Origin of the sequence: Microvirga sp. GCM10011540 (genome assembly GCF_042650665.1) — a bacterium.
Lineage (GTDB): Bacteria > Pseudomonadota > Alphaproteobacteria > Rhizobiales > Beijerinckiaceae > Microvirga > Microvirga lenta.
The window spans coordinates 1-52,467 of sequence record NZ_JBHSBQ010000031.1 but is presented as its reverse complement, the minus strand read 5'-3'; the positions used below and the strand labels follow the sequence as shown (position 1 = coordinate 52,467).

Genomic DNA, 52,467 nt, shown 5'->3' with positions numbered 1-52,467 from the left:
CCTCGACGAGATCCTTCACGACGACCCGGAGACGATGGTCGGCGAGAAGTTTGCCGAGTTCTTGGAGCCCTGGTTTGAGCCGCCGGTCGCGCTGCACGTGGCCTACGGGATTCTTGTGATCGCCCACCACGGCTGGCCCAAGGACAAGCAGCAGCGTTGGAAGACCGCCCTCGGCCGCGAGACGATCTCCGCGTCGTACAGGGCCATGGAGCGCCGCAGGGCGCAGCCCGAGCTGATCTCTGACGACGACGCCGCGGTGCTGGACGATCTGATTTGAGATGAGTGGTGTATGGCGATCACCGATCCGCGGTGCCGGCCCTGCTGGAGTGACGGACCCTTGCGCTTGCGGGGCGAGTGTTACAATTGCCCCATGAGTACCATACCCCCCACGACCGAATGGCGGCGCAAGGGCCCCGTCTGGCGGACCCTGACGGTCGGCGACCTGCAGGCCGAGGTCAAGCCGCGGCTCGGCATTTGGCGGTGGAAGCTGCGCCAGGGCTCCATCGTCCTGGCTGAGGGGATCCGCACGACCGAGAGGGGCGCCCTTGTCGAAGCGGCCAGGGTGCTGAGGCGCCTGCAATCGCTGAGCGCTAGCGCTACGACTCCCGCTGGTTCAGAAGATACAAGAAGCGTTTGTTGATCTCAGCGCCTAGCGCCTCACGCCCCTCGTTGTTGTTGAGGTAGCGCACGTATCGATGATGCCTGAGGTCGAACGGCACGTCCTCGGGGTTCTGTGTGATTGGGATGACATGCTTTCCAAGCGTATGAGCGATGCCCGCCTCGTAGAACACGTTCGGATTGCGTCCCGTGAAGTCGCACACGACGATGTATGAGCGCCAGATCAGCGAGAAGATGTCCTGGATCACCGTGGAGTGCTCCCAGATGTCATCCGCCCGAAGCGAGATCAGGCCGTTGCTCTCCGCCACCTTCTTGATCGTCTGGTAGACGGGAGTGAACGGCGCGTCGAACGGCATCATCGCGGATACCAGACTGCCTTCCGGAGGTTCCGCGGGGATGGTGAACACGTTGGGCCTGAAATAGACCTTCTGCCCGGTCCCCTCCAAGATTGGCACAAGGATTCTCGGCCGCGTCCGCCGGGTGGATAAGGTCGCATCGCGACCAACGACAGAGACTTCAGGGTCGGCAGCAGGCTGGGGACAATTAACCATGAGGCCTCAACCTGCGCCGTATATCGTTGACCGGTCCCGCGGTTTCCTGGACGATTCTCCTATGGCGCAGAGCAAGTACGAATTCATCGTTTCCGACGACATCAGTGAGGGGCGCGCGGAGCTGGCCGACATGGCCGGCCCCGACGCCCCCCTCGACCTGGAGACGGCCGTGTGGGCCCCGGAACTCCGGAGCGCGTACGGCCTGCCGGGCTGGACCGTGGGGCAGCTCCGCGAGGCAATCGCGCGCGGCGACCTCCGGCCGGAATGGCACGGGCGGAAGATCGTGATCACGCGGCGCCACCTGCAGGAATGGAGATCGGGGTGCCGAGACGATCAAAGGGAGCCAGGCTCTGGCTCAAGCCGGCCGAGTACAAGAACGGGGTCCTCGTCAAGAACGCGGTCTGGTGCATCAAAGACGACGGAAAGCGGAGCGTCACTGGACACCCTGAAGCAAGCCGCGCTGAAGCTGAAAAAGCGCTAGCCGACTACATCGCCGCTAAGTACCAGCCCAACCGCGAGGCGGACCGCCCGGCCGCGCAGGTCCTCGTGACCGACGTGCTGTCGGTCTACGCGGAGGAGGTCGCGGTCGGCCACACGCGCCCGCACAAGACGGCGGAGCGCCTGGTGCAGCTCGGCGAGTGGTGGAAGGGCAAGACCCTGGCCGACATCACCGGCAAGACCTGCAGGGCCTACGCCAAGTGGCGCAAGTCGCACGTCTGGAAGGCGGCCAGGCCCGATGTCACCGGCACGGCCCCGCGCAAGGTCGGCGACGGCGGCGCGCGGCGCGAGCTCGAAGATCTCCGGGCGGCGGTCAACTACTACATCAAGGAGGGCTACTGCCGCGAGCACATCGAGGTGACCCTGCCGCCGCGCGGGCAGCCGCGTGACCGCTACCTGGAGCGCGACGAGGCCGCGCAGTTGTTGTGGCACATGTGGAAGTACCGCGAGCCGCAAACCATCCACCGCGGCGCCAGGAAGGGCACGGTCATCCCGGGCAAGAAGAAGAAGCGGCAGCACCTGGCACGCTTCATGCTGGTCGGCCTCTACACCGGCACGCGCGCTGGGGCGATCTGCTCGGCCGGCTTCGAGCCGAAGGAGGGCCAGGGCTGGGTCGACCTGGAGCGCGGCGTGTTCCATCGCAAGCGGATCGGCGCCAAGGAAACCAAGAAGCGGCAGCCGCCCGTGAAGCTGCCGGCGCCGCTGCTCGCGCACATCCGGCGCTGGTCGAAGAACAAGCGCCGCGACGGCAGCGCAGTCGAGTACGTGGTCGAGTACCAAGGCAAGCCGGTCGCCGACGTAGGCAAGGCCTTCGCCGCGGCGGTGAAGGACGCTGGCCTCGGGCCCGACGTCACGCCGCACGTGCTGCGCCACACCTGCGCGACCTGGCTCATGCAGATGGGCGTCGACCTGTGGGAGGCCGCCGGCTTCCTCGGCATGACGGTGCAGACCCTGGAGCGCGTCTACGGCCACCACCGGCCGGACTACCAGTCGGCCGCCGCGGCGGCGCTGACGGGCGCCAACAGGCGGGACCGCGCCAAGCTGCAGGCGGGACCGAAAAGGGACCGAATGGGACCCGACGACGTAGTACGGCAGCTCGACGCCGCGGAGTAGAAACCTTATGCAGCATAAGGTTTTCAAATTGCGCGGAGCGCGCTCATAACGGTCTGGTTGCAGGTTCGAGTCCTGCCGGGCCCACCAATCTTTTCAATGGCTTGCACGGGAAGGCCGTTGCTTCTCCGTTCTACGGCAATCAATACGGCAATCATTGCCGCGCCCTCTTGCGAGTAATCCGGTCTGCGGCAACGGTCATAAAATCGGGGTGATGGTGGCCATAGACCCTGTCCACCATCTGCTCAGACATGCCGAGGAAGCCGGCTGTTTCCCACTTATCCACGCCCTGCTGCATGAGCCAGGTGGCTGCCGTATGGCGCAGTGTGTGAGGGCTGATCGTCTTCTGGATCCCGGCGAGTTGCACGGCCCGTTTCCAACCGACCTTGATCGATTTCACCGGCAGGCCGTCCCATTCGACGACGTACTGAGCAATGACGCCTTTGTCCTTCCAGCGCCGCAGATGGGCCAGGAGCCGCTTCGGCAGTCTGACCGGGGGCTGGCGCTTGTTCGTCTCGGCCGCCCCCTCTGCCAACCGATAGAATAGCCCGCTCTCAAGGTCGATGAAGCTCCGGTTCGCGCCGGCGTAGACGGAAGCTGAGAAAATCGCGCCTGAACGGGAGCCGGTATAGATCCCCATCAGAATGAAGCGAGCGATGTGGCGCAGATCGTGCCACTCGGACTCGACAACCTTTCCCTTTTCCTTGCCACGGGGGAGGCGGACGGTGCGCCCATGGCGCCAGCATGCCCAGAGGAGCTTCGCCACTTCATCCCGCGTCAGCCAAGCCCCCCGAGGAGCGCCTTTCTGGGGCAGGTCCACCTCGACATAACCCGTATGCAGGTTCCGCTTGGCGTGATGATTGATGGCAGCTCGGAGATCTTCGAGGTCGCGCCGCGAGCCGCCTCGCTTCGACCTGGCCTTGGCATAGTCCCTGCAGGTGGTAGGGGAGACCTCCGAGAGCATCTTCGTCCCCCACCAATCAAGGAGGCGATCAATCCGGGCAGATGCCTTCTTTGGGCTCGCCTGCTTCGGCACCACCTCATCCAGGTACACCGACAGAACGTCGGCTACCGGGACTTGAGCGGGATGACGGGGGCCCTGAGGGACGGGGTTGTGCTTTGAGGCGATGTATTCTGCGAGCTTTCCTTCAGCCTCTGCACGCGCATCCTGGCGGCAGCCAGTGCTGTATTGGCGTCGCCTGTCGATGATGACCCAGACCGCCTCTCGGTCCCCGCTGGCTGGTCTGAGCCATAATCTGGCTGGCTTGGATGGACGAGGCATCGATCTACCATTTTCCGAATTTCATTGAGGGTCGTCATGTCCTTCCCCGCGATCCTCCACACCCGGAGACGGCCCTTTGACGCCTCGCGTCTCAGGCTGGACAGGCCGATCGAACCGTCTGGGAAGGCGAGGCTCGCGGCCACGTCGAGCCTCAGTGGAGTGTCGTCTCCCACGTCTTCCCGTTTGATGGCTGCTTTTCCCATCTCACTGTCCTCCAAGACGCTCGAACTTGGCAATATCTAAATAGCCGTAGTTAAGCTGACGGTTCATTCGCCTCACTCTTATCTTTGCAATAATTTCAGATGGTTAGTCACTGGAGGAGCTTTCTAGACGAATGGCTGGAGGCGTCTTTCGCCCATCCCTCGGCCGCCTCCATGGCTGTCGCCTCATCATCGAAGATCCGGCAGAGCACCGTCTGCCCGTCGACAAAGCCGAGAGCCTTCCAGTGGAGTCCGGATGGGACGGCGAGGGCGACGGTCTGCCCGCCGATCCGCAGCCGCCAGTGCTCTCGGCGCTTGCTCCAGCCGCGCGTGAAGATGTCGGTCATTTCCGCACCTCACATCAGCAGGGGTTGCACGGATCCGTCTGGGAAGACGAGATCGAGAGGGGTATCGGCAGTCGGCTCATCGCCGTCCCAGCCATCCGGCCACGTGCCCAGGTCAATCAGCTCGCGGATGCGAGCCTCTTCCTCAGCACTGAGGATGTCGAGCCTTGGGCGGCCGAGGCGCTCGGCTGCCTCATTGCAAGCCGCCTGGATCTCCAGCACCCGCGCAAGCCCCATGAGGCGGGCCTCAAACGTGAGTGGCCCCATCCGTTGCGGGTTCTTTGCCATGGAGCCGTCCCTCAGGATCTCGGCCCCGGCCTTGCGCAAGCGATGCTTCGGCTCCCGAAGCTCGCGATAGAGCGGCTTCAGGCCGAGCAAAGGCGAGAGATACGACCAGGCCGGGTTGAGCAGGATCGTCTCGAGTGCCTTTTCCTTGCTCGCGAGGGGACAGCCTATGCAGCCGGTGCGAGCGTTGATCTCTTCGGCTTCATCACCACCATAGGCATCTGCGACGACCTTGGTGGCCCAGCCGCCGTAGTCAGCCATCGGTGCATAGATCTTCAGCCAGTCCCAGACATTGCACACGCGCCAATGAAGGATTGGCGCGAGGGTCGCAATACGTCCGCGAATGCCCTTAGCCTCAGGCAGAGTCTTCTGGTACCAGCCCTGACCGCACTCGGCTCCGTCCTTGCCACAGCTCATTTCGATGCGGCGGTCGCGTATTGCACTCTCACCCTGGCGCACGCCAGTAATCATGAGGACCTGTTCGCTGTCAGGAACGGAGGTCAGCGCGCGCTCAACCGCGGCTGCCATCGGATCGACCTTGATCTGCCGAGTGCACCAGCGCAGCGTGTTGTTGTTTGGTGGCGGAACGCCTCGACCCAGGATGTAAACGAGGAAGCGCTTATCGGGCGGCGCTCGGACGATCTCCGTTCGGATCCAGTTGCCGCGGCGCTTCAGACCCTCCATCACTTCACCAGCTGCAGCAGCCAACGGCGGGAGCTCCTGGCGCGTGTCTGCGTAGAAGACAGACAACGTCTTTGGGCGAGGCAGGCGGCCGACCTCGATCAGATGGACGATGAGGGTGAGCACACAAGTGCTATCCTTTCCCCCCGACCATGCCACAGCCCAATGATCGTGTTGGGGCCCATAGGCCTGCAGCGATTGGAGTGTGAGGTCGACAGCATCGTCATAGACGAGCCGAGAGCTACCGGCGAAGAGATCCTGTTGGGGACGAAAGCTCATATCCGCACCTCACGGCCGGCGCCGACGCGCGACAGGGGAGCGCCAGCCATGAGGGGGAACTGTGAAAGGGTGGTCATTTGGACCTCCGGACGAGGGTGCCATCCATGCGGCGCTTCCACGGCGAGTCCTTGCTGCCGACCATGGGCGGGCCTTTGCGCTGCCTGATGCCGATATTGCGCTGGTGTTGTCTGGTAGCCTTGGCGATCCGGGCCACATCGCCCTTGGTCTTGAGGCGATGGTCGCGAATGCAGAGCGGCTCCAGATTGTCGAGGGTGTCCTCTCCTCCGATAGCCAAGGGGATTCGATGGTCCCATTCCAGGCCGGTGGCGGCGTCGATCGTGCAGCCGCACATCCGGCACTTCCCACCGAACTCGGCCAAGCGCTTCGTCAGGTCGCGCTTTGAGAACTGCTTGCGGTTCATGCTGCGCTCCGCTCGTAGCGCAGCCAGACATCATAGGCCCCGCGTAGCTCGTTCCACGCCTCGAAGGCATAGGTTCCGGGCTTGACCGCTGTTTTGCTGCGGACTCGGAGAATGCCCTTCACCCAGGCATCGCAAGTCTCGGCATCGTCGTGCAGATAGCCTTCGCGAGCCCGCATGAACTCCCGGAAGGACGGCGACTGGCAGGACATCGCGATCTGCGCGGCCGGGTTCATCTCGTGAAACCGGCGCTTACGGCCTTCCTCGTCGCTCTCTTCCTTCGGCGCTTGCTTGGCCTCCGGGTTGAGACGGGCGACGGCGACCCATCGCTCGTCGGCAGGGTTAGGGATGCCGCCAAGGGCCTGCAGAGCGGCGTCTGCCTGCTCAAGCGGAACCTCGATCACGAGCTGGCAGATCTTGCGGCTGCGGATCAACTTGAAGTCGGAGAATGTACCGCGAAGGGCTGCAGGGGCGCTCATCACGCTGCCTCCAGCTCACCACGTCGCTTCGTCTCGGCGTCGTCAATGCGCTGCTTGTCGGGATCGTTCAGGGTGGCAAAGTCAGCCTTGAACTGATCGGAGGCCAGAAAGCGGTTGAGATGGGCGAGCGACGGGCGGGATGCGATAAAGCCAATCATCTCGTCAGCGAGCGACGGCGTGTTATCCTGCTCCTGCGCCTGCCGGCTGCCACGCGGGGCCGCGTCCTTGAACTCGTCTGCCTCCTCTTCGGAATACACATCACCTGAGAGCTCGATCAGTTTCAGGATCACGCGATCCTTCGCCCGCTTCTCAGCCATCGCGTAGACATAGGCAGCCTGTTTCCCGCTGACGCGGTAGTTTACGCCGATCAGTGCCTCGCCGATGGACCACTCGACCCGATCGCCCATTCGGCCGGTCACTTGGATGATTGCCTCGTCGCGCTCGGCACGAATGATTTTCGGTTCGTCAAAGGTGATCTTTGCCTGAGCAGCAATCCGCTCGAGGGCCTTGTGGTAGATCACGGCTGTCCCCTGGACACGCCAGACGTTCCCGGCCATGGGCTCGCCGAACTTCGCGAGCGTGTCGGCAATCTTCTTATCGGTCGTGTTCATCACTTCGTCCTCACCGACAGAGACTCGCTTCCGTTCGACAGGTACGCGCCCGGCACTTCGGCTCCGGCCGCAAGGGCGTCCTTGATCTTCGTTCGATCAGGAGAGACCTTCGTCTTGGTGAACTCGGCCGGGATCTGCTCCTCGTCGGAGATGATGACGGCAGGAGGCACGGCCCGGATCGAAAGAGTGGCTTCCGGCAGGGGCATCTTGCGGAGACTGGCCGCGTTCATGATCCGCAGGGAGAGCGAACGATAAGCTTCCTCCCGGCGCTCGCAGGCAGCGAGGCGGGCGTCGAGGTCGTTCTTCCGCTTCACAATGGCCGTGGCCATCGCCTGGGCGTCGAGAATGCGGCCGGCCAGCGACGACAGTACTTCCTCTACCTTGGTGCTTCCGGCGATCATATCGGCCCGGAGGGTTTCGTCCTCGGCGAGCTCCGGGTAGGCGGCGATAAGGGTTTCGATTTCACGCTCAATCTGAGCCACGTTCAGCGGGTTCATTGCGTCCTACTCGGCGGCTTGGAGAACGGGGGTGGTTTGGTCAGCGCGAGTCTGCTCAATCCGGGCGTGGAGCTGGCGCAGATCGCGGGCGGAGTCTTCGAGGAACTTGGCAGCCTGCAGGAGGTCGTAATCCGCCGTGCTGGCGCCGCTTGCCGTGTCGTCTACGTAGATGGCGGCGCAGTGGGCTGCCGTGGCGAATGCCTGGGCCTGATCCCGGATTTCCTTGGCCCTTTGGCCGAACGTCTTGAGGATGGTCATTGCTGCTTCTCCTTGGGGCCTGATGACCGGCTTCATCGCGTGATCCAGTAGGCGAAGAGCAGATAGCCGGTGAGGATGATGGCGAGGACGCCCATGAACAGGGCCTCCGTCTTCCATTCGCACGAGGGCTTCTTGGGGATGCGAAAGCTCATGATTGCTTTCTCCTCACATGAGTATCGATCCAGTGGCGGCGCGCCTTGTCTTCGGTGCGGAAGTGTCGATCACAGTCGCAGCAGCGGAAGGGTTTCCGGGCCTTGAGAGCGCGCTGCCGACGATTGCGAGGCGTCCAGGCATAAAAGCGGTCTGGGTAGATCGGAGCCGCTTTCATCACGACACCTCACCGAGGTCGATGCGGTCGGCATCAGTCCCGCCGCACGGGCAGGGGAGGACATCGGGAATACCGTTGGCGCGGTAGAAGAAGATCCACCCTCTGTCAGAGCAGCGAACGCATTCCTGCATCATTCCGAAGAGAGCCGATTGCGCTGCATCCGCCTGGGCCTGAGTGACCTCGTGGCAGATGAGCGAGGAACGGCGAGGAAATTGGAGCACGGTGCCCATTTCAGCGCTCCTCCCCACGGTAGGTTGAGGCATCACCCCATACCGTCTCGTCGCTAGGACCGTGGGCATGGCTGCCGATAGAGGCGAGGAGGATTGCGCCGCCGACACCCAGTCCAGCGCCAACCAAGCCAGAGGCGATCATCAATGCCGCACAGATCATTGGCGTCCTCCACGCTTTGCAGCGTCAGCGAGAGCCTTCTCGATGTGGCGCTTGGTGAAGTCGGAAACGTCGGAGGACTTGGCTTGGCGAAGATCGCGGGTAGCCATGTCGGCTTCGAAGCGGGACATGAAACGGCGGCGGGATTTCGAGGTGCGGACCATCAGAGCAGCCCCTTGTCTCGGGCGAAGTCAGCCCAGGCTTCAAGGACACGGCTCGCGAGGTCGCGGTCGGTTGGCGGCTCATGACCATCCGCGGAATGGCCTTCCACGCTTTCAATCTGAGCAATGCACCAAGCGCGTTGGTCCATGTTCATCGGCGGGAGTGATGGTTCCTCCACGTAAGCGTAGGCTCGTAGAACCTGCTCATGGTCAGGGCAGGCGCACATGGCATCGCCAGGGAAGCAGATACAGCCGACCCTTTCGGCAAGGTGGTCGAGCGGCGTTTCCATCGTCACGCCCCCAGAGCCACGCACCCGAGGTACGCAACCCCGATCAGGAACACAGCGGCAAAGCCGTCGCGGGCAGCTTCAATGAGAAAAGCGGAGAGGGGCTGGGACATGGCGGCTCATCTATCGAGGTGATGAGCTCACTATTACGCGTGCTGCGTAATGTGTCAACGCGTATTGCGTAAGAATTTACGCGCCTGAGACCGATGGTAGCACTAAACCCTTATGCCACAAAATGTTCCTGTTTTGTTCACGTAATCCACAGGCTAGGCGCGAAAAACCCCGGTCTGATGCCGGGGCTGTTAACTCAGACGAAGGCAAATCGCCAGCCGGAGAGTGGGAATCAGGTCTCGCCGGAGAAGACGATCCGGTGCACCGAGATCACATCATTCCGGTCGAATTCCATCTCTTCGTCTGGATTGTACTGACGCAATACCAGCCGGCTCGGTGTCCAGGCCACGAACTGCTTGACGTATCCGTGGGGCGGTTGACCCTCATCGCCTCGGATCTGCACCACTACAAAATGGCCTTTTCTCACAGGTTTGCCCGGGTGGACGTATACCGTCTCGCCTGCGAAGTAGCGGGGCTCCATGCTGTCGCCCGAAACAAATACAGCGTAAGCGTTGGCGACATTTGCCAACACCGGAGGTCTGAAAACTTGATCCACAATCTGCCCGTTAAACTCAAATCGGCCGTCAGTGCCACCAATCGCTAGACCATACACGGGCACTCGGTCTTGTGAAATCAGGCTGACGTTAACTGGCGAGCTGGCGTTGGGCTCAGTGTTAGGCTTCCGTTCCTTTCGGGCGGCATCCTCGGGTGGTCCCTCATCTACGTCGCCGAGTAGCCAACTCCACGGCACGTTGAATGCCTGCGCGTAACGCTTGGCCGTATCGGGGGAGAAGCTGCGGTCTCCGTTCTCGTGGCCATAGTAGGTGGACTGTGACCAGCCGAACGCAGTGACTGCATCCTTGGCGGTCTTATAGCCCGCACGTTCGCGGGCCCATTTAAGGCGGGCGGCAGGTGATTCCATGTCGGGAAGTTGCCACATACCGTTACGCATTTGCTCTTGACCTAATTACGCGTAGCGCGTAATCTCCGGTCATGATGATGACAGTCGAACAAATCATAGCGCTACTCGGTGGGCCTACGGAAGTCGGCAAGATCTGCGGATGGGATCGGAATCCAGGCGCACGCGGCCACGACATGAAGCGTCGTCGGTCGATCCCGGTCCGGTACTGGCCAAGGATTATCCAAGCCGCGAAGCTCAAGGGCCTCAAGAACATCAATCATAAGACCCTTACCGAAGCCCATGTTGCTGCGCATTCCGCTGAACAGGCAGCAGCCTAGAGAGTAATCGGTATGTTTTGCCCCGCGCATCATTCTCGCCTTTCTGTTCTATTGAAGCACGTTACGCGTAAAGCGTAGCTTGCTATCTGGAGGTATACTGCGTGATTGTATCTCTATTCTTTTCCTCCCCCACCGGTTTCTTATCGTCGGCCGTTGGCACTTGCGCGGGCGACCATGTGCAACCGTCATCGGTCGCCCGCGTCTTTCTCCGCTCGCTCTGCCTTCCTTCCCTTCGGCAGCGCCTCTTTCAGCTTCCGCAGGATGTGAGCGCGCACCTCTCTGTCCGTGACGCCTCCCGTCGCCTTGCGCTCGTCTTTCCCGCTCATCGCCCCGTCTCCACGCTGGGGACAATGGGCCTGAACGGCTCGGCTTTCATCTCATATCGCTAGGCGAACATTCCATGAATGCTAGGAATCCATACACCGCCCTCAAAGCCGCATTCGACGCAGACGTTGACCGCCTTGGTGGGGTCGTCGTCGCCGCCAGCAAGACCCGGGTAGGGCAGGCCCTAATCTCCCGCTACTCTTCGATCTCCGACCAGAACATCACCACCCACGTGCCAGCTGACGTTCTGCTCGACATCACCATGGAGCTCGTGCGGCGCGGCGGTGAGCCTGAGACGCTTCGGCTCCTCGCCGACTTGGCCGGGTTCAAGCTGGTCCCTCGTGAGCCTTCCGAGGCCGGTGGCGAGAACCTCATCAAGCACCTCGTCGATACCACCCAAGCGCAGGCGCGGCTCTCCTCCACGATTGCTGACGCTCTTGCTGACGGCCAGATCGATCCCGCCGAGCAACGGGCCATCGACGCCGCTGCGGCAGCCGAGGAGAAAGAGCTCGCCGAGCTTCGGCAGGATCTCAAGCCCGCCCAGGCCGTCATTCCGATCCGCGGGAGTGCAGCATGAGTCGCCGTCTCCCTGCCGAGAAGATGGCTGCCGCCAAGGCTCTCCGAGCCAAGGGGCACAGCATCCGTGAGGTCTGCGCTCTGTCGGGCATCGCAGGCATTGGCACCGTGCATCGCGACACCAAGGGCATCCGGCTTCCCTTCGGTCCCCTGAAGCGCGGCCCGAAGCGCAAGATACCCTTCAACGTCTGCAAGGCCCTCCAGGAGCAGGGCCTAAACTATCGCCAGATCGCTGCGCGTCTCGGCTGCGCTCACTCGGCGGTCTACCGCACCCTGAAGACCGGAAAGGCTGCGGCATAATGAAATCCGCCGTCCTTGCCCTCGGTCGCCTGAAGACCGGCCAGATGAACAAGACCGAGAAGGCCTATGGCGACTTCCTCGAGCTTCGGAAGCGGGCAGGCGAGATAGCTTGGTACAAGTTCGAAGGCATCAAGCTTCGGCTGGCGGACAACACCTTTTACACCCCCGATTACACCGTGATGCTCTCGGATGGATCTCTGGAATGCCATGAGGTCAAAGGCTTCTGGCAGGACGATGCCCGCGTGAAGATCAAGATCGCGGCCGACCTGTACCCCTTCCGCTTTATCGCCCTGAAGGCAAACGCCAAGAAGGACGGTGGCGGCTGGACAGAGGAGACGTTCTGATGAGCCGCTTCCCCTATTCAACCGATCCCGTGCAGGCCTTCGACCAGATGGAAGCCGAGGCCCTGTTCCTGGAAGCGCTCGCCAGCGAGCGCGAGGGGAGTGCCGACGTGATCGAGAAGATGGAGGGCGGCTCCCGTGAGGCTGCCAGCTCCCACCGCATCACAGCCAAGCGCCTGCGCCGCATTGCCTCCTGCCTCGGCTACATGGCCGGCCGTGTGGATCGCCTTCACCTCCTGAATGAACCTGTCCGCCGTGAAAGCACCTACGGCGGCTCCTCTCAGCGGAGCGTCGCATGACCCGGAATGTGATTGACCTTGAGGCCGAGAAGGAGAGGCGCGTCGACGCCGCCTGGGCGGTCTACTGCGAGGCCCGCCAGCAAGCCGAGCGCACTTTGGCGGTTGAGGACGGCATCGCGGCCGGCAAGGCCTGGCGCCGTTGGCTTGACCTGTTCATGAGCCCTGAGCAGCGCCGATCCCTCGACAGCGCCTCGGTTGTCACTCCGGTGAGGCGCATCGGATGAACGCCCACGTCGGAACCGCCCCTGATCTCATCGAGCAGCCTCACGCACAGTCCGCGGAGGAGGGCCTGCTTGGTGCAATCCTCCACAATGCCGACGTGCTCGATAAGGTGCGTGGCATTGTCGATGCCATCGATTTCCATGTCGATGTGAATGCTGCCATTTACGCGAAGATGTGCGAGCGCCGCGATGCCGGCGAGACCATCGACGGGCGCCTGGTTCGCATTGCCATCGGCGATGCTGATCTGGGAGGCATAACGGTCGGCGAGTACCTCGCAGCGCTCTATGCCCACGCGACAAGCATCACAAGTGCTCCCGATTATGCCCGCGCTATTCGTCACGCCGCAATGATGCGGAAGGTTCTGGCGACGGCGCAGGACGCCGTAAAAGCCATGTCTGCCGCCGCCGTGGACAATCCGGCCAAGTACGCCTCGGCCATGATCCAGGAACTGGACGAGGTCGCCAGTTCTGGCATGCCTGACAGCATTAAGCGCGTGAGCCTCGGCGCAGCCTCCCTGCAGGCGATCGAGGCCGCCATGGCCGCCCGGGAGGGGCGCATCGAGCGTGGCGCCCCCTATGGCATTCCGAGCCTCGACAGAATGACCCTTGGCATGCGCCCCGGCCAAATGATCGTCATGGCCGGCCGCCCTGGCATGGGCAAGACCACCTTCGGTGTCGCCATCGCCCTGAATGCCGCGAAGGCGGGCCATGGCGTCTACTTCGTCTCTCTTGAGATGGTGGCGCAGGAGCTGGCTGAGCGGGCATTGGCCGCCGCGGCGTTCTCTCCCCGCGACCGGCAGCCGCTTTCCTACCGTGACATCGCCAAGGGCAAGGATCTGAAGGATGAAGACTTCTGGGCCCTGAATGAGGCTCAGAAGCGCCTTAACCGCTATCCGCTGGAGATCGAGCAGCAACCCGGCCTGACAATCTCCCAGATTGCTGCCCGGGCCCGCCAGACCCGTTCCGTGATGGAGCGCAAGGGACAGCACCTCTCAGTCATCGTGATCGACCACCTGGGCCTCATCCAGGCCACGAAACGGTACTCAGGCAACCGGGTGCAGGAAATCACCGAGATCACAGGGGCCATCAAGGTTCTCGCCAAGGAGCTCGGTGTCGCCGTGGTCGTGCTCTCGCAGCTCTCCCGCGAGTCAGAGAAGCGAGAGGACAAGCGGCCTGTCCTATCGGATCTCAGGGACTCCGGATCTATCGAGCAGGATGCCGACATGGTGATCGGCCTCTACCGCGAGGCCTACTATCTCGAGCACAAGACCAAGCTCACCGAAGAAGAATGCGCTCGGCTGGAAGCCAGCGAGAACGTGCTTGAGGTCGAAATCCTGAAGCAGCGCCAGGGGCCAACGGGCCGCGCTCGCCTCTTCTGCGCCATCAATTGCAACGCCATCAGCGAACTGACCGAGTATTGATCATGAGCCAGTATCCTTCCCTGCCTCTCTTTACCGACGCCTATATCGCCGACACGGCCCATCTGACGAACGAAGAGCATGGAGCCTATCTCCGGCTGCTCATGTTCGCTTGGCGTTCGCCTGATTGCTCCCTTCCGGATGATGACGTGAAGCTGGCGCGCATGCTGGGCCTGACCCCAAAGAAATGGGCGGCTCTTAAGGTGACTGTAATGGCATTCTGGAGCCTCAAAGACGGCCGCTGGCTGCAGTCTCGTCTTTCCCGCGAACGTCAATTCGTTGAAGAAAAAATTGAGAAGAGGCGCGACGCCGGTAAGCTCGGTGGTCGTCCTAAGTCATTGAATTATCAAGAAGCGGTAAAAGCAAAAGGTTCTCAGGAAGAAAGCAAACCGAAAGCACCTACACCTACACCTATACTTCCTTCGGAAGAGCGCGCGGGCATGCGCCTGCCCGAGAACATGCAAGCCCGCATGCTTGCCGAGCTGCCTCCTGGTGTGGATTGGCCCATCAGGATCTCGATGGATCTCAGGCCGATCTTCGCCTGCCTGGAAGCCGGAGCCGATTTCGAGAAGCACATCCTTCCCACGATCCACGAGGAAGCCCGCCTCGCCCATGCCGGAGGCCGGAAGCTGTTCAAGTGGGAGAACGTGACCCCCCAGATCATGGCCGCCGTCGAGCGCGAGAAGCGGCCGACCGACAGGAAGGACCAGAACGGCTTCACCGACGAGGCCTGGGGCCAGATCATCGAACGCTGGAAGCGGACGGGCCTCTGGTCCTACGGCAAGTGGAGCCTGCCGCCTGATTTTCCCGGATGCTCGATTCCTGCCCACGTTCTGGCAGCCCATGGTTTCGGGAAGGCCGCAGCATGAGCACCAAAGTCACCATCAAGCTCATCGAGGCCATCCGTCAGGACCGCTCCAAGGGCTTCATGCCTGCCGAGATCGCCGCCCGCTATGGCGTTCCTGTCGACCGGGTCCGCCACCTCACAAGGGACATCAAGCCGACCAAGCGGGTGTTCCTGGAAGACCGCAGCGAGGAAATCCTGCTCCTCGTAGGGCAGGGGCTCAGCCAACGGGAGATCGCCCGCAGGCTCGGCGTCACGTCCAGCGCCATCAACAAGGCTCTTGCCCGCATGGAATGGAAGGTCGCAGCATGACCAACGAACTCCACCGCCTGCAGCTGTCTGCCAATCCCGGCCCGGTCCACTACGCCAGGGCAAGGATCATCGACCACACCCCTCCGGAGACCTTCGAGGGCCTGACCTGGTTCGTGGTCGTCTGCAATCCCAAGTGCGAGAGGAGGGCGCAGCTCGGCCTCAGGCGTGCCGGGTACCAGACCTATCTCCCGGTAGAGCGCAAATACATTGAGCGGTCCCGGAAGCTGGTCGAGACCGAGAACCCGCTCCTGCCTCGATACCTCTTTGTCGGGCTCAAAGGCTACGGCGAGAAAGAGGGGCAGGACTTCTACAAGCTGCGGGGTGTCGACGGAGTCGAGAGCCTCGTCCGGAACGACGGCTCGCCTTTGGTCGTCCAGGCCGCGAAGGCCAAGGACGGAGAGACCTCCTTCCCGCGGCCCCTGTCTCGTCTGCGTGAGAGGGAGGTCGCCGGCGACTTCGATCACATCAAGAAGGCTGAGGAGGAGAAGGCCCGAAAGAAGGCTCTCCGTGCCAAGTGCCGACCCGGCGCTCGTGTGAGCCTGCTTACCGGCCCTATGACAGGGCTACAGGCGATCGTGCAGCGAGTTCAGTCCGGAGGCCGCATTGAGGTGCTCCTGGAGTTCCTAGGAGGTGTGACGAAGGCGAAGCTGAAACTGGATGAGGTGGATCTTCTGGAGGCGGCAGAATGAGGCCAGATGCGGTGCTATATTCCGCGTTCACCAATCTTCAGCCAGGGAGGTGACAAGCGATGCGGGATAGTTATTCTCAAGCTGTGAAAAAGAGCCGCGCTTACCTATCACTGACCCTGGACCTCAAAGAACCGGTCGAGATTGAAGAGTTCGCAAAGGTATTTGCGGGCCTCTCTGGCATGTTCGATGATTTCCTCAAGGCTGAGCATCCGGAGATGCGAGGAACTGCGAACCTCTATGTCCGCGAGGTTCGCAGAGGGTCGATCATTGCTGACCTCGTTCCGACCATACCGGACATGGTCGGCTATATGGACAATGTTCTAGTTGTTCTCGGCTTTGGCGCACTGTTCAGTAAACGTGTCCGAGGTTTTGTAACCGGCCAATGGATGGACAAAGCAACCAAATCCCAGTTGGACCATGTAACCAATGCGATCACCGCCGTAGCGACCGATCCTACTGGCAGTGCGAAGCTCGAAACTATCGTGCTCAGAGAGGACGGTGAAAAACGAGAGCTGATCGCGAGTTTTACCTCTCAAGAGGCCCGGTCAGCGGTTCAAACGATTGAGGACCAGAGACGTTCTCTTGATACCAAGGAAGGTGTGGATGAGCCGCGCGTGCTATTGCTGTTCGAGCGCCCGGCGAAGTCCGTCTCTGGTACGGGCAAGAGAACCGGCGAGGCAGCAGTGATCGAAAAGATCAGCACTAAGCCTCTTCCTGTCATCTATGCCTCAGACATGGCCCAGCGGAGTATCAAGCAAGCTTTTCAAGACGAGAACGTCTTCAAGTTAGGCTTCGTCGTGGACGTTAATGTTGAGCGCCGGAATGGACGCCCGGTGGCATACCGAGTGATAAATCTTCATCAGGTGATCGAACTGCCAGACGGTGAATAGAGCTGCGAGTTTCGCGAATAACCCTGTCCAGACTCTTGCAACTGAGGTGCTACTGCGCTAGTTATATATTCACAGAGCAAGGCCGTGTGTGACAAATTTGCCACCGCGTGTCTTGCGTTAGCATTGGTACAACCCGCTGTGTGGCTCTGCCCGGCGGGCTTTTTCATGCCCGAATGCCCCGCAAATCCCGCAAGACATATCGCCGAGACGACGGCTGTCTCATGGTCGAAGTCTCTCCTCACCTGTATGTCGAGGAGAGCATCGCGGAGAGACTAGGCCTTATCCGAAGCTAAGACCCCACATTATGAGGAGACCGAGTATACCGATGCCTGTAATGCCTATGGCCGCAAGCCAAGGGTGCTTACTCTTTGATTTCGTATCTCCGAACATAGCTGCCCTCCCTGAGGTCGTTGACTTTCCCAGCGGGTCACTCGTGGGTGCTGTAGGATCCCGAGCTACTCGGACTATTCGAGTAGCTTGTCGCTATCACACCATAGTTGAGCGCCCAGAAGCATAAGCCGAGGCCTACAAAAACGGCCATCCAGTTCAAGACTTTCGGAAGCCATTCAGGCGGTGGTACTGCAATTGATTGGGCGGGCTCACGTCCTGGAGGCATTTCGGTTGGCATTGCGGGTCTCCCAAAGCCAGGTAAGCTTCGAGACACACAATGCGCCCAAAAGGGCAGCAGCCGACTAAGGAACTGCTGGTTGAGCCAGTTTACACGATTGCTCGCTCTTTGACAGGTTTATCTTGCCCGATGGTGGGCGCGGTAGCTGAGACAAGGCACCATTTAGTCATTGCCGTCCGGGATGCTCTCCAGATCATCGGCAGAGAATGCCCCTTCTTGAACGGCCGCCTTATCGAACCACCGGCAGATAACCCAGTCATCCGCAACCTCGATAACCCTCATGCTCTGTGCTGGATGGGCCTTAAGGCGCACCGCATCGCCGATCCCAAATCGCATCGGTTGGTTCCTCCAAGAACGACACTTGGGACGAGTAGTAGGGCATATGCAAGTCCGCGGGACGCCGCATGAACGAACACACCATGCACATCCTCCTCCGCTTCCTCACCCTGACACTTAGGGAAAACCAAACCGAGCTCCAGCGCTCTGAGATGCTGCGGGATCAGTTCCTCATCATTGCAGCGCAGAGGCATCTCGCGTGATGGGTTAGCTGCTTCCGCTGAAGACTAGAACCGGCTTACAACAGCAGCTTCTCCTAGCTCCACCATAACGAACGCTATGGCGGCTATGGCCGCAACAAGTGCCACGACGTCAGCAATAACACGCCACAAGTCGCCTCGCCTCCACCGCATGAGCGCCTCCATGCTTGAGCCGAGGGAACGCATTAACATGCTTGCGGCGGAACAAATACTGTAGCCAAGTCATAACTTGTTTGGTGCGATTGTTCTGAAGGAATGCCCAAGCCCCTAGACCACAGAGCCAGGCAGATCGCCATGGGTTTGACGGCACCGCATATAAAGAAAAAGGGCTCCGAAGAGCCCTCTGTCTGTCGTCAGCGGCGGACCATCCGGCACTTCTGAACACGTTCCCTGACGATCCTGCCCCGGATCCGCTTCGTCTCAGTCTCCCACTTACAAACGCGGCGCATAGGAGCGGCCCGATGGCCGGGACGATGCCGAACATAAACAACACCTGGCTTCGCCGAGAGAGCAGGGGTGTGCGAGAACGGGGCTGCTTGGGATGCAGCACCGCCCAGACCAATGAATGCAGCGACTGCAAGGGCAGCAAAACCGACTTTACCGAAAGTCATAGGGAATCCTCATACTGGGTTATTCCGGCATGAAGAAGCGCCTGGCCAGGTGAACGATTGCTTAATCCCAACATTACGATTTGTTCATGGTAGCCATGCCCAAGCCTCCCGAACTCAGAGCAAGGCAGAGAGAGCATGACGCCAAGCGAGGCTCTGCCCGAGAGAGAGGCTACAACTCTCGTTGGGAGAAAGCCCGCAAGACCTACCTGATGCGCAATCCCCTGTGTGTCATGTGCAAGCGGGAAGGGCGAGTAACCCCGGCTACCGTGGTCGACCACATCGCCCCGCATAAGGGCGACACTGCTCTCTTCTGGGACACCGAGAACAACTGGCAGCCTCTCTGCAAGCCACACCATGACAGGGGCAAGCAGCAAGAGGAGCGAGGCAGGTTTCAGGCAGTTGGTGAAGATGGCTGGCCGCTATGACTGCTTGAAGTAAGGTCGGCCTTTGAGGTGGAGGAGGACGATAGGGTAGGCCATCAGGACCGCACCGATCACCAAAGACGTCGCCACCATTCCTCCACTGATCAACCTAGCGTCGGCGGCCACAATGTACGCAAGAGCAGCGGCAGGATAGAAGAGGACAACCGCCGTAATCAAACCTGGCGAGAAACGTCCCCGAAACACGATGAACGGTAGGACGTGAAAGAAGGTAGCATTGATTAGCATCAGTGCAGCGAAACTTAGTCCGAAGACTGGAAGTGTGTTAGCCGTCTGCGCCGCCACAAAGCCGAGCACCACGACTCCCGAGTTCGTCACGTAGAACGTAGGCCAGTCAACGGGCAACTTGAGGACAGACTGCGCCCAGCCTCGCCAATCTAGTGCAAACTCCTCGAGGATATGGATTGCGTAGGCGCCTAAGAGGAGCCAGCTCACTGCTTCGTAGGTCATCGTCCCCCCAGACAAAGGTTACTTAGGCTTCGCCGATTGACGTTTCCGAAGTCCACAGGGAAATCGTTCAAGTGTCAACGCATAGCGATCTTAAGGCTAGTGCTTGGGCAGGGAACGAGGGCGCTATCAAACTTTGGGAGAGGACGGGTGGCCCTTATGATGCTTTCCCACTTGAGCCAAAGAAATAGCCGCCAGCAACTCCAGCCAGCCCCGTCAAAGACGCCATAACCTGGGATCCCTCGCTCTCGATCGTAAAGGCAGCAAGCAACAGCCCGATTAGGAGCACGACGAAAACTCCGGCTGCTACGACTGGTTTTGCAGTGATCCGTTCAAGCAGCGGAATTTGGGCGTGCATTGACAGGAAGTTCGCTAGCTCTGTCGTCGTGTCAAAAACCCGCACCGTCTTATCAGGGTAGACATAGCAGAGTTCTTCTGCGGTAGATCCACCCTCCTTGGTCCGACGGACGACAGCCATCCATCCGGTACTGTAGGGCACAATAGCATTATCGCGGATGATCACGTCATTCCAATGAGGGTACACGCGCCCGTAGGTGGTAAGGATAAGCCCCTTAATCTCTTCCTTATCCATGAGTTTCCTCTCCAGTCATGCCAAATCCATCAAAACGGGGGGGAGGTAAAATGTCTAGCAGACTCCAGATCGGGACCGGCGCCCCAAGTCGAACGCGAAATCCCGCAGGTTTTAGTATAGGGGGTTTATATGGGTAAGCGTGGCCCGAAGCCGACGCACCCGGATCTCGTCAAATTGGCAGGCAATCCGGGTCACAGGCCCGAAAAGCCAGTAGTTCGCACGGTCGGCGAGGCAGAGAAGCCGGATCATCTCGATCATGTCGCCTCGGCCGCTTGGGACACCATCGTCGGATCGATGCCCCCCGGTTTCTACTCGCAGGCTGACGCTCCGATCCTCTCGGCATTCTGCCAGGCATACGCGCTGCACAAGCTGGCAGTCGAGGCGCTGGAGACGGAAGGCCATATCAGCGTCGGGCAGTCCGGCGCGGCATATCAAAATCCATGGGTGTCCATCCTGAACAAGCAGGCTATGACGATGGCTTCGCTCGGCGACCGGCTCGGTCTAAGTCCGGCAGCCCGCGTCGGTCTCAAGGTCGAGCACGAAAAGCCAAAGTCCAAGTTCGAGGGCCTCATCGCGATCCAGGGCGGGCGCAAAAAGTAATCGACTTCATCGAATGCCTGACGGTGCCTTCTGGTGAAGGGCAGGGCGGGTCGTTCAATCTCCGCGAATGGCAGAAGAAGTTCATTCGCGACATATACGAGCCGCACAATCGGTCGTCTGGCCGTAGGATCGTCCGCAGAGCCATTCTGTCGATCGCGCGCAAGAACGGCAAGACGGCGTTGATCGCGGCCTTGGTGCTCGCCCATCTGGTTGGTCCCGAGGCCATCCCGAACGGAGAAATCTACTCGGCAGCCAATGACAGGGAGCAGGCAGCGCAGGTGTTCAAGGTCGCCGCCCAGATAGTGCGAGCGGATCCGGAACTACAGGCGCTTCTGAAGGTGGTCGACTCCACTAAGCACATTGCCTGCTTCAGCAACGGCTCGTTCTACAAGGCCATTTCGGCAGAGGCAGGGACGAAGCACGGTTTGAACCCGAGCTTTGTGATCTTCGATGAGCTGGCTCAAGCGAAAGACCGCGAACTTTATGACGTTCTTGATACTTCGATGGGTGCTCGCGCGGAGCCGCTCTTCGTAACGATCTCGACGCAGAGCAACGACCCGGAGCACATCCTGTCGAAGCTCATTGACGACGGCTTGGGTGCCAAAGACCCGACTATTGTCTGCCATCTCTACGCTGTTCCCAAGGAGCAGGAGGACATTTTCGATCCGAAGTGCTGGGAGAAGGCTAACCCGGCGCTCTACGACTTCCGGTCCTTCGAGGACTTGGCGGCTATCGCGGCGAAGGCAAAGCGCATGCCGGCCGAGGAGCCGAAGTTCCGTAACCTCTATCTGAACCAGCGCGTGGCGCCGGTGGCCTCGCTGATCTCCCGGGCCGAATGGATGGCCTGCAAGGGGGATGCCGAGATTGAGGAGGGCGAGGCGGTCTATCTCGGCCTGGACCTGTCCTCGATCAACGACCTGACCGCTCTCGTGATGGTCAGTGCGGACGATCCGAGCCGCATCAAGCCGTTCCTCTGGAAGCCCGAGGCCTTTCTGAAGGAGCACTCGAACCGGGATTTCGGGTCGGGGAACTATCGTTACGTCGAGTGGCACAAGCAGGGGCACCTTCTGGCGACCCCGGGCCGCTCGATCGACAAGGAGGTCATCGCCCGACACATCGCAGACCTCTACGGGCGCTATCGCGTCCTTGGTATGGCCTACGACCGCTGGCGGATAGACGACCTCATCAAGGAGTTCGATCGCATCGACTTCGCCTCGCAAAAGGACGGAGAGAAGGGCGATGGGCTCCGGATCATTCCTTGGGGGCAGGGTTTCAGGGACATGACGCCGGCCATCGACGCAATGGAGCTCGCGGTCATCGACCGAAAGCTGATCCACGGCAACAACCCGGTACTGAACTGGAATATGGCGAACGCAGTCGCGGTCACTGACCCAGCCGGTGGGCGCAAGATCGACAAGACCAAAGCCCGGTTCCGTATTGACGGCGCCGTGGCGCTGACGATGGCGCTGGGCCTCAAGTCCCGTGACCGCACGGACGAGCGCAAGCCTGAGTACCAGATGCTCATCCTGGGCTGAGAAGGAACCCAAGAATGAACCGCATGTATTCAATCCTGACCGTCAAGGCGGTCGAGGAGGAACAGCGTATTATCCGCGGCGTGGCGACGACACCCAACCCTGACCGGGTAGGGGACATCGTTGAGCCTCTTGGCGTCCAGTTCAAGAACCCGATGCCACTGCTGCATCAGCACGACCACGACAAGCCTGTTGGCGCCGTCATTTTCGATAGACCTACCAAGGACGGTATCACTTTTGAGGCTCGCCTGCCCATGATCGAGGAACCGGGCCCGCTGCGCGACCGCGTAGAAACCGCCTGGGGTGAGGTCAAGGCTGGGCTCGTCCGTGCCGTCTCCATCGGCTTCCGTGCCCTGGAGTACTCGTTCCTCGATGAAGGCGGCATTCGCTTCAACAAGAGCGAGGTTCTTGAGCTGTCCCTCGTCTCCGTGCCCGCCAATGCCGACGCGGTGATCTCCACCATCAAGTCGATTGACCGCCCACTGCTCGCCGCGACCGGCAAGGAGCCAAAGGCAACTGATCGGCCTGTCCGTCCGGGCGCTTCCGGAAAATCCGTCAAAACCGTCAACTTGCGCCCGAAGGAGGGCACCGGAATGAAGACTATCGCAGAACAGATCGCGGCTCTGGAGGCCTCTCGGCAGGCCAAGTCCGCGCGCATGGCTGAAGTTATGCAGAAGTCCATTGACGAGGGCCGTTCGACAGATCAGGCCGAGCAGGAGGAGTTCGACACGCTCGAGGGCGAGGTCGCTGCGATCGACGGCGATCTGAAGCGCCTCCGCGCTTTGGAGAAGGCCCAGGCCGCCTCCGCCAAGCCGGTGGCCGGCCAGAAGTCCGAAGAGGGCACGGCCGCCCGCTCCCGCATTCAGGTCCAGCCCGTCGAGAAGCTCGACAAGGGTATCGGTTTCGCGCGTCTGGCGAAGGTAAAAGCTATCGCGAAACTGGACGGTGAGAGCGTCCGCACCGTGGCGAAGGAACTGTATGGCGAGAACTCGTCCATCTACGGTCTCGTCGTTAAGGCGGCGGTTCCTGCCGGCACCACTCAGGACGGCAACTGGGCGGCTCCGCTCGTCGGCGAAGGCACTGACGTTATCGCCGATTTCGTCGAGTTCCTGCGCCCGCGCACTATCCTCGGCCGGTTCGGTCAGAACGGCGTCCCGGGTCTCCGGAACGTGCCCTTCAATGTGCCGCTCGTCGGTCAGACCGAAGGTGGCGAGGGCTATTGGGTGGGCGAAGGCAGGGCGAAGCCTCTGACCCGGTTCGGCTATGAGCGCAACATCCTTGAGATCTTCAAGGTGGCGAACATCGCCGTTGTCACGGAAGAGCTTCTGCGCCGGTCGAACCCGACCGCCGAGGCCCTGCTTCGCGACAACCTGGCCGCGGCTATCGCTGCTCGCCTGGACATCGACTTCATCAACCCAGCCAAGGCCGCCGTCGCTGGCGTCTCTCCCGCCTCGATCACCAACGGCCTGACCCCGGTCGCCTCGTCTGGTGGTGATGCCGGTGCGATCCGCGCCGACATCCGCGCGCTGATGGCAACCTTCATCGCCGCGAACAACGCCCCGACGACAGGCGTCTGGGTCATGGGCTCCACGACCGCCCTTGCGCTGTCGATGATGGTCAACCCGCTTGGCCAGCCGGAATTCCCGGGCATCTCCATGATGGGCGGCACGTTCAACCAGATGCCGGTGATCGTCTCGGACTACATCCCCGCAGGCACCGTCGTCCTGGCCAATGCCGGCGATATCTACCTGGCTGACGAAGGCGGCATTCAGGTGGATATGTCCCGCGAGGCCTCGCTCGAGATGGCCGACAACCCGGCGCATGACTCGAGCACGCCGACCGGCGCCACGTCGCTCGTGTCGATGTTCCAGACTAACTCAGTGGCGTTCCGCGTCGAGCGGTTCATCAACTGGGCTCGTCGCCGTCCCTCTGCGGTCGCGATCCTGACCGGCGCAACTTGGGGCGCTCCAGCCCCCGAGGCTCCTGCCACGCCCTGATCATTAGCCTGAACCTCATGGCCGGCCGCGACCACTCACGGCCGGTCTTCTCGTAGGAGGCCTTAATGAAATCCCAGAGCTATATGGACCGCGCTCTTCGCGCTCAGGATCCCCGTTATGCCCGAATTCTTGGGAAACTAGGGTATAGGCGTCGCGACATGCAGGCCCACCGGCCCCTTGACCCGGAAAATGAACTGAAGGTTCTGCGCGAGCAGTATCAGGATGTCGTCGGCAAGCGGCCCTACCACGGCTGGGATACCGAGACACTAAAAGCCAAAATCGCTGAAGCGAAGGGCTGATCCATGCGCCTTTTTGGGCTGAACATCTCCCGCGCCAAGGGTACGGACGAAAAAGCATTTTCGCCTGTGGGCCAAGGCCGCGGCGGGTGGTATCGCATTTTCGAGCCCTTCGCCGGCGCCTGGCAGCAGAACGTCGAAGTCCGCTACGACTCCGTTCTGTCGAACCACGCCGATTTTGCCTGTCGGACGCTGATCGCGTCGGACATCTCCAAGCTGCGCATCAAGCTTGTCCAGAAGGACGAGAACGGGATCTGGTCGGAGGTAACGAACCCCGCATATTCGCCGGTTCTGCGCAGGCCGAATCACTTCCAGAACCGCATCCAGTTCATGGAAGGCTGGATCCTGTCGAAGCTTCAGCGGGGCAATGCCCTGATCCTCAAGCAGCGTGACGGGCGCGGCGTGGTCAAAGCGCTCTATGTGCTGGATTGGACTCTCGTCACGCCGTTGGTGTCTGACGACGGCAGCGTCTTCTATGAACTTAAGACGGATAACCTTGCAGGGCTGCCCGCCAGCGTCACGGTGCCGGCCCGCGAGGTCATCCATGATCGGTTCAACTGCTTTTTTCACCCGCTCGTTGGCCTCTCACCCATCTTTGCGGGTGGGCTGGCAGCTACGCATGGCCTCGCGATCCAGAACGACAGCACGCTCTTCTTCCAGAATGGAGCGCAGCCGAGCGGTATCTTGACCGCTCCCGGCGCGATCAGCGACGAGACGGCCAAGCGGCTCAAGGAGCACTGGGAAAGCAACTACTCTGGCAAGAACTCGGGCAAGGTGGCGGTCCTGGGCGATGGCCTGAAGTACGAGGCCATGAGGGCCAAGGCCGTCGATTCGCAGCTCATCGAGCAGCTGAAATGGTCGGCTGAAGTGGTCTGCTCGACCTACCATGTCCCACCGTACAAGATCGGTGTCGGCCAGATGCCGACCTACAACAACGTTCAGGCCCTCAACATCGAGTACTACTCGCAGTGCCTGCAAGTCCTGATCGAGGCCGCTGAGCTCTGCCTCGATGAAGGCCTTGGCATGGGAGAGAACATCGGCACGGAGTTCGACGTCGACAACCTGCTCCGGATGGACACGACGGCCCTGATCAATGCCGAGAAGGAGGCCGTGGGTGCCGGCATTAAGGCCCCGAACGAGGCCCGCAGGCGACTTGATCTGAAGCCCGTCCCAGGGGGCAATAGCCCGTATTTGCAAGAGCAAAATTTTAGCCTGGAAGCTCTCGCGAAGCGCGATGCTCTTGATGATCCTTGGGCGAGCCGCTCGGGCGGTTCACCGGAGAAAGATGTGAGTGAAGAGCTTGATTCTGTTGATGAAAAGCACATTCCGAACTACGCTTTTGCATCGTTAACAAAGATGCTCACTGTCGATGCTGAAACGGTGCACTGATTGCGGGCTCGAGAAGCCAACCTCAGACTTTCACAAGGCGAGAAAGCCACGTGGTGGACGCACTCCTCGGGGAGGGCAGGGGGTAATGGCTCAGTGTAAGGACTGTAGGGCGGAAGCCAGGAAGCCTGGAATTCTTGCCTCTCGCCGGGAAGCTGAAGAGCTTCGGAGCCAGGGCCTGAAAAAGTGTAGTGCCTGTAGCCAGATCAAGGCGACATCCGCGTTCCACGTACGTCGCGCCTCTCCAGATGGGCTCGCGTATAAGTGCATCGAATGTGTTAACGAACACACCGGGGCTTGGCGCCGCAAAAACCCGGGCGCCTTCAAGCAATGGTACTCTGAAAACCGAGAAGAGCGAGCTGAGTATTGGCAGGAGTGGTATGAGCAAAATCGTGAGCACCGTGCAGCAAGTTATGCCGAGTGGGCGCGAGCGAATAAGCACGTTGTGAATGCATTAATTGCAAAGCGGAATGCCGCGAAGTTGCAAGCGACTCCTCCATGGGCAAACCAGCAGGCTATTCGGGCGATTTATGCTGAGGCAGCACGCCTCACGGCAGAAACAGGAATTCCGCATGAGGTAGATCATATCTATCCTCTGCAAGGCGCGACGGTTTGTGGCCTCCACTGTGAGGCTAACCTCCAGATACTGACCAAGACAGAGAACATTCGGAAAAAGAACCGGATGCCCGAGGATCTCGGGTACGTCTAGACCCGCAACCCCTCTTCTAGAGATTAACGAATGAAGCACGCCGACATCGACGCGCTGATGGAAGGCATCGCGCCCGCTATTCGCGCATATATGGAGAAGGCGATGGCTTCGATCACCGTCCGCATGGACGTGCTGGAAAAGCGCTTCAACGCGCTGCCTGCACCGCGGGATGGCAAGGATGCAGACCTAGGCGAGGTTCGCCAGATCATCGCGGAGGAGGTCACAGGGCTCAAGGCGGCCATTGAAGCAATCGAACTGCCGCAACTGCCTGATATCCCGGCCATGGTGACAGAAGAGGTCCAGAAGGCGGTTGCTGCCCTTCCGGCGCCGCAGGACGGTAAGAGCGTCACGGCTGAGGATGTAGCCCCGCTGATCGCCTCCGAGGTCGAGAAGCGCATCAAGGAGATCCCCACGCCCAAGGATGGCGAACCGGGCAAGGATGGAGAGAGCGTCGACCCTGCCGAAGTGCAGCGGTTGGTCTCGGAGGCTGTCGAGAAAGCAGTGGCCGCCATCCCCGTGCCGAAAGACGGCAAGGATGGGAAAGATGGCAAGGATGGCATCGGCATTGCCGACTCCTTCATTGATCGAGATGGCAAACTCATCCTAACAAACAGCAACGGCGAGGCTAAGAAACTCGGTCAAGTCGTCGGCAAAGACGGGGCGCCTGGCAAGGATGGGCGCGACGGCTTTGGCTTTGAAGATCTGACCGAAGAACTGGCCGATGATGGCCGCACGATCATCCGCCGCTATTCGCGCGGTGATGACGTGAAAGAGTTCCGCCACAGGTTCTCAGTGGTCATTGATCGAGGCGTATTCAAGGAAGGCGAGAGCTACCTGCCTGGGGACGGAACTACGTTCGGAGGTAGCTATTGGATCGCTCAAAAAGAAACAACCGAGAAGCCAGGGATAGGTGACGGCTGGCGGCTGAGCGTCAAGAAGGGCCGCGACGGTCGCGATGGGGTAATGAAGGCCGAACCTGAGAAAAAGCCTGTCAAAGTAGGTTAAGCTTTTGTAGAGTTTGCGCAATATGACGTATATCTATGCGCTTGAATGCCCTGTAACTGGCGATGTACGCTACATTGGCAAAGCAGACAGGCCAAGAGTTCGGCTACGTGCCCATATCAACCGTGCGCGCAGCGGGATCGAAAACCACCACTCGGCAAACTGGATCCGATCACTGTTAGCTCAAGGGCAGACGCCGAAGATGACAATCTTGGCGAAAGTCGCACCCGGCGAGGATTGGGCGGCCGGTGCTGATCTCACCAACATCACGCCAGGAGGCGAGGGCGTTGTGCTGAGCGAAGACGGGCGGGAGCGCATGTCAGAAAAGAGCAAGGCTCGTTGGGCGCAAACGGAATATGCAGCCCGCGCTCGGGCATCCCTGAGCGCTGCGATCAAGCTAAAACATCAAACTGACAGCGATTATCGCGAGCGCTGCGCCCGAGGCGCCAAACGAGTGTGGGCAGAAAAGAAGCAGACGATGCGTTTTGTTGTAGACGACGTTCGGGATTGGGTAGCCGCCCAATCTGGGACGGTAGTTTTTTCAGAAGATGTGAGATCTGCATTCCCTCACATCGGGCGCACGATAGTGGCTCGCCATCTGGCCACGTTATGCCATGAAGGTCGTCTTCATTGCATCAGTTTCGGTGTTTACGCGCGATCGTTGGACGATCCCGGCGAAATAGGCCGCGAAATCTGCGCTCGAGCTGGCTTTGGGTTTCAAGCTTGCGATTTTTCGTTAGTGCCAACGAAATCAAGGTTGCGCGTGCGGAGTTCAGCGGCGGATGGGGTTGATCGCGAAATTAAGATTGGGGGCCAATGGCTCGACCTTCGAGATGAGGCGCGTCTGCGCTTCCGCACTGCGCGGCTTGCGGAAGTCAAGCAGCATGAGTCCTACAGGGCAACTCGTCGTGATATCGCCTTGCGGACCTGGGCCGACCCAGGGGTAAGACAGCGTCGAACGGAAGCTATGCGCCTCGCCGTGAAGAAGGGCAGGGACGGTCGCGACGGAGGCGTGAAGGAAGCCAAGCCTGTCGAGCCAGTGCGCGTCGGCATCCCAGTAGAGGCGGTCTGACATGGCTCTCATCACCATCGAACAGGCCAAGCAGCAGCTTCGCATCGACTATGACGATCAGGACGTCGACCTGCGGATGAAAATGGAGCAGGCCAGCGAGATCGTGGTCGATTATCTGAAGAAGCCTCAGCACGGGTGGACTGAGACGACGGTTCCGAAGCCTGTCCAAGCTGCGATCCTGTTGGTGCTGACGGCACTTTGGGACGACCGCACCGGTGCTGGGGGTGGCGACTATCTCGCGTCTAACGGACCGGTCGCACGGCTTCTTGCTCGGTTCCGAGATCCAGCCATTGCCTGACTCAAGTTCGTTGAAACGATAACGCCCCAGCTGATCAGCCGTGCAGGACATCTCAGCCGGGGCGTGTGCGATGCCGGTTGCAACACCGCACACGCTCACTAGCAAGTGAGAGCCAACTGTCAATCCACATGGGTGAGATCCAGAGCAGCCGGACCATCAGTCCATCCGGCTCCTGTCGATGCCGATATCTCGCAGCACATGTGCATTGAACTGCCGCCGCATCGACTCGATGAACTCGAATGTCAGTACGGGTGGCTTTTGATCGTTCGCCGGTTTCCGCGGTATGCGGACGAACTCAAAGCGAAATGCGAACCCTACAAAGGGCAGGGGGAACACAGTCGGTTTCATAGCAGCCTACAGCAGCAAGAGTTTCAATGAGGATTGAGCGCGATCGCATGCAAAGTCGTTCGGACATGAAGCGCCTCCTCTGGCTGTGGCTGTGAAGTCGCGGAATTTTTCGCGGGGCAGTGTTAATACATGATTCTCCGCCGGCAGGCTAGACAGTTACTTGTAAGTAAATTCGGAGCCTGCCGACTTAAAGCATATCCGCGTCGTATGCCGATTGAGCGGAAGTTAGCTGGCTGTACGCTTCAGCGTCCAGCATGCCGCCACACGACTGGTGGGGAAGCTGTGCTGATAGCAGACATCAATCGTGTTCGCATCGCGGATTGAGAGAGTGTACTGTCCATCGTCGTCTGACATGACGCCGCTGCGGTTGTCAGGGCTGATCGCTCCGATGAGCGTCTCTGAGAATTTCCCAGCAGATAATGTCCCGGCGAACAGATTCGCCTTCTGCTCCGTGATCGAATACGTGAACTCGATCTGGTTGGTCGAGAAATTGGGGCCGGTCTTCTCAGCTACTCGGTACGGATTTGAGCCAACATAGACAGCCTGGGTCGATCCCTTCCAGGTGCCGACTAAGTTCGGGGGATCCTCCGCCCGTGCGCCAGTACCAACTACTGTGGCAAGACCACAAATGCCTACGGCAAGTACGAAACGTGAGATTTCAAACATTAGGAGCCCCTTCAGTGTCGTGAGAAGGCATTGTGGGCTGTAATTCGGTAAATTTTCCGTTCTGCTTTGCTCCAGCCCCGTTTGCTTTCGGATAACACATGCCTCGATCCGGTGAACTTCGCGACCGTGTGACCTTCCAAGCCCGTTCCGTTGTGGACGATGGGTATGGCAACGAGGTTTCCGGCCCCTGGACGGATCAATTCACCGTCGCCGCGAACATCGCCCCGGCTCGTGGTCGCGAGGAGGTGCTGGCCCAGCGGCTTGAGGGCGTGCGCCCGGTCGAGATCACCGTCCGGTGGTCGTCTCAGACTGGGCAGATCGCGCCGGAATGGCGCGCCGTGAACGCCCGTAAGCCCGCCGAGATCTACAATATTCACGACATCCGGGACCCTGATGGAAAGCGGATGTGGAACGTCCTCACATGCACCCTAGGAGCGCCGACATGAAGCACGTTCGCTACACGAAGCGGTTCGACTACCGCCCCCGCGCCTCCGTTGTCGTCGCTCGTAAGGAAGGGGACGAGGTGAAAATTCCCGAGGCCGAATACGAAGCCGCTCGTGCAGTCGGCGCCGTGGAGTTGATCGATGGCGAAGGTTCGGAACCGCGAGAAGCTTCTGCGGAAGCTGGCAGCCCTGCCGCAGAAGGTGAGGGATCACGTCGGTCCCGCAATCCGGCAAGGCGCTGATGAAATCGTCGCTATGCAAAAGCGCCTCGCGCCGAAAGACAGCGGGGCACTTGCGCGCTCGATCCAGGCGGTAAGGGGCAGCTATACGCCCGAGAACGCGAACGTGCGCGGCGTCGGCACGACAGGCGAGGGCGACCCTGACCTGACGGTGCACATCGTCGCTGGCAATGCCGAGGCCTGGTACGCCCGGCTTGTGGAGTTTGGCACCGCTCCGCACGAGAACAAGGGCAAATTCGCCGGGACACAGCATCCCGGCACCCGCCCGCAACCGTACTTCTACCCGCCCGTGCGCGCCTTGCGGCGCCGGGTCAAGTCGCGCATCACCCGCGCCACCAAGAAAGCCGCCAAAGAGGCCGCCTCATCATGAGCATTGAAGCCGCACTGCAGAAGGCTATCGTCGGCAAGCTCAAAGGAGACGCCGCCCTGTCGGCAATCATAGAGGGTCGCGTCTATGACCGTGTGCCTGCTGGTGCGAGTCTACCGTACGTCAATATCCGTAACATTCAGGCGGTGGACGATGGGGCGGAATGCATCGATGGGCACGAGGTCTTCATTGACCTCGATGTCTGGTCGAACGCCGTCGGCAAGGTTGAGGCATCCCGGGCAGCCAGCGCCGTGCGCGCAGCTCTCAGCCTCGTACCGTTGGCATTGGATGAGCCATATGCCCTGACCGAAATCGGGCACCGTGACACGAACATCGGCGACGGCGGCGATGGTCTGCTGACCCGTGCCCGCATGACCTTTCGCGCTCTTGTCGAGAGCGCCTAAACCCCTGCCACATGAAGGAGATACACCATGGCGCAGGCCACTACGCTCCCGTTTTCTGCGTTCAAGGTGATGCTGGAAACGGACACCCCTGGCACCTTCGCAGCTCCGTGCGGGCTGACGGAGCGTTCGATCACCTTCAGCAAGGAAACGAACGACACTACGTCGATCGATTGCGATGACGAAGACGCGCCGGCATGGGTCGACCGCGATGTCGTCTCGCTCTCCGCTACCATCTCGGGAGAGGGCGTCATGGCCCGTGAGTCCCTCGAACTGTGGCGCGATGCCTTCACTACTACGGACACCGTGAATGTCCGGATCGAGGTCGGAGGTACCCTGGCACAGGGCGGCGGCTACTGGTCCGGTGCGTTCCACGTAACTTCCTTCGAACCCGGCGCAACTCGCGGCGAGCGCGTTTCAGTTTCGGTCGAAATGCAGTCGAGCGGCCCGGTCGTCTGGACGGATGCCGCCGCATGAGCCGGGATGCCTCGGTAACCCTGGGTTGGGCCGATGGCGAATATCGCTTTCGGCTCGCCATCGGCCAGCTCCGCGAACTTCAGGAGGCCATCAACCGGCCTCGCGTGAAGCTTGGGGCGCCCTTCATTGGTCCAGCAACCCTCTTTGAGGCTCTGCGGTCGAACGATGCCTGGCCGCATGAGGTCCGTGAAGTCATCCGCCTTGGCCTGATTGGCGGCGGCACCAAGCCCGCCGACGCCCTCGACCTGGTGAAACGCTACGTCGAGGATCGTCCGATCACGGAAAGCAGCGTCTATGCGACCCTGATCCTGGGTGCAGCCCTGTTCGGCTCCGAGGAGGAGCCGCTTGAGGGAAAAAGCAAGGCGGCAAAGATGACGGAGACGACCGACTCGCCTTTGCCGCCTTCTACACAAACGGAGCCCTCATCGGAGGCTGGACCCCTCGAGAGGTAGACGAGATGTCCCTCTGGGAATTCTCAGCCGTCGCTGAAGGCTACTCCAAAGCCCATGACCCGAAGGGGGACAAGGCGCTCAGTGCCACAGAGGAAGAGGCTCTGTGGGGATGGTTGCAGAGTTAACCTTCGTGCCGGAGAGGTTGGGCATCAAACGGAGCCGAAAAGTTTCAGATAGGAAGGAATGGGGTCAAATCTGATTGACCTGCGCGCAGCCTTAGCCATATTAGAAGCATCCGATTAAGTCGGATTGGTTTAAACCAGTGAATGGAGGGTGTCATGTCGTGGCTTCTGCACGCTCGTCGAGCCGTTTCATTCATTCTGGTCCTCAAGGGCATGGTTGGCTTCAGCGTAGCCGCTTTGGCTCTGTTTGGCGTAGCTGTGCCTTATTTTGGTTATGAGGCGACTGCTGCTGGTGGCACTGCCGCCGCTGGCGTTGGTGCTCTGGTTGGAGCGGTCCTGGCAATCCGGGGCTAAATGAATCTGCCCGCGGATGAGAACGGCCTCTATGCCTTTGTGATGTTCGGGATGCTCCTTTATCTGGTCGCCCATTACATCGCACGGAGGATCAAGACTGGACGGTTCTCAACTAAAAGTGGCGGCTTCCCCATCACTTCGGTATTCGATAGCGCCACCTTTTCAACTTCCGTCTTGCTGCTCGTAGGCATTGTTGAGCCAAAGGTGCTGGAGTTGATCGGGAATACAAAGCCTTTCCTGATCATCGCAGGTATCGCCGGAGTGGCTTACTCGGTCCATGCTCTAGTCCCAAAAGACGACTGAGCCCTAAGAATGAACTCAGTCCCGTTTCAGACGGGCCTTTTCATGGGCGTCTAGCCCTCAGGGTCGGGTGGGGGGACTGACTTCCACTCCAGCCGATGAATGATCTCAACGACGATCCAGGCAAGCACGATCAATCCGAGCGGAATCGCGAGAGCAAGCGGAATGCCGAAGATCATTCTTGGCCTTGAGAGGAAGAGATGCTTCGAGGATGGTTGCAGGGCTAGCGCGCACTGTTGATGCGGCATTGCGCAGTGGTCATTCCAGGTGAATATCGCGCAGTTGCCTTGCCGAATGCCTTCTCCCCGGCTTGTAGGTTTTGAATGATGCCGGTCTCTGTCGCGAGCGGTGTATCGTCCTTATCGAAGAATGTGCAGTGCGCGACGACCATGCCCAAGGCTGTACCACTATCATTCTTGACGCTGAAATGAGCTTCGATGTGCGCTCGGCTCCGAAGGACATTCTCTGTTTCGATCGTGACAACTCTGGACTGCGCGGTAGCCCCCCCTCCCGATGAAATCAGCAACATTGTGGCGCAAATAGCTTTCTTCATAGAGGTCCCTCGTGGCGCAAGATCTTGAACGGCTGGTTGTCTCATTAGAGGCAAACATAAGGAAATTCGAAAATGAAATGAAGCGGGCTCGGCAATCGACCGATACGGCTATGAGGGGCGTCGAACGTCGGACCCAGCAGGCCACCCGGCGTCTCGAAAGCATCATGACTAACGCGAGCCGCCATATTAACACCGCCATCGGCGGGATGTTGGCGGGGCTCTCTGTCCAACAGGTGGCCCGGTTCGCGGATGCGTATACGAAGGTTCAAAACTCTCTGAAAGTAGCTGGCCTGGAAGGCGAGAGCCTGAAGAACACCTACAGTGACCTATTTGCTATTGCTCAGAGGCAGGCAGCCCCCATTGAAGCGCTGGCGACACTATACAGTCGCCTGAGCTTGGCGCAAAAGGAACTTAATATCACCGCCCCTGAACTGATGCGGTTTACAGAGGGCGTCGCTACGGCTCTTCGGGTCTCTGGGCAGAGTGCAGCAGAGGCCCAAGGGGCGCTCCTCCAGCTTTCCCAGGCATTGTCTGGGGGCAAGGTTCAAGCCGAGGAATATAACTCTCTGATCGATGGCGCGCAGCCTGTTCTCAAAGCCGTCGCGGCAGGCTTGGCAGAAGCCGGGGGCTCGGTTTCGCGCCTGACGGCGCTTGTGAAGGACGGCAAGGTCAGCAGCCAAGCGTTTTTTAGGGCGTTTGAGGCTGGCCAGCATGTTCTTGACGATATGGCGAAGGACACAGTTCCGACCCTGAGCCAGGGAATGGAAAGGGTCTACAATGCCCTCAAAGATGCTGCGGGTAAAATGGATGAGGCTGCTGGCGCGAGCCGCACCTTCGGGGATGCTATCAATTGGCTCGTAGGGGAAATCGGCAAGGTTCCTGCTGGGCTTCAGAGCACCATAGACGAACTTCAGCGCCTGATCAGCCTTTATGAACGCTTAGCCGGGTGGATGAGCACAGTTTCTCAGAGCTCGGTTCCACGTTCTGTCAACGAGGATGGAAGCACCGCAGAACCTCTCGTTTTCAAAGTCTCGCCACAGAAGAAGGCACAGAGGAGATACACTTCTGCGGGTACAGCGGCAGGAGCTGGCCGCAAGCCTGTGTCCCTCGCAGACTTTCCCGTTGATGAAGGCGGGGGCAAGGGGGGAGGAAAATCCTCTCGCGAACGCCAGAACGAACTGCAGCGCGAGATTGAGCAGATCCAGGAACGCACCCGGGCGCTCGATGCAGAGCGCCAGACTGTGGGTATGTCGGCGGGGGATGCTGCGAAGGCAGAGGCCGCATTCCGACTGCTTGAGGCCGCCAAAGAGGCCAACGTCGCGGTCACGCCACAACTAAAAGCGCAGATCGAAACGCTGGCCGCAGCTTATGGTACCGCAACCCAGAAAATCGAAGACGCTCGCGATGCGCAGGATCGGGTCAATGAAGCGATGGAGGATTTCCGGTCCACCGCGCAGGATGCAATCGGTGGCTTTATCAGTGACATCCGACAGGGCGAGACCGCGGCGGATGCCCTGGCGAACAGTCTGGACCGGGTTGTCGACAAACTGATCGATATGAGCCTGAACTCCTTGTTCGATAGCAAGAGTGGGGCTTTGGGGAGCCTGTTCAGCAGTCTCCTGGGCGGAGGCGGCCTGACTATGAACCCAACCGGCCGTGCCGGTGGCGGCAATGTCTACCCCGGTCGGGCCTATACGGTCGGCGAGAGCGGGCGCGAGACCTTCGTGCCGACCACACCGGGCCGCATCATCCCGCACGGCAAGGGGGCTGGTGGTTCCCCAGTGCAGGTCAACGTGATCAACGAGGCCGGTGTGCCGACCGAGACCCGCCGCAACGCCTCGGGGGGCGTTGACGTGATCATCCCGCTCGAAAACGCCCTCGCCGAGCGCGCCAGCCGTGGCAAGGGGGCCTTGTTCAAGGGCATGACCGCCCGCGCCGGCGGCAACGGACTGGTGGGCTGAGATGGCACTCCCTGCATGGCCGGAAGGCCTGAACTACAAACCCCTGGTGAGCAGCTTCCGTGTGCTGGAGGCAACCCGCCCACCGGTCTGGACCGAGTTCGAGGACGGCCCGCCCCTGGCCCGCCGTTCCGGCCTCGCCAACCGGGCCAGGCTCGCCTACGCCATCCACTTCAAGACCTGGGCTGAGTTCAACACCTTCCGGCAGTTCCACAAGGTCACGCTGGCCGACGGCTCGTCCCGGTTCACCATGCCGGTGCATAGCCCGGGCGTGGGCTGCTACCCGGTCCGGACCGTGATGATCGACAACGGTGTGATTTCGGCGGAGCCGGCCGGGCGCGGCTTCATCGTGTCCTTCACCCTCATCGTCTTCGACTGGTGATCATGTCCCTGACCGACGCCATCAAAGAGGCCTATGCCGATCCTGATCTCGCGGACGTGGTGATCGACACCCTGGAGCTCGATCATCCCGCCTTTGCCGAACCGATCCGGATCGTGCCGAACGCCGACAGCGACATGACGCTCGGCGGGCATCTGCACCAGGCGCTCGGCATGTCTATCTCCCTGCAGGGATTCGATGATGACGGCCCGACCACGGGCGTGGTCTCGATCGAGAACGTGTCGTCCATGCTGGTGCCCTACCTGCGGGATGCGGTGCAGGCCGGATCGCCGATCACCGTCACCTACCGGGCCTATCTGGCGAGCAACCTGTCGGCGCCGGGCGAGGTTCGGGGCGGCATGTTTCTGTCGAAGGTGTCCCTGTCGGCCACCACGGCCACGGGCACCCTGGAAGCCTCTTCCAAACATGACCGGCAAGCCTTCCCCCGTCTGGTCTATTCCCTTTCCACCTACAAGGCCCTCCATGGCGGTTGATCTCGGCGCCTATCTCAACGGCCTCATCGGCCGGCCCTGGGAGCGGCGCGGCGTCCATTGCTGGGCGCTGGTGCAGCAGGTGCAGCGCGACCTGTTCGGGCGCGAGGTGCCGCTCGGGCCTCTGGCCGTGCCCGCCCGGGGAAAGCGCCGCGAGCTGTTTTCCATCAATGCCGAGGCCGTCGGCTGGCGCGAGGTCGCGGCACCCGTGCACGGCGCCGTGGCGCGCATGTCGCGCGTCGGCGGCAACCCGGCCGATCTGGAGCATGCCGGCGTCTATCTCGCTCTCGATGGCGGCCGGGTGCTGCACACCGATCATCCGCACGGCGTCGTGCTCGACAGCCTGCTCGAGCTGCAAAAGGTGCGCGGCTGGCTGCCGCGCTGGTTCGTTCCTCTGACCGATTGACCGCATGACCCTGATCCTCCACCGCAGCGACGTGGGCGAAGACCTGCGCGAGCCGCAGACGCTTGTGCCGCGCCGCCGCCGCCTGTCGACCCTGGCCACCCGGCGCCTGCCGGGGCGGCCGTGCATCGTGTCCGTGCACCGGGCGGGCGCCCTGCTGCAGCCGACCGACGAGACCGTGCGCCTGCGCAAGGCGTGGAAGAACACTCTTGTCGGCCCGCACGACACGGTGGTGATCACCTACCTGCCGCTCGGCGGCGCGTCCGGCGGCTCGGGCGGCGGGGGCGGCAAGGCCATCGGGGCCGCGGTTGCCATGATCGCGCTCGCCGTGGCGGCACCCTACATCGCCGGCCCCCTGGCGGCCGGTCTTGGCCTCGGCGCGACCGGCACCGCGATCGCCAGCAAGGTCATCGCGCTCGGTATCGTGGCCGGCGGCGCCTACTTCCTGTCGAAAGCCACCCAGGCCAAGGCGAACAAGGACGAGGACACCCGGCCGGTCTATGGCGTCTCGGGCGGCGGCAACCTGCCGCGCCCGGGCGACCGCATCCCGGTCAATTATGGCCGCATCTGGCACCAGCCCGATCTCTCCCAGGCCGATTACTTCGTCTATACCGGCGGCACGGATTCCGATCAGATCCTGTTCAAGCGCCTGACGCTGGGAGCCGGCCGGTACAAGGTCCACTCCATCCGCGTCGGCCAGGCCCTGATGTGGACGGAGCAGGACGGCCTCGTCGCGCCGTTTACCAATGCCGAGATCGAGTTCATTGCGCCGGGAGCGGCGTCCGGTCTCGTGCCGGGGGCGGTGTATTCGTCCCAGAACGTGGCCGGCACCGAGCTGCCGCGCGCCGATGATGTCATGCCGTGGATGGGGCCGTTCCCGGTCACCGAGCCCGGCGTGGTGACCTCGCGCATTCAGCTCGATTGGAGCTACCCGCAGGGTCACTTCATGACGCATCCGCGCCAGACCCAGAAGCTGCCGGCGCCCTGGGGCGTGGTGTTCGAATACGCCGCGATTGACGAGGATGGGCGTGTCGTCGGCGGCTGGATGCCGCTCTACAACGACAACGGCAACTCGGTCGCCACCCGCGCCGTTCGCACGACAAGGCTCGTCGACGTGCCGCCCGGGCGCTATGCCGTCCGGGGGCGGGCCGCGCATGGCAAGCTCGCTCCTGAGCTCGAGGAGGCCGGCGTCACCTATACCGGCGCCGTGCACTGGGACGGGTTGCGCTCGCACCTGTTCAACGAGCCGCTGCGCCCGGACGTGAGCGAGATCGCCATGAAGATCTCGGCCGAGGCCATGGGCAGCACGATGGCGTTCTCCGACATCTGGGTCGAGACCACCAGCATCCTGCCGGTGAGGATCGGGGAGACCTGGGTCGAGGAGCCGACGCGGAAAGCCGTCTGGATCGCCCTCGATGTCCTGCGTAACCAGACCTATGGCGGGGCCTATCCCGACGGCAAGATCGACCTGGCCACCTTCGGGCACTATGCCAGCACCCTGACCGAGCACGACACCTTCGACGGCGCGATCCGCGGCCCGGTTTCGGTCTATGAGGCGGCGGCTACGGTCCTGGGCGTGATCCGGGCCGAGCCGATCCTGATCGGCGACACCTGGAGCATGGTCCGCGACGAGCCGCGCGCCTACCAGAAGCACGTCATCAGCCGGCGCCAGATCGTCAAGGACACCACCGGGGCCGAGTTCGATCTCGATATGTCGAACGGCATGTCGGACGTGATCGTGGAATACTTTGTCGACGGCGACACCCGCCGCCGGGCCGAGGTCCGCGCGACCATCGGCGCCGAGACGATCACCCCGCGCCGGATCCAGGCCTTCGGGGTCTCGTCGCACGAGCACGCGACCATGCTGGCGCGCTGGTATGCGGCCTCGGCCTATTACCGCCGCGAGGCCCGCACCCTGACGACCGAGCTCGCCGGCCGCATTCTCGGGCGCAATGACCCGGCCATGATCGAGGCCTGGTTCATGGACGGTACGCTCGCGGCGGGAGTCACGGCGCAGGCCGGCCTGTCCCTGACGCTGGATGTGGACTTCACCCTGCCCGCCGGGGCGCATGCGGTCCTGCGCGACCAGCACGGCCAGGAATGGGGACCGGTCGCCATCACCGGCCACACGGACCGCACCATCACCCTCGACAGCGGCGACGTGGCGGTGATCGAGGGCTATACCGGCCGCACGCTCGCCAGCCTGTTCGGCAAGCCCAACCGCCGCCTGCCGGTGACGATCCTGCTCGGCACCCTGGCCGAGCTGTCGAAGCCCTACATCATACGCAGCGCCCGCCCGGAGGGCGAGGGGCGGGTGCAGGTGACCGCCGTCTATGACGCGCCCGAGGTCTGGCAGGTGCTGGGCGAGGCCATTCCCCCCGCGCCACCGATCAAGGTCGTGGTCGACGACGAGGGCCAGCTGACCCCGATCCTGCCGTGGGTGCGCGCCCACGTCCTGCAGAAAGCCACCGCCATCGTCCTCGAATGGTCGGTCGCCGTGGCGCGTGGCTGCCGGCTTTACCGCGTCGACATCGCCTATGGCGACGAGCAATGGCAGAACATTCATGCCGGCGAGGCCACCAGCGGCAGCTACGTGGTCGAGTACCGCGACGAGGTCGATCTGCGCATCCGGGCGGTGGCGATCAACGCCCTCGGCGTGCCGTCCGCCCCGGTCTACACGACGGCGGCGCTGTTCAAGCCGATCATCGACGGCGATATTGCCGACTTCCTCGTCGAGTTCGACAACCTCGTCGAGCAACTCCAGTACGAGATCGGTCTCATCTCCGACATCGGCCAGGGTACGATCGACGAGATGCGGCGGGAGGTGTTCGAACTTTCCGAGCGCATTGCCAACGCGGCGGCGACCCAGGCGGGCCATTCCTACCAGCAGCTGGACCTGGTCAAGGTCACGCTGACCGAGAATGTCACCCGTGCTTTCGCGGCAATCGAGCGGGAAACCGAGGTCCGGGTCAGCGAGCTCGAGGCCGTCGCGCGGATTCTCGAGACGCTGGCGGTCCGGCTGAACGATGCCGAGGCGCAGATCACCGAGGAGCGCACGGCGCGCGTCGATGCCGACGAGGCGCTCGCTGATGTGACCGACCGGCTGCAGGCCCGGCTGACAACGGCTGAGACGAACATCACGGCCGAAGGCACGGCGCGGCAGTCGCTGACCACCCGCGTCACGACGGCCGAGGGCAAGATCGAGACCCTCAACACGTCCTATACCGGGTTGAACTCCCGGATGAAGAACGCCGAGGGCGACATCAGCGGGCAGGCGACCCTGGTCAACCAGCTGACCACCAGGGTCACGAACGTCGAGGGCGTGAACTCGTCGCAGGCACAGAGCATCCAGGCCCTGGGCACGCAGCTGAATGGTCAGAGCGCCACCCTGACGCAGTACGCGCAATCGGTGGACGGCATCAAAGTGCAATGGGGCGTGGTCGGCACTATCAACGGCCAGACCGGCGGCTTCCTGTTCCAGGGGGTGCGCCGCCTCGACGGCGCGGTGCTCTACAGCCTGAACATCTCGGGCGACGTTCTGGTGAGCGGCACGATCCGCGCCCGCCACCTCGCGGCCGAAACCATCATCGCCAGCAGTGCCCAGATCGGCAACCTGGTCGTCGACAACCTGAACATCGCCAACGGCGCGGTCAGTAACTCCTCGGGGTCACAAGGCGACGCCAGCGCCTCTGTCAGCCTGCAGGTCCGTTCAGGGGCTCGCGTCGCAGTGTTCGCCACGTACTACGGATCACCCGGCACGCCACGCCCGATCGGGTCGAGCGGCATTATGACCGTCCAGCGCCATTATGGCTCGGGGGCTTCGGTGCTGCGGTCGATCACGAACAACCACTGGATCAACCAGACCTCCGCCAGCGTGTTCTTCCTTTCGACCACGGTGTTCCTAGTGGACACCCCGCCCGCCGGCCTTGTGGGCTACAGCGTCAGCAACACCTACGGCGGCGGCGTTGCCATTGTTGCGATCGAGCTCAGCAAATGAAACAGGATCGTCAGGGCGTTCCATTCGACTACTATGAATACTCCGATTTCGTGCGGTTCGATCCGTCAACCGGCGAGATCACCGAACACGGCACCATGCAGAAGGGCGTGATCCGCGAGCTGATCGAGCAGGGCCAGCCGTACCTGATGCGAGGCGGCAACCGCTTCGACCATTACGTCAAGGACGGGCGGCGGCGCACCAAGTCATCCTGCCCGGCGGCGCTGGTCGGCATGACGCTGATGAACCTGCCGAGTCCGTGCTGGATTGAGATTTCCGAGGCCACGACCGGTCTTCAGATCTACGAGGAGACGGACGCGGCGGTGGAGCTCTCCTTCGATTATCCCGGCACCTACACGATCCGGGTGCTGTCGGTGCCCTACACCCCGGGCGAGTTCACGGTGACCGTCGATGGCTAAGAAACTGCACCACAGCACGGACTACCGTCCGCACCGCGCAGCCGCTTATGCGCCCTCTGGCGATGCGCTCGACGCAATCCAGAAGGGCTTCCGCGCCCTGCTTGACCAAGGCATCCCCCTGCCACCCGAGACGGTGGCATGGGTCGAACACTGCGAGTCCGTGAAGGCCCGCTTCAAGAAGCCCCCGCACAAAGGCTGATCCACCATGTCCGTGTATTCTGCAGGCGCCGTCTCTGTGACGGCCGGTGACGTTCGCGTCTTCGGCACTCTCACGATCTTCCGGTCCCAGGCCGCTGATGGCGACATCTTCGCTCATGCCGGGTACATCGGCATCATCAGCGAGATCGTCAGCAACACGGAGCTGCGGCTCCTGCATCCGTGGGAAGGACCGGATGCGGTGCAGTCGAGCGACTACGGCATTGTCCATGTCGGCAATCGCTGGCTGTCCAATGTCACGGTCAACGAGCAGCTGACCTCGATCATCCAGAAGATCGAGGCCGGCATCGGCTTCAAGCCGGATGCTTCGGGCACGCTGGCCGAGCGCTCCAACTTCGACACCGCGAGCAAGAACTTCATCTTCATGCGGACGGACAGCAATCCGTTCCTGATCTACGTGAAGAACTCGGCCTCTCCGGGCGACTGGTCGCAGGGCACCTCGTTCACCGGTCCCGCCGGACCTCCCGGTGGACCCGGGCCGACCGGCGCTCCCGGTCCCGCAACCAACATCGCCATCGGCTCTGTAACGTCCGGTCCTACGCCTGTGGCGACGATCACCGGCACCGCACCGAACCTCATCCTGAACTTGACCTTACCGCTCGGCCCCGAAGGGCCAGAGGGTCCGGAAGGCCCGCAGGGGCCACCCGTCTCACTGGCTATCGGGTCGGTGACCCATGGCGAGACTGCATCCGCAACCATCACCGGCACATCGCCGGATCTGGTGCTGGATCTGGTTTTGCCGCAAGGCGAGCAGGGCATCCAGGGTATCCAGGGTGAGATTGGACCGGCCAATGCGCTGACTGTCGGCACCGTCGAGGCGAGTGAGCCCGGATCCGTGCCTCAGATCACAATCACCGGCGCCGCCCCGAACCAGACTATCCACTTCGTCATCCCGCGCGGTGAGCAGGGACCGCAAGGCCAACAGGGCATCCAGGGCGACCCAGGCCCGGCCAACACCCTCACCATCGGCACTGTTACCACCGGCGCAGCCGGGTCGGCCGTCACGGCGACCCTGACCGGCACGGCTCCCAACCAGGTGCTGAACCTGTCGATCCCTCGCGGCGACCAGGGGCAGGTGGGACCGCAGGGTGAGCCGGGACGGCTGGCCGAGTTCCGCGGCGACATGACCAGCGGCACCATCCAGTGGCGCCTAGTCGGAGATCCGACCTGGGCGACCCTGGTCTCCTTCGGCGACATCCAAGCCGCCAGCCACACCCATCCGGACCTCGAAGCAAAGATCGCCGCGATCCCCGACCCGATCGCCATGGCCATCATCTTCGCATCCTAACGCCTGACCCTCGGGAGCTCATCTCATGGCCTTCAAATCGCGTCCTGTCTCGCTCGGCCTCTCCGACACCATCATCTATTCCTGCCCAGCCGGCACTGAGGCGGCGGTGGTCATCACGATCAGCAACGTCACCTCGACGGCTGCGAAGTACACGCTGCGCTTCTACAGCCAGAACACCGGCGCCGAGATCGGCCTGGCGCAGGATGTGTCGGTCCCCGGCAACACGCCGGTAAAGTTCCCCGCGCCGCTGGCAATGGAATCCGGCGACCGGATCATCATGACCTGCGACCCAGCGGGCGCGCTGCGTGCCTTCGCGACGGTGACGGAGGGCACTCCGGGGCCGCAGGCGAAGGGCCTGCGCCCGCGCGGCGAGTATTCGGCGGCGGCGACCTATGACACCGGCGATGTCGTCACGATTGACGGCTCGAGCTACGTCTCGCGCTCGGACAACAACACCGCCAACGATCCGGCGACCCATACCGCGAATTGGATGGTGCTCGTGCTTCGGGGGCCGCAGGGGCTGGAAGGTCCTCCCGGCGATCCTGGCACTGAGGGGCCGGTCGGTCCTGCTCCGACGATCGGCTCGATCACGGCCACGACCCTTGCGCCTGGGGCCTCGGCAACTGTGGACTGGACGGGGCTTGGCACGGTCGAGAGCCCGCTGGCGATCATCTTCGGCATTCCGCAGGGACCGGCAGGTGAGGGCGGCGGCAACGTCAATCCGACGGGCACGATCATCGCGGGCCGCATGGCGGTCTTTGCCGACGAGACGGGTAACCTGATCGGCGCCGGTCCTGCCCTTCATGCGGTGGCGACATCCGGCAATGCTGGTGACCTCGACACGGGCACGCTGGCCTCGGCGCGCCTGCCGAACAGCGGCGCGACGGCGGGCAGCTATGGCGCGAGCGGCGCGGCTATCCCGAACTTCACGATTGATGCCAAGGGCCGGATCACGGCCATTGCGGACCGCAGTTTGACCCCGGCCAATATCGGGGCGCTGCCTGTGGCAAATCCGACCAGCACGGGCAAGTTCACGACAGCCGCCTCGGCTGCGGGCGGGGCAGGCTTCAATCTACCGCCTGGTGCAGCGCCGACCGCGCCTGTGAACGGTGACCTGTGGACGCTCTCGACCGGCGTGTTCGTGCAGTATGGCGGCGCGACTCGCCAGCTTGCTACTGTGGACATGGTCCCGGCCAAAGCTGCTGGGACTGATTTCCGCACCGGCACAGACGATGCAAAGTTCCTGACCTCCAAAGCCCTTCGTGATGCCTTCCTCTATGTCACGATCAACCCGGCCGCGGTCGATCTGTCGTCGTTCATCAACGGGAAATGCACGATCACCGCCAACACCACCTTCAACGCGCCGACCGGCGTGCGCGAAGGTCAGAGCGGCACGATTGAGGTCACTAGCGGCGGGGCCTTCACGACAGCCTTCAACACCTTCTGGGACTTCGGCGCTGACGGTGTGCCGACACTCTCCACGACCGCCGGCAAAGTGGACACGATCCATTATCGGGTTCGTGCGGGCGGTGCCTCAGCTGAATGCGTCTTCAAGGCGGCGGTGTAATCATGACCCTGTTTCTTAACCCCATAATGATGGGCAAAGCCGGTGGGCTGATTAAAGACCCGCCCGTCTTTGTTAGCGCGTCCTCTGCTTGGAGCGGAAGCACTCTCGGTAGTGCTACAACCACAGTGGATAAACCCGCTAATATACAATCGGGAGACCTCCTGATTGCTTATGCGTTCACAAGTTCCGGCAGTTTTAGTTCAGTGCCGACGGATGGCTGGACGGTAATCGAGAACGGGGCTTACTGGATCGCCTATAAACTGGCCGGAAACAATGAGCCCGCGACCTGGGCATTCCAAAACTCAACATCAGGCACCTACGAGGCTGCGGTTATTATCGCGTATCGGGGAGCTAAGCCTCCGATATTCGGCACTCGTGCGGGGGCTAATGGCTACGGCCCTCTTACTATTCCCGCAATCACAACAACGGTTCCAAATACCCGGGTTCTCGCTATCGGAACTCTCCGAGAAAACAGCACGACCGACAGATCAATCTCAGCTTTTTGGTCAAGCAACGTAACTCCCGTCTATAGCGGACCGAATAACTGGGATGCCTACTTAGCCGAGAGGCTAATGGAGGAGCCGGGAGATACGGGTACTTCGGCAATCCAGGCTAACACCTCACTGGTTGACGTAATCACAGGCGTGTTGGTCGCCCTCGAGCCCGCATAAAGGAGCGCACAATGGACATCGGAAACGGCGTAGCAATCAAAGAGAACGGTTCCTGGCGCGAATTGCCGAGGGGCCGTTCGTTCATGGTCGACAGCATTGGCTATCCTTGGCTCACAGTTCAATTGTGGCCGGCCGAGGATCTCGCCGCGAAGCTGAAGATTAAGGGCATCTCGGTCGATCCGATTCCTGATGGCAAGATTGCAACCAGCAGCGAGATCATCGACGACAACGGCAGTCCGCGCCGGGTGTGGACACTCGAGGATGCGCCGCCGCCTGCGCCCGAGCCGGTGCCGGAAGTCATCAGCGACCGGCAGTTCGCTCACGGCCTCGCCAAGTACAACATCATTCCGATGGAGGAGGCCCGCGCCTTCGTTCGCACAGGTGATATACCGCCGGCTCTCAAGACCATCATCGACGATCCGACATTCCAGTCGCTGCTGCCGCCTGAGATGGACATCGAGGATGTCTACATCATCATCGAAGGCGCCACGACCTATGAGCGCAACAATCCAATCTCGCTGCTGGTGGCGCAGATGCTGGGATGGACCTCGGACGAGACGGACGCCTTCTGGCGCTTCTGCTACCAGCTATAGACCGCCTGACTATCCAAGCCGTCCGCACCGCCCTCGAGGCGGTTTTTCTATGCCCGTGAAAAGCGCCCTGGCCGGGAAAGGTTTTGGGGGCCTTCGGCCAGGGCGCATACGATGCCGGATGACGAACATCGCACGTGAGCCGTAGCGTGCGTGTGTGAAGATTCCGTAGCCTTTGATGGAGTCAGGAAGCAGGTGCGCCCTGGTCGAACCGCCAAAGGAAAGAGCCATCGACCAGGGCGCGTACGGAGCTTCAGGAAAAAGCCCGCACCTGTGAGTTATGGCGGTGTTCCAGCTGATCAATAGTCTGGGGCAGCTCTTTGTCTGCCCTGCATCCAAGGTGCGCCCCAGCCGATAGGAAGGTCAGCTGCTGGCTGGGGCGCGTGCCATCTCGTCCCTCCGACATGGCGCTATCAGCCTAAGTTCCTGACCTGACCAGTCAACGCTGCCCAGGTGCGGCACCTTTACTCCCCTTCGCGAGGACATCATGACAATGAACCGAAAGGCGTTCTTCGACGCCGTGCGGGACGCGCTGTTTGGCGGCGGTCTCACGAATGAGCAGGTGAGGGGGGTCGAGACCCTTCTCGATACTTGGGGGCGGGTACAGCCGGCCGGCGACCTGCGCTACTTGGCCTACATCCTCGCAACGGTCTTCCACGAGACCGGCCGCAAGATGGTCCCGGTGCGGGAGGGGTTTGCCTCTACCGATGCCGCGGCACAAAGGGCAGTGGCCAGCCTCTACGCCAAAGGCAGGATCAGCGTGAACTATGCCCTGCCGGTCAATGGTGTCTCGTACTATGGCCGGGGTAGGGTTCAGAACACCTGGGAGCGGAACTATCGAAAGTTGCAGGAGCGGTTCGGGCACCCCTTCGTGACGCAGCCCGATCTCCTCCTCGATAACCGGATCGACGCCGAGGTGACGATCATCGGCCACCTTGAGGGTATCTGGACCGGCAAGAAGCTCTCCGACTACTTTCGGCTTGGCCTGTCCGACCCGTACAACGCCCGCAGGATCGTCAACGGGCTCGACAAGGCTTCTGAGATCGCCGGCTATTACCACAAGTTCTATGCTGCCCTGACGGCAGCCCAGGTGGCCGAGCCTGACCCGCCGCCAAAGCCCGTCACCCGGGCCCCTGCGCCTGCTCCCCAGCCCGCCACATCAGGCGGGCTTTTTGCTGCCCTTGTCTCCCTGCTGAAAAGGATCTTCGGATGAACCCGCTTTTCATTCCCATCATCAGTTCGATCGCCGACAAGGTGCTCGATCGCCTGATCGCTTCGCCTCAGACGACCGTCACTGCAGCCGAGGCTCCGGCCGTGCGTCAGGAGGTGGCGAAGGCAGTCGCACCGGTCATCAAACACCTGACCAACAACGAGCCGTGGTATCGCTCGAACGTCACCTGGGGTTCCATCTTCGCCATCATGGGCGGCATCGCCACCATCGGCACCCATATCGTCATGGGCACGCCGCTCTCCTGGGAGCAGTACGGCACGCCCGCACTCGCCATCTGGGGCGGCGTACAGGCACTCTATGGCCGATGGAAGGCCCGTAAGCCCCTGGGAGCATCCTAATGGGAGGAGCCGCTACCCTCCAAGATACTGCCCTGACCCTTGGGGGCCTCCTGTTCATTGGAGGCTTCGTCATTTCGGTGTTCAAGATCCGCGACTGGTTCGACCAGAAGATGAAGGCTGAAGCCGAGGCCGCTTGCCGCGAGGCGAGGGAAGCGCTGGCTTCCGCCAATGCGGCACATGAGAAGGTGGCGCTCCTGCAAGCAGCCTTGACCGCCTACCGGGAGACGCAGGCCGAGCGGCTTGTCTCAAGAGAGGTGCTGCGGGAGGTAGAGGACCGATTGACGGGTGCGATTGACCGCCTCGGTGACCGTTTCGATGGTCTTCTACGTGAGGTCATCAAGCAGCGGAAGGAGTAGGTGTTCAGCAGCCTCTTGGAATCAGTCTCATCCGGGCCACTTAACCTTGTCGGTCTGGGCTCTTAGACCCTGAGCCAGGCAATATTCTGGAGAGACTTATGGCTAGGCAGGACTTCACTTTCGACGGAACCAGCGACATCCTCTGGCGTGATGCCTTCACTGGCGAAGTCGGTTACTGGGACATCAGTGCAGGCATTTATCCGAGCTGGAATAGCTTCGGCTTTGTAGACAACTCCTGGAAGATCGTCGACACGGGAAATTATGTGAATGGTGATTTCGGCGGCGGATCTGACGATGTTCTCTGGAGAAATTTTAGTACTGGCGAAGTTGGTTACTGGGATGTCATCAATGGAGACGCAGTGGCCTACGTGGGCCTCGGGTCTGTGAGCTTGGACTGGCAGGTTGCATCCAACAGCGGCAGCTTTGACTTCACTGGGGACGGCGAGGACGATGTCCTCTGGCGGAACCTCAATACCGGTGAGGTCTATACGTGGGACATGGAGAGCGGCTACGTTGCCGCTGCTGGATCACAGGGGTTCGTCGAGTTAAGCTGGAACATCATTACAACCGATGATTTCACAGGCAATGGCACGGATGACATTCTGTGGCGAAACAGCCAGACGGGCGAGATCGGGTACTGGACCAACGGTCCGGATTACGTAAGCCTCGGATTGGTTTCGAACAGCTGGCAGGTTGCTTCGACTGGAGATTTTTCTGCTGACGGGTCATCAGACTTCCTCTGGCGGAACCTCGATACTGGTGAGGTTTATATCTGGGATCTTGAAGGTGGCTTCGTTGCATCGGCAGGAAGCCTCGGGTTCGTGGATCTCTCCTGGGAAATTCAAGGGACGGGCGATTACACGGGCGACGGAGCAGAGGATGTTCTGTGGCGGGACTCGGGCACAGGAGAGGTAGGATACTGGGAAATGGACCAGGGAGGTGCATTCTCGTTCGTCAGCTTTGGTGCGGTATCAAATGAGTGGATGATCGCCTGAGTTGAGAGCTGAGACTAACTCGCAATCTTGCTACTATCAAAGTTGAGACGTTCGATCAGAGCGCCAGGGCGGCTTTGTTGCTGTCCCTGGCGGCTTTCTCCTCCCGATAATCGGCGCGATCTTCATGTGCCGGGCTGCTGAGCGGCAACAAGCCCGGGAGGTCGATAAGTCGGTGCAGTCGGCGCCTCTCGGGGCCGTTGCGGCGTTCACCGGCAAGGATGCTGGGATCCAGATGGCAACCGCAATCGATGCGCTTGCCGAGGCAGTCAGGAAGGCTGTCGCCATCATGAGAGAGGAGCGGGACGACGACAGCAGGAAAAGGCGCAGCGACCGTCTGCTCGACGAGATCACGGCCCTATGCAGGGAAATCTCCGAGATCGGTCATTTGCTGAAGCACCGGTACGAGCGCCAGGAAGAAACCGGCAGACACCCTCATGACCAGCACCGATAAACACTAGCACCCTCCTAGCTTCGGCTTGGGAGGGTTTTTCATTTCTACAACGAAAAAGGGCGGCCGAAGCCGCCCTTTCTTGAAGCAGTCGTATCCGATTACGGGACGACAACCGCGAACGGGTCGGCCGGGAGCGTGAGATCGAAGGCAGCAGTGGCCGCAGCATTGATGTCGGCAACGAACGCAGCCGCATCGAATGCATCAGCTCCGGCCACGAAGTCAGCCGTGGTGATCGTGCCCGTGAAGTTCTCGAGCTTAATCACCTGCAGATCGCCATCCGCGTCCTCGACACCAACCCAGGTGCCGGCATTGTCGCCGGACTCGATCTCCAGGACCGCCGCAATGCTGCCGGTCGCCACCGCGCCGAGGGCATTGATGATGCCGGTCTCGGTGGTGGAAGCAGGCTGACCAACCGAGGCGACGCCAGTGACGTCTCCACCGAAGTCCAGCAGGTCCTCGCCATCCGAGAAGTCCGTCGCCGTCACGTAGTTCGTGGCGCTCGCATCATCACCTGTGGCGCCCGTGCGGACCACGAAGGTGTCGTTGCCAATGCCGCCGGTCAGAACGACATTACCCACGCCAGCCGCGAGCACGTCATTGCCCTGGCCGCCGAACACCACGCTGCCGGCTTCAGCGAGGATGGTGTCATCACCGCCGTTGCCGAAGATGGTGTCGTCGCCACCGCTGCCGAGGATCGAGTCGTTGTTGTCCGAGATGTCAGCGGCCTCGTTACCACCATAGATGGTCACGCCGTCACCAGCAGGGTCGAACGTCGCACGGATCACATCCTCGCCACGGCCGCCCATCACCAGGGAGCCGGCAGCGAAGTCGATGATCACGTCGTCGCCAGCGCCGGCGTGGATCAGATCCGCACCACCCTGAGAAGCATCGATGGCATCGTTGCCGCCGTTGCCGTAGATGGTGTCATCGCCAGCCGAGCCGAAGATGTCGTCATCGCCGTCTTCAGCAGCCGCAATGCCGTTGCCGCCGTAGATCACAACGCCGTCAGCGCCAACGGCCGGAGCGTCGAAGTCGCCGTTGATGTAATCGTCGCCAGCGCCGCCGTAGAGGGTCGCGCCCTCGCCGCCGAGAACGAAGTCGTTGCCGGCGCCGCCATGGACGATGTCTTCGCCGCTGTTGCCCTGGAGGTAGTCATCGCCGGCGTTGCCGTAGATGGAGTCAGCAAAGGTGGTGCCGCGAACCGCGTCATCTCCGTCGAGCAGATCGGACTGGCCGTTGCCGCCGTAGACGGTCACGCCACCCTCGACCGCCGCAGCAGCGTCGATGAGGTCAGCGCCGAGGCCACCAGCGATGAGCGAACCAGCATCGAAGCCGGTGACCGTATCGTTGCCCTGGCCAGCATAGATGCGAGCACCCTCGGCATCGCCGGTGATGAGGTCGTCACCCTCGTGCGCGAACACGACGAACTCATTGTCGCCGGTCACGTCGATAGTGTCGCCGCCCTCTGCGCCTACAACGAGAGCGTCGGAGCCCGCAACGGCGATGGTATCGCCAGCGGCGTTCGCGAACACGGCCACATAGCCGTTACCAACGACGTTGGCGAACTCGAGGTCACCGATGTCGAGGTCGAACAGGGTGAGAACCGCGCCGGTCGTGGTGGTCAGCTGCACGCCCGCAGCCGTGTCGGCAACGTTCGCGATGTTGGCGAGATCAACGTTGAGGACGAGCGTATCCACGGCGGGATCAAACTCGATGGACACGTTCTGCGTGCCGTCGAAAACGTAAGTAGCCATCCAGGCATTCTCCTAAACTAGCTTTCTGCCAGTTCTGTAAATGAAGACAATCCGACCTGTAGGCGGCTTGTGACCAGCAGATCCAAGTCGGCTGCGGAGAACTTATGCATATTGTCTTGCTCTGTGGCAAGCGTGCCTGGAACCATTAAATGTGTTTTTTTTGGGGAACTTGTAGCTGAATTGATGCTTTAGGCATTGTCTGCCAGAATCGATTCGCGAATTTGTGTTCTTAATCAGCTAAATTAAGTAAACATAAACTATAAAGAGGGGCAGCCGCCGGCAGGAACGGATGGCTAAGTCTGAAACCCGCCGACGGCCGCGCTGAACTATTGTCTTTCGACTGTGAGCTCAGGCGCCTCAGGACGACGCGGGAGAACTATCACCATTTGGTCGCAGTTTTGTCCAGCTTTTTTTTTAGCTTAAATTCTTAGGAAAATGAGCTGTTCGAGTGCCTAAAAATGACCTGCGGCTGTCGCGGAAATCTCTATGGCGTGACGCTACACCTTACCCCAGCTACCGATAGGGCTTGATATCAGTCGCAACCTCAGCTCCCCTTGGTGCGATGTTTTCGCTCTGATCTCGCAGCGTGAAGCAACTGTCGCTAGGGCGCTGAGGGAGTCGCTTTTTGCATTGGCTCGCCAATAAAATTCCGCGACGGCTTCTTGACTCGCCCCGGCTGTTTGTTCTCAATATGTTCTCATTCTAGGAGAGCATTGCATGAATCGTCGTCCTGCCAAGCAACTGCCGATTGAGGCCTTCCGCAAGATCGAAGGCCCGGAAATCCTGAAAAAGCTCGGTGAGGCAAGGCGGACGCTATGCATGTCCCGGATCCCACATGGAACGCCAGACAAGCTCGTGGCCAACGACATCATCAGCAGGATCGATGACATGGCCGAGATGATCACCGGCGACCGGACGCACTTTCATATCAAGATGCAGAGCTAGCACGAAGGAGCGATTTTCTCACGCGCCAGCGAGAATAAGCATCGCCCCCAGGGCCAGAAAGAGTAGTATAGCGGCAGGATAAACGGCGAACACAAAGGCATTATCTACGAAGGGACGAACATCTTCGCCTTTGCGGGGGCGTGCTAGAAGAAACATCACAACGCCAATGCAGATCGCTACAACGCCAACTGTTTCGTTCATTATTTAACCCTCCCTGATATGACCTCTGGAAGGGTGCATGCCAATACGAGAGTTCGATATAGGGGGCGCAGGGATTCGGTTCGAAAGCGTACTGAGTTTTATGCATTATACGTCTCATGCCGAAGGAGAAGTTCTTCAAGCCATTCAGAAAGAGCACGGGCCAGCTGATCCCGATAGATGCCTGTCAAAAAGCAGCGTCTGGCAGGCTTGCCTTGACAGTTGACATCGCTCCTCGGACCTGTTGCTCGCAGGGGTTTTTATCTCCCGCTGTCTCCTCTCATCATCAGCGTCTGGCTGACCGCCGGATAATCCAGTCCTGCACTGCGTCGAGATCAGCGAATATCGGGTGATCGACCCCATCAATCCGGCCAAAGCCCGCTTCCAGGAACCAGTGCCCTGGAGCCACCTCGTTCTCGTCCGAGAGATGGGTCAGCACCGCCACCAGCCGCCGCTCCCCGTCGAAGACAAGCAGACCCTCTTCATCGGAACCTGTAGCAACGCGTACTGGCTGAAG

67 protein-coding genes (1 of these 67 only partly in view) are annotated in these 52,467 nt (G+C 61.2%); 45 read left to right on the top strand and 22 right to left on the bottom strand.

The features are described 5' to 3' along the window. Positions 1 to 277, top strand: partial view of a hypothetical protein gene (locus ACFOYU_RS11505; protein ID WP_377033658.1) — the final stretch only. The gene continues 521 nt to the left of window position 1, outside the view; only the last 277 of its 798 coding nucleotides appear in the window; its start codon lies off the left edge, out of view; the stop codon is at positions 275 to 277. 319 nt (positions 278 to 596) lie between these two features. Here ACFOYU_RS11505 and ACFOYU_RS11500 read toward each other — a convergent pair whose 3' ends face one another. Beyond that, positions 597 to 1,073, bottom strand: a complete 477-nt coding sequence (locus ACFOYU_RS11500; RefSeq protein WP_377033657.1) for a hypothetical protein — start codon at positions 1,071 to 1,073, stop codon at positions 597 to 599. A gap of 417 nt (positions 1,074 to 1,490) precedes the next feature. Here ACFOYU_RS11500 and ACFOYU_RS11495 point away from each other — a divergent pair, with 417 nt between their 5' ends. Next, positions 1,491 to 2,780, top strand: coding sequence for a site-specific integrase (locus tag ACFOYU_RS11495; RefSeq protein ID WP_377033656.1), 1,290 nt, complete (start codon positions 1,491 to 1,493; stop codon positions 2,778 to 2,780). 151 nt (positions 2,781 to 2,931) lie between these two features. On the opposite strand, the gene ACFOYU_RS11490 is transcribed toward ACFOYU_RS11495, so the two are convergent. From ACFOYU_RS11490 to ACFOYU_RS11430, 13 genes are all read right to left on the bottom strand, one after another. After that, complete coding sequence (locus ACFOYU_RS11490; RefSeq protein WP_377033655.1) at positions 2,932 to 3,813, bottom strand: site-specific integrase; 882 nt, start codon at positions 3,811 to 3,813, stop codon at positions 2,932 to 2,934. A gap of 556 nt (positions 3,814 to 4,369) precedes the next feature. Next, a complete protein-coding gene (locus ACFOYU_RS11485; protein WP_377033654.1) occupies positions 4,370 to 4,606 on the bottom strand; it encodes a hypothetical protein in 237 nt (78 codons plus the stop codon). Between the two features lie 9 nt (positions 4,607 to 4,615). After that, positions 4,616 to 5,848: a phosphoadenosine phosphosulfate reductase family protein gene (locus tag ACFOYU_RS11480; protein ID WP_377033653.1), complete on the bottom strand. Its 1,233-nt coding sequence runs from the start codon at positions 5,846 to 5,848 to the stop codon at positions 4,616 to 4,618. A gap of 73 nt (positions 5,849 to 5,921) precedes the next feature. Next, complete coding sequence (locus tag ACFOYU_RS11475) at positions 5,922 to 6,269, bottom strand: HNH endonuclease signature motif containing protein (protein ID WP_377033652.1); 348 nt, start codon at positions 6,267 to 6,269, stop codon at positions 5,922 to 5,924. Then, positions 6,266 to 6,745, bottom strand: coding sequence for a hypothetical protein (locus tag ACFOYU_RS11470; protein WP_377033651.1), 480 nt, complete (start codon positions 6,743 to 6,745; stop codon positions 6,266 to 6,268). Before ACFOYU_RS11470 ends, ACFOYU_RS11475 begins: the two co-directional genes overlap by 4 nt. Continuing rightward, complete coding sequence (locus tag ACFOYU_RS11465; RefSeq protein WP_377033650.1) at positions 6,745 to 7,356, bottom strand: trna delta -isopentenylpyrophosphate transferase; 612 nt, start codon at positions 7,354 to 7,356, stop codon at positions 6,745 to 6,747. Before ACFOYU_RS11465 ends, ACFOYU_RS11470 begins: the two co-directional genes overlap by 1 nt. Continuing rightward, positions 7,356 to 7,853, bottom strand: a complete 498-nt coding sequence (locus ACFOYU_RS11460) for a siphovirus Gp157 family protein (RefSeq protein ID WP_377033649.1) — start codon at positions 7,851 to 7,853, stop codon at positions 7,356 to 7,358. The genes ACFOYU_RS11465 and ACFOYU_RS11460 overlap by 1 nt, the downstream gene beginning before the upstream one ends. Before the next feature lie 6 nt (positions 7,854 to 7,859). Continuing rightward, positions 7,860 to 8,111: a hypothetical protein gene (locus ACFOYU_RS11455; protein WP_377033648.1), complete on the bottom strand. Its 252-nt coding sequence runs from the start codon at positions 8,109 to 8,111 to the stop codon at positions 7,860 to 7,862. 327 nt (positions 8,112 to 8,438) lie between these two features. Beyond that, the gene (locus ACFOYU_RS11450; RefSeq protein WP_377033647.1) at positions 8,439 to 8,669 is read right to left on the bottom strand and encodes a hypothetical protein; all 231 of its coding nucleotides are present in this window, start codon (positions 8,667 to 8,669) and stop codon (positions 8,439 to 8,441) included. A gap of 156 nt (positions 8,670 to 8,825) precedes the next feature. Beyond that, complete coding sequence (locus ACFOYU_RS11445) at positions 8,826 to 8,990, bottom strand: hypothetical protein (protein ID WP_377033646.1); 165 nt, start codon at positions 8,988 to 8,990, stop codon at positions 8,826 to 8,828. Then, entirely contained in the window at positions 8,990 to 9,277 is a 288-nt protein-coding gene (locus ACFOYU_RS11440; protein WP_377033645.1) for a hypothetical protein, read from the bottom strand. The genes ACFOYU_RS11445 and ACFOYU_RS11440 overlap by 1 nt, the downstream gene beginning before the upstream one ends. A gap of 340 nt (positions 9,278 to 9,617) precedes the next feature. Continuing rightward, a complete protein-coding gene (locus ACFOYU_RS11435) occupies positions 9,618 to 10,337 on the bottom strand; it encodes an XRE family transcriptional regulator (RefSeq protein ID WP_377033644.1) in 720 nt (239 codons plus the stop codon). A gap of 472 nt (positions 10,338 to 10,809) precedes the next feature. Then, complete coding sequence (locus tag ACFOYU_RS11430; protein WP_377033643.1) at positions 10,810 to 10,950, bottom strand: hypothetical protein; 141 nt, start codon at positions 10,948 to 10,950, stop codon at positions 10,810 to 10,812. Positions 10,951 to 11,024: 74 nt separating this feature from the next. On the opposite strand from ACFOYU_RS11430, the gene ACFOYU_RS11425 reads away from it, so the two are divergent. From ACFOYU_RS11425 to ACFOYU_RS11380, 10 genes are read left to right on the top strand one after another with little or no spacing between them, the layout of a single operon-like run. Continuing rightward, positions 11,025 to 11,525, top strand: coding sequence for a phage regulatory CII family protein (locus ACFOYU_RS11425; protein ID WP_377033642.1), 501 nt, complete (start codon positions 11,025 to 11,027; stop codon positions 11,523 to 11,525). After that, the gene (locus ACFOYU_RS11420; protein WP_377033641.1) at positions 11,522 to 11,824 is read left to right on the top strand and encodes a helix-turn-helix domain-containing protein; all 303 of its coding nucleotides are present in this window, start codon (positions 11,522 to 11,524) and stop codon (positions 11,822 to 11,824) included. Before ACFOYU_RS11425 ends, ACFOYU_RS11420 begins: the two co-directional genes overlap by 4 nt. Further along, positions 11,824 to 12,168, top strand: coding sequence for a DUF1064 domain-containing protein (locus ACFOYU_RS11415; protein WP_377033640.1), 345 nt, complete (start codon positions 11,824 to 11,826; stop codon positions 12,166 to 12,168). Before ACFOYU_RS11420 ends, ACFOYU_RS11415 begins: the two co-directional genes overlap by 1 nt. Next, positions 12,168 to 12,464 carry a hypothetical protein gene (locus ACFOYU_RS11410; protein WP_377033639.1) on the top strand — a complete coding sequence of 99 codons (297 nt, stop codon included), beginning with the start codon at positions 12,168 to 12,170 and terminating at the stop codon, positions 12,462 to 12,464. Before ACFOYU_RS11415 ends, ACFOYU_RS11410 begins: the two co-directional genes overlap by 1 nt. Further along, positions 12,461 to 12,688, top strand: a complete 228-nt coding sequence (locus tag ACFOYU_RS11405) for a hypothetical protein (RefSeq protein ID WP_377033638.1) — start codon at positions 12,461 to 12,463, stop codon at positions 12,686 to 12,688. Before ACFOYU_RS11410 ends, ACFOYU_RS11405 begins: the two co-directional genes overlap by 4 nt. Further along, positions 12,685 to 14,106, top strand: a complete 1,422-nt coding sequence (locus ACFOYU_RS11400; RefSeq protein WP_377033637.1) for a replicative DNA helicase — start codon at positions 12,685 to 12,687, stop codon at positions 14,104 to 14,106. The genes ACFOYU_RS11405 and ACFOYU_RS11400 overlap by 4 nt, the downstream gene beginning before the upstream one ends. Positions 14,107 to 14,108: 2 nt before the next feature. Continuing rightward, positions 14,109 to 14,972: a YdaU family protein gene (locus ACFOYU_RS11395; protein WP_377033636.1), complete on the top strand. Its 864-nt coding sequence runs from the start codon at positions 14,109 to 14,111 to the stop codon at positions 14,970 to 14,972. Beyond that, positions 14,969 to 15,259 (top strand): helix-turn-helix domain-containing protein, encoded by a 291-nt coding sequence (locus ACFOYU_RS11390; RefSeq protein ID WP_377033635.1) that lies wholly within the window; start codon positions 14,969 to 14,971, stop codon positions 15,257 to 15,259. Before ACFOYU_RS11395 ends, ACFOYU_RS11390 begins: the two co-directional genes overlap by 4 nt. Continuing rightward, on the top strand, positions 15,256 to 15,948 hold the full coding sequence (locus ACFOYU_RS11385) for a transcription termination/antitermination protein NusG (RefSeq protein WP_377033634.1): 693 nt from the start codon (positions 15,256 to 15,258) through the stop codon (positions 15,946 to 15,948). The genes ACFOYU_RS11390 and ACFOYU_RS11385 overlap by 4 nt, the downstream gene beginning before the upstream one ends. Positions 15,949 to 16,007: 59 nt before the next feature. Then, positions 16,008 to 16,838, top strand: a complete 831-nt coding sequence (locus ACFOYU_RS11380) for a hypothetical protein (protein ID WP_377033633.1) — start codon at positions 16,008 to 16,010, stop codon at positions 16,836 to 16,838. A 790-nt stretch (positions 16,839 to 17,628) separates the two neighbouring features. Here ACFOYU_RS11380 and ACFOYU_RS11375 read toward each other — a convergent pair. Continuing rightward, positions 17,629 to 17,802: a hypothetical protein gene (locus ACFOYU_RS11375; protein ID WP_377033632.1), complete on the bottom strand. Its 174-nt coding sequence runs from the start codon at positions 17,800 to 17,802 to the stop codon at positions 17,629 to 17,631. Positions 17,803 to 17,870: 68 nt separating this feature from the next. On the opposite strand from ACFOYU_RS11375, the gene ACFOYU_RS11370 reads away from it, so the two are divergent. Together ACFOYU_RS11370 and ACFOYU_RS11365 are read left to right on the top strand one after the other, a co-directional pair. Further along, positions 17,871 to 18,005, top strand: coding sequence for a hypothetical protein (locus ACFOYU_RS11370; RefSeq protein ID WP_377033631.1), 135 nt, complete (start codon positions 17,871 to 17,873; stop codon positions 18,003 to 18,005). A 694-nt stretch (positions 18,006 to 18,699) separates the two neighbouring features. Then, the gene (locus ACFOYU_RS11365) at positions 18,700 to 19,038 is read left to right on the top strand and encodes an HNH endonuclease signature motif containing protein (protein WP_377033630.1); all 339 of its coding nucleotides are present in this window, start codon (positions 18,700 to 18,702) and stop codon (positions 19,036 to 19,038) included. Here ACFOYU_RS11365 and ACFOYU_RS11360 read toward each other — a convergent pair. Both ACFOYU_RS11360 and ACFOYU_RS11355 read right to left on the bottom strand, forming a co-directional pair. Continuing rightward, positions 19,033 to 19,503 (bottom strand): HXXEE domain-containing protein, encoded by a 471-nt coding sequence (locus ACFOYU_RS11360; RefSeq protein ID WP_377033629.1) that lies wholly within the window; start codon positions 19,501 to 19,503, stop codon positions 19,033 to 19,035. The genes ACFOYU_RS11365 and ACFOYU_RS11360 overlap by 6 nt on opposite strands. Positions 19,504 to 19,657: 154 nt before the next feature. After that, positions 19,658 to 20,092 (bottom strand): hypothetical protein, encoded by a 435-nt coding sequence (locus tag ACFOYU_RS11355; RefSeq protein ID WP_377033628.1) that lies wholly within the window; start codon positions 20,090 to 20,092, stop codon positions 19,658 to 19,660. A gap of 129 nt (positions 20,093 to 20,221) precedes the next feature. Between ACFOYU_RS11355 and ACFOYU_RS11350 the strand changes: the two genes are divergently transcribed. From ACFOYU_RS11350 to ACFOYU_RS11315, 8 genes are all read left to right on the top strand, one after another. Beyond that, positions 20,222 to 20,692 (top strand): phage terminase small subunit P27 family, encoded by a 471-nt coding sequence (locus ACFOYU_RS11350; RefSeq protein ID WP_377033627.1) that lies wholly within the window; start codon positions 20,222 to 20,224, stop codon positions 20,690 to 20,692. A 23-nt stretch (positions 20,693 to 20,715) separates the two neighbouring features. Next, entirely contained in the window at positions 20,716 to 22,227 is a 1,512-nt protein-coding gene (locus ACFOYU_RS11345; protein ID WP_377033626.1) for a terminase large subunit, read from the top strand. A 14-nt stretch (positions 22,228 to 22,241) separates the two neighbouring features. Continuing rightward, positions 22,242 to 24,221, top strand: coding sequence for a phage major capsid protein (locus ACFOYU_RS11340; RefSeq protein ID WP_377033625.1), 1,980 nt, complete (start codon positions 22,242 to 22,244; stop codon positions 24,219 to 24,221). 65 nt (positions 24,222 to 24,286) lie between these two features. Then, positions 24,287 to 24,520: a hypothetical protein gene (locus ACFOYU_RS11335; RefSeq protein ID WP_377033624.1), complete on the top strand. Its 234-nt coding sequence runs from the start codon at positions 24,287 to 24,289 to the stop codon at positions 24,518 to 24,520. A 3-nt stretch (positions 24,521 to 24,523) separates the two neighbouring features. Further along, positions 24,524 to 25,906 carry a phage portal protein gene (locus ACFOYU_RS11330; protein WP_377033623.1) on the top strand — a complete coding sequence of 461 codons (1,383 nt, stop codon included), beginning with the start codon at positions 24,524 to 24,526 and terminating at the stop codon, positions 25,904 to 25,906. Between the two features lie 736 nt (positions 25,907 to 26,642). Further along, a complete protein-coding gene (locus tag ACFOYU_RS11325; protein ID WP_377033622.1) occupies positions 26,643 to 27,617 on the top strand; it encodes a hypothetical protein in 975 nt (324 codons plus the stop codon). A 22-nt stretch (positions 27,618 to 27,639) separates the two neighbouring features. After that, a complete protein-coding gene (locus ACFOYU_RS11320; RefSeq protein WP_377033621.1) occupies positions 27,640 to 28,686 on the top strand; it encodes a GIY-YIG nuclease family protein in 1,047 nt (348 codons plus the stop codon). Between the two features lies 1 nt (position 28,687). Next, positions 28,688 to 28,984, top strand: coding sequence for a head-tail connector protein (locus tag ACFOYU_RS11315; RefSeq protein WP_377033620.1), 297 nt, complete (start codon positions 28,688 to 28,690; stop codon positions 28,982 to 28,984). A 573-nt stretch (positions 28,985 to 29,557) separates the two neighbouring features. On the opposite strand, the gene ACFOYU_RS11310 is transcribed toward ACFOYU_RS11315, so the two are convergent. Further along, on the bottom strand, positions 29,558 to 29,998 hold the full coding sequence (locus ACFOYU_RS11310) for a hypothetical protein (protein WP_377033619.1): 441 nt from the start codon (positions 29,996 to 29,998) through the stop codon (positions 29,558 to 29,560). Positions 29,999 to 30,096: 98 nt separating this feature from the next. Between ACFOYU_RS11310 and ACFOYU_RS11305 the strand changes: the two genes are divergently transcribed. The 6 genes from ACFOYU_RS11305 (at position 30,097) to ACFOYU_RS11280 (ending at position 33,156) form a co-directional block, all read left to right on the top strand. Further along, positions 30,097 to 30,444 (top strand): phage head closure protein, encoded by a 348-nt coding sequence (locus ACFOYU_RS11305; protein WP_377033618.1) that lies wholly within the window; start codon positions 30,097 to 30,099, stop codon positions 30,442 to 30,444. 138 nt (positions 30,445 to 30,582) lie between these two features. Beyond that, the gene (locus ACFOYU_RS11300; protein ID WP_377033617.1) at positions 30,583 to 31,050 is read left to right on the top strand and encodes an HK97-gp10 family putative phage morphogenesis protein; all 468 of its coding nucleotides are present in this window, start codon (positions 30,583 to 30,585) and stop codon (positions 31,048 to 31,050) included. Then, positions 31,047 to 31,451, top strand: a complete 405-nt coding sequence (locus ACFOYU_RS11295) for a DUF3168 domain-containing protein (protein WP_377033616.1) — start codon at positions 31,047 to 31,049, stop codon at positions 31,449 to 31,451. The genes ACFOYU_RS11300 and ACFOYU_RS11295 overlap by 4 nt, the downstream gene beginning before the upstream one ends. A gap of 27 nt (positions 31,452 to 31,478) precedes the next feature. Beyond that, positions 31,479 to 31,925: a phage tail tube protein gene (locus ACFOYU_RS11290; protein WP_377033615.1), complete on the top strand. Its 447-nt coding sequence runs from the start codon at positions 31,479 to 31,481 to the stop codon at positions 31,923 to 31,925. Further along, positions 31,922 to 32,377 carry a gene transfer agent family protein gene (locus ACFOYU_RS11285; protein ID WP_377033614.1) on the top strand — a complete coding sequence of 152 codons (456 nt, stop codon included), beginning with the start codon at positions 31,922 to 31,924 and terminating at the stop codon, positions 32,375 to 32,377. Before ACFOYU_RS11290 ends, ACFOYU_RS11285 begins: the two co-directional genes overlap by 4 nt. A 476-nt stretch (positions 32,378 to 32,853) precedes the next feature. After that, the gene (locus tag ACFOYU_RS11280; RefSeq protein WP_377033613.1) at positions 32,854 to 33,156 is read left to right on the top strand and encodes a hypothetical protein; all 303 of its coding nucleotides are present in this window, start codon (positions 32,854 to 32,856) and stop codon (positions 33,154 to 33,156) included. A gap of 220 nt (positions 33,157 to 33,376) precedes the next feature. Here the strand turns inward: ACFOYU_RS11280 and ACFOYU_RS11275 are convergent, their stop codons facing one another. Further along, positions 33,377 to 33,706: a hypothetical protein gene (locus ACFOYU_RS11275; protein WP_377033612.1), complete on the bottom strand. Its 330-nt coding sequence runs from the start codon at positions 33,704 to 33,706 to the stop codon at positions 33,377 to 33,379. Positions 33,707 to 33,717: 11 nt separating this feature from the next. Between ACFOYU_RS11275 and ACFOYU_RS11270 the strand changes: the two genes are divergently transcribed. From ACFOYU_RS11270 to ACFOYU_RS11195, 16 genes are all read left to right on the top strand, one after another. Beyond that, positions 33,718 to 35,667: a tape measure protein gene (locus ACFOYU_RS11270; protein WP_377033611.1), complete on the top strand. Its 1,950-nt coding sequence runs from the start codon at positions 33,718 to 33,720 to the stop codon at positions 35,665 to 35,667. 1 nt (position 35,668) lies between these two features. Next, the gene (locus ACFOYU_RS11265; RefSeq protein WP_377033610.1) at positions 35,669 to 36,046 is read left to right on the top strand and encodes a hypothetical protein; all 378 of its coding nucleotides are present in this window, start codon (positions 35,669 to 35,671) and stop codon (positions 36,044 to 36,046) included. Positions 36,047 to 36,048: 2 nt separating this feature from the next. Beyond that, positions 36,049 to 36,537 carry a DUF1833 family protein gene (locus ACFOYU_RS11260; RefSeq protein WP_377033609.1) on the top strand — a complete coding sequence of 163 codons (489 nt, stop codon included), beginning with the start codon at positions 36,049 to 36,051 and terminating at the stop codon, positions 36,535 to 36,537. Continuing rightward, a complete protein-coding gene (locus ACFOYU_RS11255; protein WP_377033608.1) occupies positions 36,527 to 36,940 on the top strand; it encodes a glycoside hydrolase in 414 nt (137 codons plus the stop codon). The genes ACFOYU_RS11260 and ACFOYU_RS11255 overlap by 11 nt, the downstream gene beginning before the upstream one ends. Positions 36,941 to 36,944: 4 nt before the next feature. Continuing rightward, positions 36,945 to 40,934 (top strand): host specificity factor TipJ family phage tail protein, encoded by a 3,990-nt coding sequence (locus tag ACFOYU_RS11250; RefSeq protein WP_377033607.1) that lies wholly within the window; start codon positions 36,945 to 36,947, stop codon positions 40,932 to 40,934. Beyond that, the gene (locus tag ACFOYU_RS11245) at positions 40,931 to 41,350 is read left to right on the top strand and encodes a hypothetical protein (protein WP_377033606.1); all 420 of its coding nucleotides are present in this window, start codon (positions 40,931 to 40,933) and stop codon (positions 41,348 to 41,350) included. The genes ACFOYU_RS11250 and ACFOYU_RS11245 overlap by 4 nt, the downstream gene beginning before the upstream one ends. Next, complete coding sequence (locus ACFOYU_RS11240) at positions 41,343 to 41,549, top strand: hypothetical protein (RefSeq protein WP_377033605.1); 207 nt, start codon at positions 41,343 to 41,345, stop codon at positions 41,547 to 41,549. The genes ACFOYU_RS11245 and ACFOYU_RS11240 overlap by 8 nt, the downstream gene beginning before the upstream one ends. A 6-nt stretch (positions 41,550 to 41,555) precedes the next feature. Next, entirely contained in the window at positions 41,556 to 42,854 is a 1,299-nt protein-coding gene (locus tag ACFOYU_RS11235) for a hypothetical protein (protein ID WP_377033604.1), read from the top strand. Positions 42,855 to 42,879: 25 nt separating this feature from the next. Continuing rightward, positions 42,880 to 44,421, top strand: a complete 1,542-nt coding sequence (locus ACFOYU_RS11230) for a hypothetical protein (RefSeq protein ID WP_377033603.1) — start codon at positions 42,880 to 42,882, stop codon at positions 44,419 to 44,421. A 2-nt stretch (positions 44,422 to 44,423) separates the two neighbouring features. Next, entirely contained in the window at positions 44,424 to 45,092 is a 669-nt protein-coding gene (locus tag ACFOYU_RS11225) for a hypothetical protein (RefSeq protein WP_377033602.1), read from the top strand. 83 nt (positions 45,093 to 45,175) lie between these two features. Next, entirely contained in the window at positions 45,176 to 45,685 is a 510-nt protein-coding gene (locus ACFOYU_RS11220) for a hypothetical protein (RefSeq protein WP_377033601.1), read from the top strand. Positions 45,686 to 46,169: 484 nt separating this feature from the next. Then, complete coding sequence (locus tag ACFOYU_RS11215) at positions 46,170 to 46,895, top strand: hypothetical protein (protein ID WP_377033600.1); 726 nt, start codon at positions 46,170 to 46,172, stop codon at positions 46,893 to 46,895. Then, entirely contained in the window at positions 46,892 to 47,251 is a 360-nt protein-coding gene (locus tag ACFOYU_RS11210) for a hypothetical protein (protein WP_377033599.1), read from the top strand. Before ACFOYU_RS11215 ends, ACFOYU_RS11210 begins: the two co-directional genes overlap by 4 nt. Then, positions 47,251 to 47,607: a hypothetical protein gene (locus ACFOYU_RS11205; RefSeq protein ID WP_377033598.1), complete on the top strand. Its 357-nt coding sequence runs from the start codon at positions 47,251 to 47,253 to the stop codon at positions 47,605 to 47,607. The genes ACFOYU_RS11210 and ACFOYU_RS11205 overlap by 1 nt, the downstream gene beginning before the upstream one ends. Positions 47,608 to 47,705: 98 nt before the next feature. After that, the gene (locus tag ACFOYU_RS11200; RefSeq protein WP_377033597.1) at positions 47,706 to 48,602 is read left to right on the top strand and encodes a hypothetical protein; all 897 of its coding nucleotides are present in this window, start codon (positions 47,706 to 47,708) and stop codon (positions 48,600 to 48,602) included. A 172-nt stretch (positions 48,603 to 48,774) separates the two neighbouring features. Next, a complete protein-coding gene (locus ACFOYU_RS11195) occupies positions 48,775 to 49,053 on the top strand; it encodes a hypothetical protein (RefSeq protein WP_377033596.1) in 279 nt (92 codons plus the stop codon). A gap of 98 nt (positions 49,054 to 49,151) precedes the next feature. Here ACFOYU_RS11195 and ACFOYU_RS11190 read toward each other — a convergent pair whose 3' ends face one another. Then, on the bottom strand, positions 49,152 to 50,807 hold the full coding sequence (locus ACFOYU_RS11190; protein WP_377033595.1) for a calcium-binding protein: 1,656 nt from the start codon (positions 50,805 to 50,807) through the stop codon (positions 49,152 to 49,154). 717 nt (positions 50,808 to 51,524) lie between these two features. Between ACFOYU_RS11190 and ACFOYU_RS11185 the strand changes: the two genes are divergently transcribed. Then, the gene (locus ACFOYU_RS11185) at positions 51,525 to 51,752 is read left to right on the top strand and encodes a hypothetical protein (protein WP_377033594.1); all 228 of its coding nucleotides are present in this window, start codon (positions 51,525 to 51,527) and stop codon (positions 51,750 to 51,752) included. Positions 51,753 to 51,770: 18 nt separating this feature from the next. On the opposite strand, the gene ACFOYU_RS11180 is transcribed toward ACFOYU_RS11185, so the two are convergent. Continuing rightward, the gene (locus tag ACFOYU_RS11180; RefSeq protein WP_377033593.1) at positions 51,771 to 51,953 is read right to left on the bottom strand and encodes a hypothetical protein; all 183 of its coding nucleotides are present in this window, start codon (positions 51,951 to 51,953) and stop codon (positions 51,771 to 51,773) included. Positions 51,954 to 52,236: 283 nt separating this feature from the next. After that, positions 52,237 to 52,467 (bottom strand): hypothetical protein (locus ACFOYU_RS11175; protein ID WP_377033592.1); only part of this gene is annotated, 231 nt, incomplete at its 5' end.

Bases quoted from the DNA above. Each gene is read 5' to 3' on its own strand.
- ACFOYU_RS11445 (WP_377033646.1), bottom strand. From the start codon at position 8,990: ATGGTCCGCACCTCGAAATCCCGCCGCCGTTTCATGTCCCGCTTCGAA.
- ACFOYU_RS11465 (WP_377033650.1), bottom strand. From the start codon at position 7,356: ATGAACACGACCGATAAGAAGATTGCCGACACGCTCGCGAAGTTCGGC.
- ACFOYU_RS11325 (WP_377033622.1), top strand. From the start codon at position 26,643: ATGAAGCACGCCGACATCGACGCGCTGATGGAAGGCATCGCGCCCGCT.
- ACFOYU_RS11435 (WP_377033644.1), bottom strand. From the start codon at position 10,337: ATGCGTAACGGTATGTGGCAACTTCCCGACATGGAATCACCTGCCGCC.
- ACFOYU_RS11460 (WP_377033649.1), bottom strand. From the start codon at position 7,853: ATGAACCCGCTGAACGTGGCTCAGATTGAGCGTGAAATCGAAACCCTT.
- ACFOYU_RS11420 (WP_377033641.1), top strand. From the start codon at position 11,522: ATGAGTCGCCGTCTCCCTGCCGAGAAGATGGCTGCCGCCAAGGCTCTC.
- ACFOYU_RS11380 (WP_377033633.1), top strand. From the start codon at position 16,008: ATGCGGGATAGTTATTCTCAAGCTGTGAAAAAGAGCCGCGCTTACCTA.
- ACFOYU_RS11190 (WP_377033595.1), bottom strand. From the start codon at position 50,807: ATGGCTACTTACGTTTTCGACGGCACGCAGAACGTGTCCATCGAGTTT.
- ACFOYU_RS11485 (WP_377033654.1), bottom strand. From the start codon at position 4,606: ATGACCGACATCTTCACGCGCGGCTGGAGCAAGCGCCGAGAGCACTGG.
- ACFOYU_RS11315 (WP_377033620.1), top strand. From the start codon at position 28,688: ATGGCTCTCATCACCATCGAACAGGCCAAGCAGCAGCTTCGCATCGAC.
- ACFOYU_RS11280 (WP_377033613.1), top strand. From the start codon at position 32,854: ATGAATCTGCCCGCGGATGAGAACGGCCTCTATGCCTTTGTGATGTTC.
- ACFOYU_RS11200 (WP_377033597.1), top strand. From the start codon at position 47,706: ATGGCTAGGCAGGACTTCACTTTCGACGGAACCAGCGACATCCTCTGG.
- ACFOYU_RS11470 (WP_377033651.1), bottom strand. From the start codon at position 6,745: ATGAGCGCCCCTGCAGCCCTTCGCGGTACATTCTCCGACTTCAAGTTG.
- ACFOYU_RS11385 (WP_377033634.1), top strand. From the start codon at position 15,256: ATGACCAACGAACTCCACCGCCTGCAGCTGTCTGCCAATCCCGGCCCG.
- ACFOYU_RS11305 (WP_377033618.1), top strand. From the start codon at position 30,097: ATGCCTCGATCCGGTGAACTTCGCGACCGTGTGACCTTCCAAGCCCGT.
- ACFOYU_RS11300 (WP_377033617.1), top strand. From the start codon at position 30,583: ATGGCGAAGGTTCGGAACCGCGAGAAGCTTCTGCGGAAGCTGGCAGCC.
- ACFOYU_RS11415 (WP_377033640.1), top strand. From the start codon at position 11,824: ATGAAATCCGCCGTCCTTGCCCTCGGTCGCCTGAAGACCGGCCAGATG.
- ACFOYU_RS11375 (WP_377033632.1), bottom strand. From the start codon at position 17,802: ATGCGATTTGGGATCGGCGATGCGGTGCGCCTTAAGGCCCATCCAGCA.
- ACFOYU_RS11350 (WP_377033627.1), top strand. From the start codon at position 20,222: ATGGGTAAGCGTGGCCCGAAGCCGACGCACCCGGATCTCGTCAAATTG.
- ACFOYU_RS11285 (WP_377033614.1), top strand. From the start codon at position 31,922: ATGAGCCGGGATGCCTCGGTAACCCTGGGTTGGGCCGATGGCGAATAT.
- ACFOYU_RS11180 (WP_377033593.1), bottom strand. From the start codon at position 51,953: ATGAACGAAACAGTTGGCGTTGTAGCGATCTGCATTGGCGTTGTGATG.
- ACFOYU_RS11370 (WP_377033631.1), top strand. From the start codon at position 17,871: ATGAACGAACACACCATGCACATCCTCCTCCGCTTCCTCACCCTGACA.
- ACFOYU_RS11185 (WP_377033594.1), top strand. From the start codon at position 51,525: ATGAATCGTCGTCCTGCCAAGCAACTGCCGATTGAGGCCTTCCGCAAG.
- ACFOYU_RS11210 (WP_377033599.1), top strand. From the start codon at position 46,892: ATGAACCCGCTTTTCATTCCCATCATCAGTTCGATCGCCGACAAGGTG.
- ACFOYU_RS11355 (WP_377033628.1), bottom strand. From the start codon at position 20,092: ATGGATAAGGAAGAGATTAAGGGGCTTATCCTTACCACCTACGGGCGC.
- ACFOYU_RS11440 (WP_377033645.1), bottom strand. From the start codon at position 9,277: ATGGAAACGCCGCTCGACCACCTTGCCGAAAGGGTCGGCTGTATCTGC.
- ACFOYU_RS11340 (WP_377033625.1), top strand. From the start codon at position 22,242: ATGAACCGCATGTATTCAATCCTGACCGTCAAGGCGGTCGAGGAGGAA.
- ACFOYU_RS11400 (WP_377033637.1), top strand. From the start codon at position 12,685: ATGAACGCCCACGTCGGAACCGCCCCTGATCTCATCGAGCAGCCTCAC.
- ACFOYU_RS11330 (WP_377033623.1), top strand. From the start codon at position 24,524: ATGCGCCTTTTTGGGCTGAACATCTCCCGCGCCAAGGGTACGGACGAA.
- ACFOYU_RS11450 (WP_377033647.1), bottom strand. From the start codon at position 8,669: ATGGGCACCGTGCTCCAATTTCCTCGCCGTTCCTCGCTCATCTGCCAC.
- ACFOYU_RS11250 (WP_377033607.1), top strand. From the start codon at position 36,945: ATGACCCTGATCCTCCACCGCAGCGACGTGGGCGAAGACCTGCGCGAG.
- ACFOYU_RS11275 (WP_377033612.1), bottom strand. From the start codon at position 33,706: ATGAAGAAAGCTATTTGCGCCACAATGTTGCTGATTTCATCGGGAGGG.
- ACFOYU_RS11455 (WP_377033648.1), bottom strand. From the start codon at position 8,111: ATGACCATCCTCAAGACGTTCGGCCAAAGGGCCAAGGAAATCCGGGAT.
- ACFOYU_RS11220 (WP_377033601.1), top strand. From the start codon at position 45,176: ATGGTCGACAGCATTGGCTATCCTTGGCTCACAGTTCAATTGTGGCCG.
- ACFOYU_RS11320 (WP_377033621.1), top strand. From the start codon at position 27,640: ATGACGTATATCTATGCGCTTGAATGCCCTGTAACTGGCGATGTACGC.
- ACFOYU_RS11260 (WP_377033609.1), top strand. From the start codon at position 36,049: ATGTCCCTGACCGACGCCATCAAAGAGGCCTATGCCGATCCTGATCTC.
- ACFOYU_RS11295 (WP_377033616.1), top strand. From the start codon at position 31,047: ATGAGCATTGAAGCCGCACTGCAGAAGGCTATCGTCGGCAAGCTCAAA.
- ACFOYU_RS11310 (WP_377033619.1), bottom strand. From the start codon at position 29,998: ATGTTTGAAATCTCACGTTTCGTACTTGCCGTAGGCATTTGTGGTCTT.
- ACFOYU_RS11360 (WP_377033629.1), bottom strand. From the start codon at position 19,503: ATGACCTACGAAGCAGTGAGCTGGCTCCTCTTAGGCGCCTACGCAATC.
- ACFOYU_RS11230 (WP_377033603.1), top strand. From the start codon at position 42,880: ATGGCCTTCAAATCGCGTCCTGTCTCGCTCGGCCTCTCCGACACCATC.
- ACFOYU_RS11365 (WP_377033630.1), top strand. From the start codon at position 18,700: ATGGTAGCCATGCCCAAGCCTCCCGAACTCAGAGCAAGGCAGAGAGAG.
- ACFOYU_RS11335 (WP_377033624.1), top strand. From the start codon at position 24,287: ATGAAATCCCAGAGCTATATGGACCGCGCTCTTCGCGCTCAGGATCCC.
- ACFOYU_RS11240 (WP_377033605.1), top strand. From the start codon at position 41,343: ATGGCTAAGAAACTGCACCACAGCACGGACTACCGTCCGCACCGCGCA.
- ACFOYU_RS11425 (WP_377033642.1), top strand. From the start codon at position 11,025: ATGAATGCTAGGAATCCATACACCGCCCTCAAAGCCGCATTCGACGCA.
- ACFOYU_RS11290 (WP_377033615.1), top strand. From the start codon at position 31,479: ATGGCGCAGGCCACTACGCTCCCGTTTTCTGCGTTCAAGGTGATGCTG.
- ACFOYU_RS11480 (WP_377033653.1), bottom strand. From the start codon at position 5,848: ATGAGCTTTCGTCCCCAACAGGATCTCTTCGCCGGTAGCTCTCGGCTC.
- ACFOYU_RS11390 (WP_377033635.1), top strand. From the start codon at position 14,969: ATGAGCACCAAAGTCACCATCAAGCTCATCGAGGCCATCCGTCAGGAC.
- ACFOYU_RS11255 (WP_377033608.1), top strand. From the start codon at position 36,527: ATGGCGGTTGATCTCGGCGCCTATCTCAACGGCCTCATCGGCCGGCCC.
- ACFOYU_RS11245 (WP_377033606.1), top strand. From the start codon at position 40,931: ATGAAACAGGATCGTCAGGGCGTTCCATTCGACTACTATGAATACTCC.
- ACFOYU_RS11410 (WP_377033639.1), top strand. From the start codon at position 12,168: ATGAGCCGCTTCCCCTATTCAACCGATCCCGTGCAGGCCTTCGACCAG.
- ACFOYU_RS11430 (WP_377033643.1), bottom strand. From the start codon at position 10,950: ATGAGCGGGAAAGACGAGCGCAAGGCGACGGGAGGCGTCACGGACAGA.
- ACFOYU_RS11475 (WP_377033652.1), bottom strand. From the start codon at position 6,269: ATGAACCGCAAGCAGTTCTCAAAGCGCGACCTGACGAAGCGCTTGGCC.
- ACFOYU_RS11215 (WP_377033600.1), top strand. From the start codon at position 46,170: ATGACAATGAACCGAAAGGCGTTCTTCGACGCCGTGCGGGACGCGCTG.
- ACFOYU_RS11395 (WP_377033636.1), top strand. From the start codon at position 14,109: ATGAGCCAGTATCCTTCCCTGCCTCTCTTTACCGACGCCTATATCGCC.
- ACFOYU_RS11265 (WP_377033610.1), top strand. From the start codon at position 35,669: ATGGCACTCCCTGCATGGCCGGAAGGCCTGAACTACAAACCCCTGGTG.
- ACFOYU_RS11225 (WP_377033602.1), top strand. From the start codon at position 44,424: ATGACCCTGTTTCTTAACCCCATAATGATGGGCAAAGCCGGTGGGCTG.
- ACFOYU_RS11405 (WP_377033638.1), top strand. From the start codon at position 12,461: ATGACCCGGAATGTGATTGACCTTGAGGCCGAGAAGGAGAGGCGCGTC.
- ACFOYU_RS11205 (WP_377033598.1), top strand. From the start codon at position 47,251: ATGGGAGGAGCCGCTACCCTCCAAGATACTGCCCTGACCCTTGGGGGC.
- ACFOYU_RS11235 (WP_377033604.1), top strand. From the start codon at position 41,556: ATGTCCGTGTATTCTGCAGGCGCCGTCTCTGTGACGGCCGGTGACGTT.